This is a genomic window from Pseudonocardia sp. CA-107938, assembly GCF_050936315.1.
Taxonomy (GTDB): domain Bacteria; phylum Actinomycetota; class Actinomycetes; order Mycobacteriales; family Pseudonocardiaceae; genus Pseudonocardia.
On the sequence record NZ_JBNJNA010000001.1, the window covers coordinates 2,609,429 to 2,664,320 of the forward strand.

Sequence of the window (54,892 nt, forward strand, 5' to 3'; positions counted from 1 at the left end):
CCGGATCCCGCCCGGCATCGGCCACGATGGCGGCCTCGAGGTAGGTCGCCGCCGATACCGACAGCTCGTCCGCCGCTGTCATGGCCTCGGCGTACATCCACGCATCCGGCTCGGCACGCACGATGGCGATGATCGCCGACGAGTCTATGATCACTTGGGCAAGCCGTTCTCGTCGTACAGGTACTCGTCGACATCCATCGTGCGCCATTCGGGTGGCATCCGGGCGGCTATCTCACGCCCCATCGCGAGGATCGCCTCCGCACGCTCCTTGCTCCGGTCCTCGGAGTTGCGTTCCCGGGAGAGCCGCTCCTTCAGGGCCCTCGTGACCGCCTCCGTGATGCTCTCCCCGGTCAACTCCGCCAGCTCGCGCGCGAGCCGGTGGGTCTCCTCGTTCTTGATGTTCAGGCTCATCGGTCCTCCATGGTGGAAGCACTCCGGTTCCATGGTAGCAACGCCGGCGTCAGCAGGAGGGCGATTCCGGCGATCCCGACGGCGACGCGGGTCCCGACCATGGCGGCCAGCAATCCCCAGGTCGCCACGAGCACGGCCGTCACCAGCCGGGTGGTCACCGTCCAGGCGAGGAGCACCCGCGCCACGTCCCCGGACGCGGGGCGGCGCAGCCGGCGGGCGAAGAGCAGCGGGTTGAACACGCCCATCGCCGTGACCGTCGCCGTCTGGGCCATCATCACGAGCAGCAGTCCGGCCAGCCCGGGCATGGTGAACGCGAGCGGCCAGATCCATGCCGCGCGCAGCACCCCGGCCACGCGGAGCACCCGGTCGGGGTCGAGGCGGCGGGAGAGCCGGGCGCCGATGGAGCCACCCAGGCACGGCAGCCCGAACGCCAGCCCGTACGCGAACGCGCTGAACCCCAGCTCGCCGAGCATCAGGTGCGCCATGAGCGGTGCGGTCGCCATGATCAAGGCCGCCACCAGCGCGTTGTTGGCGAGCAGCGTCCGCAGCTCGGGGTCGGCGCCGATCACGCGCCAACCGCGGACGAGGTCGGCGAGCCTGCTCCCGCTGCTTCGCGCCGGCACGGGCTCCGGCGTCCGGATCGCGCGCAGGCACAGTGCCGACAGCAGGTAGCTGGTCGCGTCCACAGCCGCCGTCACGGCCTGCCCGAGTACGCCGACGAGCGCGCCGCCCAGCGGCGGACCAAGGGCCGTCGACAGCCAGGTGACCTGCTCGAACCGGCCGCCGACGGCCGCGAGCCGGTCGGGCGGGACGAGCGCCCGCAGGTGAGCACCACTCGCCGCGCCGGCTGCCACGGCCGTCACCGCAACGGCGACGGCGGCCACCACGAGGTGCGCGAACGAGAGCACGCCTACGACAGCAGCCACCACCACTGACCCGAGCACCGCGCAGCGCACCAGGTCGGCGCCGACGAGCACCGGCCGCTTGCGGCGGAACTCGACCCACGGGCCGAGCGGCACCGCCGCGAGTGCGGCGAGCGCGCCCAGCGCCGCGAGCCCCGACACCTGGGTGGCACTCGCGTGCAGCACGACGACCGCGATCAACGGGAACGCGTCGAGCGCGAGCATCGAGCCGAAGGTGCTGACCGTGAACGCTCTGCTCAACCACCGCACGTCCCCCACGCGGCGAGCAGATCGCGGTCGGGTGATTGCCGGCAAACAGCCGTCGAGCCGTCGGCGACCACCGTCGGTTGTCTCCTACGCTCGCGGCGTGCACACGGACGCGGTGCGGGCGTTCCTGCTCGTCGCCGACGGCGCCCGGTTCGTCGTCGCGGCCGACCGGCTCGGCGTCAGCCAGCAGGCGGTGTCGAAGCGGATCGCCGCGCTGGAACGGCAGCTCGGCGTCACACTTCTGGACCGCACGGGCGGGCGGACCGCCCTGTCCGCCGACGGGCAGGCGTTCCTGCCGCACGCCCGTGCCGTGGTGGCGGCTGCCGACGCGGCCGTGGCGGCGCTCGCCCCGTCGGGACCACTGCGGGTGGACGTGATCGGCCGCCGCAGCGCTGCCGCGGACCTGCTCGTCGCGTTCCACGCCCGCCATCCCGAGGTCGAGGTCGAGATGTGCACCCTCCCGGGCCTCGCGGCGGCCGGGGAGGCGCTGCTCACGGGTGCGATCGACGCGTCGTTCTGCTGCGTCGTCGATCCCGCCGCGGTGCCACCCGGGCTCGACCACGCCCGCGTGTACGACGAGCCGCTCGAGCTCATGGTCGGGCCCAGGCACCCGCTCGCGGCCGTCGAGACCATCCGGCCCAGCGAGCTGCCGCCGCTGTGGATCCCCGGGGCCGTACCGGGAACGGAGTGGGCGACCTACTACGACGCACTGGTCGCGGAGTTCGGCCTGGAGATCGACACCGCGGGGCCGAACTTCGGATCGCACCACCTCGTGGAGACCGTCGCCGCTGACCCCGAACTCGCCAGTCTCATCGGCGCCCGCACCCGGATCGCGTGGCCGTCGCGGGCCGAGGTCAGCCGCATCCCCGTCGTCGATCCGACGCCCGCGTACCCGAACTCGCTGATGTGGCGTGCGGGCGACCGGCACCCGGGTCTGGCCGCGTTCCGCGCTTACCTGGCCGACCTGCCGGACGCCCATCACGTCCGGAACTGGCTTCCTTCCTGGGCGTAAGGTGGTTCGGTGGTGAAGGAAAAGGGGCGCAAGGTGATCGCGCAGAACCGCCGGGCGCGACACGACTACGCGGTCCTCGACACGTACGAGGCGGGCGTCGCGCTCGTCGGCACCGAGGTGAAGAGCCTGCGGGAGGGGCGGGTCTCGCTGGTCGACGCCTACGCGACCGTCGACGACGGCGAGGTGTTCCTGCGCGGGCTGAACATCCCCGAGTACCACCTCGGCACCTGGACGAACCACGAGCCGCGCCGCGTCCGCAAGCTGCTGCTGCACCGCGAGGAGATCGAGCGGCTGATCGGCAAGATCCGCGAGTCCAGCCTCACGCTCGTCCCGCTGTCGCTGTACTTCAACGACGGCAAGGTCAAGTGCGAGCTAGCGCTCGCGCGGGGCAAGAAGACCTACGACAAGCGCACCGACCTCGCCAAGCGCGACGCCGACCGCGAGATGGCGCGCGCCTTCGGGCGTGCGGCGAAGGGCCGGGCACGGGACCTGCGCCGGTGATCCCACCCGCGTCGGACGCCGACGTGCCGCGGTTCCTGGGGGAGCTCGGCGTGCCCGGCATCGTCGACGCGCACGTGCACTTCCTGCCTGAACGGATGCTGGCGAAGGTCTGGTCGTACTTCGACGACGCCGCCGTCCACTACGGGCGCGACTGGCCGATCGCCTACCGGCTGCCCGAGGACGAGCGGATCGCGGTGCTGGAGAAGCTCGGCGTGATCGGGTTCGCGCCGCTGGTGTACCCGCACAAGCCGGGCATGGGTCGCTGGCTCACCGAGTGGGTCACCGAGTTCGCGGCGCGCACCCCGGCCGCCGTGCCGACGGCCACGCTCTACCCGGAGCCGGACGTCGTCGAGTACCTCGGTGCGGCCGTCGAGGCCGGGGCGCGGCTGGTGAAGGTGCACGTCCAGGTGGGGGCGTTCGACCCGCGCGACGAGCTGCTGCGGCCGGCGTGGGGGCTGCTCGCCGAGGCCGGGGTGCCCGCGATGGTGCACTGCGGCCACGGCCCGATCCCGGGCACGCACACCGGCCTCGACGTGTTCGGCGAGGTGCTGGCCGAGCACCCGCGGCTGCCCGTGGTGCTGGCGCACGCCGGCATGCCGGAGTTCGCCGCGGCGCTCGACCTCGTGCACCGCTTCGAGCACGTCCACCTCGACACGACGATGGTCGGCACCGCGTTCACCGAGGAGATCATCCAGCTGCCCGCCGACTGGCCCGCGCAGCTCGCGGACCTCGGCGACCGCGTCGTCTTCGGCACCGACTTCCCCAACATCCCGTACCCGTACGCGGAGCAGGTGGCGGCCGTCGCAGGTTGGGCGGAGCGCGACGACCGCCTCGGCGCGCCCTGGCTGCGCGCGGTCCTGCACGACACCCCGGCGCGGTTGCTCGGCGTCGCCTAGCGACGTCACACACCGAGTGCGGTCCGCACACACGTTGCAGCATGTGTGAGGACCGCACTCGATGTGTGACGTCGTCAGGACGGGAGGGGCGCGCCCGGTGCCAGCACGCCGTCCGGGTCCACCTCTGCGCGGATCCGCTGCAGCCGCGCCAGGTCCGCCGGGGTGTACGCCTGCGCGACCGCGGCCGGGTCGGCGCCCTCGCCGAGCAGCAGGTTCGCCAGCCGGCCCACCGTCTCGGACGCCGCGGCGGCGCGGAACTGCGCGTCCAGCCGGTCGACCGCCGCCGGGTCGACGCCGGGCGCCATGATCGAGATGGTGCCGGCGGTCCACTCCGCGTCGCGGCGCAGCGGACCGGCCGCGCTCGGCCGCGTGAACGCCCCGCCCATCCGGCGGAACTCCACGATCCGCGGCACGCCCTGTCCCTGCGTGGCCGTGGCCGCGTCGAGCACCGCGTCGGGCAGCGCCTGCAGCGCCACGGTCGTCGAGCGGCTCGCCACCGGCCCCGACGGGTCGCTGTGGATCGTGTGGCTCTCGGTCCACGGCAGCTCGCGCAGCTCGTCGCGCAGGGGTTCTGCCAGTCCGCGCAGCGGTGCCACCAGGCGCTCTCCCTCCGGCGACGGGCCCTCGTAGGCGACGCGCACCACCAGGGTCGGGTCCGCGAACGCCGCGACGGCCGCCGAGGTCGACATCCCCTCGGGAACATCGACCGCCCAGTCCCGCCAACCGCGCAGCGTCGCCGCCGTCGCGGGCAGGTGCAGCGCACCCCCGAACACCGTGGTCAGCGACAGCAGGTCGATCTCGACCGCCGTCACGATGCCGAACGACCCGCCGCCCCCGCGCAACGCCCAGAACAGGTCACCGTCGGTCACGCGGCGCTGCTCGCCGTCGGGCGTGACGATCTCGAACGCGCGGACGTGCTCGGCCGCGTACCCGTGCCGGCGGCCCAGCAGGCCGATGCCGCCGTGCACCAGGTACCCGGCCGCGCCGACGTCGGGCGAGCTGCCCGACAGCGGAGCCAGCCCGTGCTGCGCGGCGGCCGCGATGACAGCGCCCCACCGGGCGCCCGCCTCGATCCGCGCGGTCCGCGCCACCGGGTCGACACCCACTGCGTCCAGCGCCCGGGTGCTGATCAGGATCGCCTCGTCGTCGACCGCGGCGACCCCGTGCCCCGTGGCCTGCACGGCGACTCGCCGGCCGGCCTGCCGGGCCGCGCGCACCCCGGCGACGACGTCGTCGGCGGAGCGGGCGACCACGACCGCGGCCGGACGGTGGCTGCGGTGGGTCTGGAAGCCGAGGCGGGCCTCGTCGTAGCCGGGCTCGCCAGGACGGATGGTGGTCATGGTCGTCGTGGACATGACCCCACGATCAACCTGGCCTGACCAGAAGTCCAAGACATGGATCTGATGTCATGCATAATGAGTGCTTATGGAGCTGCATCAGCTCGACTACCTCGTCGCCGTCGTCGACGAGGGGAGCTTCACGCGCGCCGCCGCGCGCCTGCACGTCTCGCAGCCGGCCGTCAGCGCCCAGATCCGCAAGCTCGAGCACGAGCTCGGCGAACCGCTGCTCGACCGCGCGCCGACCGGCGTACGACCCACCGCCGTCGGCGAAGCGGTGCTCGCGGAAGCACGCACGGCGGTGGCCGCCATCGGCCGGATCCGCGAGACCGTCACCGCCCACCGCGGCCTCCTGCAGGGCCGGGTCAACGTCGGCGTCGTCGGCAGCGGCCTACCTCCGCAGCTGCCCGACCTGCTCGCCTCCTTCGCCCGCGCCCACCCCGGCGTCGAGGTCTCCCTCACCGAAGGCCGCGGCGCGGAACGGCTCACCGCCCTGCTCGACGGTCGCAGCGACCTCGCCATCGTCGGCGTCGTCGGCGACCCACCACCCGGCATCGCCGCCATCCCGCTGAGCGACGAACCCATCGTCGCCGGCATCGGCCCCGACGACCCGCTCGCCGGCCGCGCCCGCGTCCACCTCGCCGAGCTCGCCGACCGGCCCGTCATCGCCCTGCCCGTCGGCACCGGCCTGCGCGCCGGCATCGACGCGGCACTCGCCGCCGCAGGCGTCGCACCCCGGATCGCCTACGAAGCCGGCACCCCCGCCATGCTGGGCGAACTCGCCGTCCGCGGGCTCGGCGTGGCACTCGTACCAGCGTCCGTCGTCCCCTTCGTCGACGGGCTGACGGCGATCGACCTCGACCCGCCGCTGCGCGGCCGCATCGATCTCGTCTGGCCCTCCGCCCGCCCCGTCAGCCCTGCCGGCCGCGCCCTCATCGCCCACGTCCGAGCGGGACTGGAGAACCGGGATGATCCGCCGGCCCGGACGCGTTAAACTCCTCGGACGCCCGGCAACGGGCGCAGAAGGGGGTGAACGGTTTCGACTCCTGAAGCAGACCAAGGGGAAGCGTGCCGAGGAAGGCAACGATGAGCTCGTTAACCATGCGTTGCAAACCAATAAGTGCCGCTGATAAGCGCACTGCCAACGATTACGCCCTCGCGGCCTGATCTGATTGGCTGTCGGCCCGGGGGCGTCCCCGCTCCGGTGTCCGGCATCATCTAGGGGGCTTCACCTCGCGGTTCGGTCGCGGAACCGCGAGGGACACCAAACAGCGACTGGGATCGTCACACCGGCTCGTCCGCGGGACCGGTGGATCCGAGTAGAGGCACAGCGGACTGCGCACGGAGAAGCCCTTGTGACGCAAAGGAGGACCCGGGTTCGATTCCCGGCACCTCCACGCTCGGGGATCGGCGGTGCGCGCTCGCGGAGCGCGCTCGCCGGTTCATCCCCATCGCTGCGCCTTCTGGGGGCCAAGCCCCCAGACCCCCGGCCGGCGGGCAAGCCCCCGGACCCCCATCCCTGTGGTCCGCTGTGATGGGTGGCCCCGGGCCCCATCCCAGCCCCGCCGGCGGGCAAGCCCCCGACGTCCAGAGATCGTCACTGTCGGGGTGGGTGGTTATCGCTTGGTCACGGTGTAGGTCAGGTGAGTCACCCGGGCTGAGGCCGTCGAGCTGAGCTGGGTCAGGGTCAGGCGGTCGGGGTCCACGCGGTCGAACAGGCGGATGCCGGTGCCGAACAGGACGGGCGCGAGCGTCACCGAGAACTCGTCGACCAGGCCGGCGTCCAGGTACTCCTGGATCGTCTCGCCGCCGCCGGCGATGCGGACGTCCCGGTCACCGGCCGACTCGCGAGCCTGGTCGAGCGCGCTCTCGATGCCGTCGTTCACGAAGTGGAACGTGGTGCCGCCCGGCCGCTCCCACGGGTCACGTCGCTCGTGGGTCACGACGAAGACCGGCGTGTGGAAGGGGGCCTCCTCCGGCCACGCCCGCTCGCCGCCGTCGAACATCCGCTTGCCCATGACGCTCACGCCGGTCCGCTCGTACGTCGCCCGCGCGATGTCGTTGTCGACGCCCTCCTCGCCACCCTCGCCGAGGTGGAGGTTCTCCCGGAACCACCGCAGCGGGAACGCCCACGCCTGCAGCTCCGACCACTTCGTCATCCAGCGCTGGGCCCGCGGATCGGTCCGACCCTCCGGCGAGAACACGACGTCCAGCGGCACGTCGTCCGGCGCCATGAACCCGTCGAGCGACATCGTGACGCTGAAGAACACCTTCCCGGCCATCAGCTCCCCGTTCCCTTCGAGGTGAGTTCGGCGACGTACGTCGCCAGGTTGCGCAGCGTCTGCTGGCCGCCCTCGATCGCGTGGTACTTCTCCACCGCCTCGTCGCGGAGCTCCTTGCTGGGGAAGACGGTGCGCATCACGATCCGGGTCTCGGGGCCGACCTGTTCGAACGCCAGGACCGAGTCGAACGCGTCGGGGTCGTCGCGGAACGCGCCGTGCCGCAGCGCGATCCGCTCCGGCGGCACGATCTCCTCCCAGGTGATCCACTCCTGGTAGTCGGTGCCGTCCGGCCCGTGCATCACGAAGTCCCAGGCCCCGCCGGCGCGGAACTCGAAGGAGCGCGTGGTCGTGGAGAACCCGTCAGGGCCCCACCACCGCGAAAGGTGCCGGACCTGCGTGAACGCCTCGAACACCAGCTCCCGCGGAGCGTCGATGGACCGCGACACCACGATCTCGCGGTCGCTACTGGTCGTCGTCATCCGGTCGGTCCTCCCGAGTCCTGTTTCAGGTCCTCCACGTACGCGGCCAGCCGGTCGAAGCTCCCGCTCCAGAACCGCTCGAAGCCGCCCAGCCACTCGTGCACCGGGCGCAGCCCCCGCGCATCCAGGTCGTACAACCGCTGCTTGCCCGCCACGCGGACCCGCACGAGCCCGACCTCGCGGAGCACCCGCAGGTGCTTCGACGCCTGCGGCTGGCTCATCCCCAGGTCGCGCGCCAGCTCGGTCACCGGCTGCTCGCCGCCGCGCAGCAGGACCAGGATCTCCCGCCGCTGCGGCTCGGCGATCGCGTTGAACGCGTCCGAGGTCGTCGCCGCTCGTGCCACGCGCCGATCATATTCCTATATGGGAATGTGTCAACGACCGCCCGCGGGGGACCAGGCTCGATGCATCGCTACGCTGTGTTGCGTGACTGAACGCACTCTGGTCCTCGTCAAGCCCGACGGTGTCGAGCGCAAGCTCGTCGGCGAGGTGCTCTCCCGGATCGAACGCAAGGGCCTCACGATCGTCGCGATGGACCTGCGGCTGGTCAGCCAGGAGGTGGCCGCGCAGCACTACGCGGAGCACGACGGCAAGCCGTTCTTCGGTTCGCTGCTGGAGTTCATCACCTCGGGTCCGGTGCTCGCCGCCGTCGTCGAGGGGCCGCGGGCGATCGCCGCGTGGCGGCAGCTCGCGGGCGGCACCGACCCCGTCGAGAAGGCCACGCCGGGCACCATCCGCGGCGACTTCGGCCTCGAGACGCAGTTCAACCTGGTCCACGGGTCCGACTCGAGCGAGAGCGCGGAGCGCGAGATCAAGCTCTGGTTCCCGAACCTCTGAGGCGTTCCGCCGCCGACGTAATGTCGGGGGGTGCAGTCCCGTGATCGGCTCCCCGCAGGAATCTGGGTCCTCGTCGGCGGCGCGTTCCTCGTCGCCGTCGGGTACGGGATGGTGGCGCCGATCCTGCCGGTCTTCGTCCGCAGCTTCGACGTCGGGATCACCGCCGCCTCCCTCGTGATCAGCGTGTTCGCACTGTCCCGGCTGGTGTTCGCCCCGATGTCGGGGCGGGTCGTCGGCCGGTTCGGCGAGCTGCCCGGGTTCGTCGTCGGCGTCGCGGTCGTGGCCGCCACCAGTGCCGCCATGGCGTTCGCGGCCGCCTACTGGCAGCTGCTGGTGCTGCGGGCGGTCGGCGGCATCGGCTCCACGATGTTCACCGTGTCGGCGCTGTCGCTGCTGGTGCGGCTCGCGCCGCCGGCGCTGCGCGGCCGGGCGTCCGGCTGGTGGGCCACCGGGTTCCTGCTGGGCAACATCGCCGGCCCGATCCTTGGCGGCGGGCTCGCCGAGCTCGACCTCCGCGCCCCGTTCCTCGTCTACGCGGGCGCGCTGGTCCTCGTCATCCTGATCTGCGGGCCGTTGCTGCGCGGACGTGCCGCGGAGCCGGTCGGCACCGGGGAGGTGCCGGTGCCGCCGGCCCGGTTCGTCGACGCGGTCCGCGCGCCCGCCTACCGCTCGGCGCTGATGGGGAGCTTCGCCAACGGATGGGCCGTGTTCGGGGTGCGGGTCGCGCTCGTGCCGCTGTTCGTCGTCGAGGTGCTGGGCCAGCCCGGGTCGTGGAGCGGGGTCGCCCTCGCCGTCTTCGCGGCCGGCAGCGCAGCCATGCTCGTGCTGTCCGGACGGGTGGCCGACCGGTGGGGCCGCCGCCCGCCGATCCTCGCCGGGCTCGCCGTCTCCGCCGCGGCCACGGCCGGGATCGGGATGGTCACCGATCCCGCGTGGTTCCTCGTGCTGAGCCTCGTCGCCGGGCTGGGCAGCGGCTTCCTCAACCCGCCGCTGAACGCCGTGGTCGCCGACGTGATCGGTGGCCGGGCCCGCGGCGGCACCGTCCTCGCCGGCTTCCAGATGGCCGGCGACCTGGGCGCCATCGTGGGCCCCGTGGTCGCGGGCCTGCTCGCCGAGTGGGCCGGGTTCGGCGCTGCGTTCGGCCTGACGGGCGCGGTCCTCGCGGTGGGCCTGCTCGTCTGGGCACGCGCGCCCGAGACACTGCCGACGCGGTCCACCGCAGCCGGCGACGCCGTCGTCAGCTGCGCGCCCGACGACTGCCCCCGCTACCCGGAGACACCCACCCCGATCAGCAGCCCGACGAGGTAGGTCGCGCCCGCCGCGAGCGCGCCGAACAGCAGCTGCCGCACGCCCGCGAACAGCCACGACCGCTGGGTGAACCGCGAGGTCAACGCGCCGAGGACGAACAGGCCCACTGCGCCGACGGCCAACCCCGTCCACAACGCTGAGGCGCCGAGCAGGAACGGTATGAGCGGGATCACCCCGCCCACCGAGAAGCACAGGAACGACGAGATCGCCGCGGTCCACGGCGAGGGGCTCTCCTCAGGGTCGACACCCAGCTCCTGCGTGATGTGCACGCGCACCGCCAGCTCCGGGTTGCGGTGCACGTCGCGGGCCACGGCCTCCGCGGTGTCGGCGGACAGCCCCATCTCCTCGTACATGGCGGCGAGCTCGGCCTGCTCCGCCTTCGGATGCCGCTTGATCTCGTCCCGCTCGACCGAGACCTCGTGCGCGACGGCCTCGTTCTGCGTGTCGACCGAGGCGAACTCGCCCAGCGCCATCGAGAACGCGCCGGCCACGAGCCCGGCCATGCCCGTCAGGATGATCAGCTCCCGGTCCGCGCCGCCACCGCCGACGCCGGCCACCAGCCCGATGTTGGTGACGAGCCCGTCCATCGCGCCGAAGACGGCGGCCCGCAACCAGCCGCCCGACACGTCGGAGTGGTGGTGGTCCGCCACGTGCTCGGCGAACTCCGCAGGCCCGGGCGTCTCGGTCATGGCGGAATCGTAGGCCGGACCTCCGGTGACCTCGATCCCGGTCAGCCTCGCCTGACCTGCGGTGATGCTCGCCTCTCCAGCCCGTCGAGCAGCACGCCGAGCTTCCACGCCGCCCTCGTCGCCGGGTCGCCGTCGGTGAGCACCGTGGCGATCTCGGCCAGTGCCGGGTACGACTCGACGTCGTCGACGCGCGGTGCGCCGCCGGTTCGGTCCTCCAGCGCGGCGGCCGCGATGTGCTTCCCGAGCAGGTCGACCGCCCACGCACACTGCAGGGCAGGCAACCCGGCTGTGCGGAGCAACCGCACCATCTCGTCGATGACGCGCAGCGCCGCCGGGCCCGGCGTCCCGGTCAACCCGACGACGGCGATGTCGCCGCGAGCGGCCAGGGCTGCGGCGGTCCGCTCGACGAGCAGCTCCAGCCGATCCCGCCAGCTCCCGTCCGCGGACGTGGGGAGCTCGACGTCGGCCACGGCAAGGTCGTGAGCGGCGGCCACCAGCTCGTCGCGGTCGGCGACGTACACGTAGAGCGAGGCGGCGGCCGTGTCGAGCTCCCGGGCGACCCGACGCATGGTGACCGCGGCGATGCCGTCCGCCGTGCAGACGGCGAGCGCGGTCGCGACGATGCCGGCGCGGCTCAACGCCGGTCTGGCCGGACGGGTGCGTGCGCTGGAGGCCATGCCGGCGAGCGTACAGTGTTCGTAACTAACGCTGTTCGGTGGAGGATGCCGTGGTCAAGGTGGTCGTCTTCGGTGCGGGCGGACGCACCGGTCGGCTCGTCGTCGAGGAGGCCGTCGGCGCCGGACACGAGGTCGTCGCGGCCGCGCGCGGGCCATTGGACGTCCCCGGTGTGCGGACCGTGCGGGTCGACGTCCGCGATGCCGATGCGGTCACCGCCGCGCTGGCCGGGCAGGACGTCGTGGTCAGCGCGGTCGGGCCGGCGAGGCGCACGGCGGACGGCCTGTACTCCGCGGCCGCCGGCACGATCGTCGCGGGCATGGCGGCAGCCGGGGTCGACCGGCTCGTGGCCGTCACCTCCAGCGGAGTGCGTGTCGACGACCCGCACCACCCGTGGTGGTACCGGCTGCTCGCGCGCACCGCCATGCGGGAGGCGTACGGCGACATGCGCCGCATGGAGGAGATCGTGCGTGCGAGCGGCGTCGACTACACGTTCGTGCGGCCGGCCCGGCTCGTCGACGAGCCGGGTACGGGCACCGTCCGGGTCGTGGACGGTGCCAACCCGCCGGGCGGGCTGCGCGTGACCCGCGCGGACCTCGCCCGCTTCGTCGTCGAGGAGCTGACCGCCCGGCAGTGGTCGCGGGCGGCGCCGACGATGGCCGAATGACCCGTCGCTAGGCTGAACGTGTGAACGGCCGCGCGCTCGACGTGATCGGCACGCTCGCGCGCCTCGGGCTCGCCGCGGTGTGGCTGGTGTCCGGCGGCATCAAGGCGGCCGACGCCGGCCAGACCTACGTCGCCGTCCGCGCGTACGACGTCCTTCCGCTCGACGCCGTCGGCCCGGTCGCCGCCGTTCTGCCGTGGTTGGAGCTCGCCCTCGGGCTGTTGTTGCTGGTCGGACTGGGTGTGCGTGCCGTCGCCGCGGTGTCGACGGCACTGCTGCTCACCTTCGTCGCCGGCCTCCTGCAGGCCTGGGCGCGCGGCCTCGCGATCGACTGCGGGTGCTTCGGAGGTGGCGGTGCCGTCGATCCCGACGCCACCGCCTACGGTCTGGAACTGCTCCGCGACGCCGGCTTCCTGGTGCTCGCGGTCTGGCTGGTCGCTCGGCCGCGCACGCTGGCCGCGCTGGACGGGATCGTTGAGGGAAGGACGGCGACATGAGCGGCGGGGCGCGCAACGCGAAGCGACGGCAGCAGGCGGAACGGGAAGCCCGGCTCGCCGCAGCCGGGATCCGGGTGCCGCAGTCGAAGGCCGACAAGAACCGCGTGCCGATGATCGCGGCCGGCATCGTCATCGCGCTCGTCGTCGTGGTCGCGGGCGGGTGGTACTGGTTCAGCACCCGCCCGGTGACGCCGACGTTCACGGCCACCGCGTCCGGCGCCGTCGTCACCGCTGGTACGGGTCCGGTCGTCATCGACGTCTACGAGGACTTCCTGTGCCCGGGCTGCCTCGCGCTGGAGAAGCGCGACGGCAACAAGATCATCACCGCGCTCAACGACGGCAAGCTGACCGTCAAGTACCACATGCTCGGCCTGCTCGACGCCCGCACCAAGCCGGCGGGCTACTCCACCCGCGCCGCCGACGCGTCCCTCTGCGCCGCCGCTGCCGGCATCTACGGCGCCTACCACCAGAAGCTGTTCAACGTGCAGCCCGCGGAGAACAGCGCCGGTCTCACCGACGACCAGCTCGTCTCCTACGGCACCGACCTCGGTGCCGGTGCCGACTTCGCGGCATGCGTGAAGGGCACCAAGAACGACGCCGCGATCAAGAAGGAGACCGACGCCGCCACGAGCGCCGCCGGCCTCAAGAACCAGGGCGTGTTCGGCACCCCGACCGTGGCGAAGGACGGCAAGCGCATCGACATCAACGCATCGGGCTGGCTCGACACGGTGCTCGCCGGGAAGTGATCACTCCGCGCGGGACGGGTGGTCCCAGCTGATCGTCGGCCGGCGCCCGCCGAGGTGCCGGCCGAACCAGTCGAGGATCAGCTCGGCGCGCTGCACCCGGTGCCGCGGCGATCCGCTGCGCGACAGCTCGTGCCCCTCCTCGGGGAACCGCCAGTACTCGACCTCGCGACCGAGCTGGCGCAGCGCAACGAACATCGCGTCCGCCTGCTCGACGTGGCAGCGCAGGTCGTTCTCCGAATGGATGATCAGCAGTGGGGTGGTGATGTCGCGCGCATACGTGACCGGTGAGATGCGCCGGTAGACCTCCGGGGCCTCGACGTGGCTCACCCCCAGCTCCCAGCGGAACCAGCCAGCCGCGTCCGAGGACCACTCCTCCGACTCCATGTTGTTCACCGCCCGCTCGCTGCACGCGGCAGCGAACCGGTCGGAGTGCCCGATGAGCCAGCTCGTCAGGTAGCCGCCGTACGAGCCGCCGAGCACGCCGACCCGGTCCCGGTCGAGCACCGGCTCCCGCTCCAGCACGGCGTCGAGCACGGCGAGCACGTCGTCGGCGTCGATGCCGCCCCACCCGGTGCCGGGAAGGACCTCGGCCTCCGGCGGCCGGATGGCCTGCGCGAACGCGTCGGTGTGGCCGCTGGAGCCGTGCGGGTTGCAGTAGACGACCGCGTAGCCCGCGCCGGCCCACAGCTGGAACTCGTCGAACCACGTGTTGCCGTACTGCGTCATCGGTCCGCCGTGGATCGACACCAGCAGCGGGACGCTCGCCGGGTCCACCGGCTCGTGCGGCCGGATCAGCCACGCGTCGATGTCGCCGTCGCCGGCGGGGGAGGGCACCCTGAAGTGCTCCGGCTCGGCGGGCGGCACGTCGGCGTGGAACGCCGCGTTCAACGCAGTGAGCTGCCGCTCCTGCCCGCCGACGAGCACGTGCAGCTCCGGCAGCGCCGTCGGCGAGCCCGCGGTGAACGCGAGCGTGCCGCCGGCGAGGTCGTAGCCCGTCACGACCCTGGTGCCGCCGACCACGACCTCGGCGTCCCCGCCGTCGACCGGAACCCGCAGGACGTGGGTGGCGCCGTGGTCCTCGATGGCGAACACCGCTCGTCGCCGTCCCAGATGGGGGCGCGTGAACCCGGGAACGGCGCGCACTGGCGGTCGATCCGCTCGGTCGGCACGGCCACCCGAGCGCCGCTCTCCACGTCCAGCACCACCACGTCCGCGTGCGTCGGCACGACTCGCGGGTCGGTGACCAGCGCCGCCACCCGCGAGCCCGCCGGGTCGAACGCCGGCGACATGTACGCGAACCCGTCCTTCGTGATCAACCGGGGAGTGGTCCCGCCCGTCAGGTCGACGGCGTACAGGTCGGTGCGCCCGTCGAGGTCCCAGCCGTCCTCCCGGCCCGCGGAGACCACCAGCGAGTTGCCGTCCGGCGCCGACACCGGGTCGCTGTGGTCGAACGGACCGTCCGCGACCTGCACCGGAGCCGTCGACCCGTGCGCCGCCACCACGAACACCCCGGCCGGCCGGTCGATCGTCCAGCCCACCCCGTCCAGCCGGGAGAACAGGCGATCGATCCGCCGCGGCGGACGCGCCCGCTCGTCGTCGCCGTCCGCCCAGCGCCGGCTCCGCTCCCGCGACACGAACGCGATCCGCGTTCCGTCCGGGGAGAACGCCGGCGCCCCGATCGGCTCCGGCCGCACGCACAACCGCACCGTCTCGCCCGGCCCGTCCACCGGCAGGACGTGCAACGAGCTCTCCGTCGCATCCAGCCCCCGCCGGCTCGTGAACGCCAACCGCCGCCCGTCCGGCGACCACACCGGCGACCCGTCGGTGTGCTCGCCCGAAGTGACCGGGAACGGCGGCACCGACCCGTCGACGTGCGCCAACCACACCGCGCTGCGGTAGGTGTTGGCCGCGAGATCCACGCGCGTGACGACGAACGCGACCCGCGTCCCGTCCGGGCTGACACGAGGGGAGCTGACCGAGACAGGGCGCCCGATGTCGGCTGGCTGCATGCCCCGACCGTAGGGGACCCCCGTGCAACCCGTGGGAGGTTTTCGTGTACCGTTCGTCGGGCAAGGGGCTGTGGCGCAGCTGGTAGCGCACTTGACTGGCAGTCAAGGGGTCAGGGGTTCGAGTCCCCTCAGCTCCACCCTTCGCTGATCGATCTTCGGTTCACCGTTCCTGCAGTTCACGCCGTGTGCGTGCTGCTCTTGTTGCGCGGTGGCTGGGCGCGCCGTTGCCGCTCGAACGCGGCGATCATGGGTCGGACTAGCTGTACCGCCTCGCCGAGGGCGCTGGGACAGGGTCGCGACCAACCGGCGGATGGTGGTCGGGCCGCGTCCGGCGGCGAGTTGGTCGTCGATGGATCGGGCGACGTGGAGGTGGTTGAGCTTCTCGAGCCGTGCGCGCCAACGCGGTTCTGTGCCCGGATGTCACGGACGTGGTGCGGATGCGGCGCTCCGCGGACATGCGCTATCTGGGGCAGGGATCGGGGATCGAGGTCGAGCTCCCCGAACTGGACCTGGCCCGCGGCCGACTCGCGGCCACGGTGTGGGACCGGTGCCGGCTGCGGGCCCGGCACGGCACTCACCGGGCCGGCGGTGTTCGAGGAGCGGGAGTCCTCATGCGGTTTCGGGCCGGAGTGCCGGATCCGGGTCGACGGCGATCTGACCCTGCTCGTCGTCGTGGGGCGGTGACGGTCGTGCCGGGCTGCCGGTGGTCGTCGACGTGGCCGGCGCGGCGAGCAGATCTCCCAACCCGCCCCGGGCGTCCTCCAGGACGAGCGCCTCGGCCGCCACCGGGTCGCCCGCCCGCAACGCCCGGACGAGCGCGCGATGGCTGCCGTAGCGCTCCAGGCCGAACTTGTCGTTCTCGGCGATGCGTTCGATGAGCCGGGCCCGCCGTTCCGGCCAGGAGAACACGCGAGTCTGGTCGAGCAGGCGGACCAGGACCGGGTTGTGGGCGCAGGCCTCGACGACCTCGTTGAAGCGCTGCATGGCGTCGAGCAGTCGCTCCACGTGCCGGGCCACGTCCTGGCCTGCCTGCTGGCGCTGCTTGACGAGGATCAGCAGGTCGTCGGCGTCGTCGAGCACGGCGTCGAGGAGGTCCAGCTGTTCCGGGGACGCGTGTCGCGCGGCGAACCGAGCCACCATCCCGCGAAGTGCCACCTCGACCTCGGCGAGGTCGTGGATCGCGGCGTCTCCGACGGCGGACACCTGAACCGTCCGTGGTCCGGTTCGTTCGAGGAGACCGTCCTGCTCGAGCCGCCGGACGGCCTCCCGCACCGGTGTGGGGCTCACCGACAGCCGCTCGGCGAGCCCGCGTTCGGTGACCTTCTGCCCCGGCCGCAGCTCGCCCGTCGCGACCGCGTCGCGGATGGAGCGGTACGCGCGGTCCGCCAGCGTGTCGGCCACCAGGCCCTTCAACGTCTCCCGTGCCACAGCCTCACCCTATCTGCCATGGCAAAGACGGTTTGCAACTATTGACGGTCAAGCTATAGCAAAAGTACGGTGGTGCGCGCCGCCCCGGCGACGAGGAGAGGGAAGGTGCTGCATGACGACGACGTCGAGCACACAGCGCGCGTCGACGGGCCGGATCACGGTCCTCGTCGCCCTGGCGGTCTTCGCGCAGGAGTCGACGTGGAACCTCTACGACTCGCAGGTTCCACCGCTGCTCCGCGAGCACATCGCCAGTGCCGCGCTGATCGGTCTCTTGATGGGCATGGACAACGTGCTCGGCATCTTCGTCCAGCCGTGGATGGGCAACCGGTCGGACCGCACGCGCACCTCGTGGGGCCGGCGCATGCCGTACCTGCTCGTCGGAATGCCCGTGGCCGCGCTGCTGTTCGTCCTCATCCCGCACGTCGCGGGCTCGTTGCCGCTGCTGATCCTGGTCATGTTCGGCTACGCGCTGGTGGCGAACTCGTTCAAGCCGATCGCCGAGTCCCTGCTCCCGGACTTCGTCCCGCCCGAGCGGCGGAGCCGGGCCAACGCGGTCGTCAAGATCGCGGCCAGCCTCACCGTGATGGTCGCGGCGCTGATCAGCATCTTCCTGATCGACACGTATCCGAAGCTGTCGTTCGGGATCCCAGCGGTCCTGATGGTGGTGTCGCTGGTCGTGCTGGCGGTGAACGTGCGGGACAGCCGGTCGCCGGCCTACCGGAGCGCCGTGGAGGAGGACCGCGAGCAGCGCGGCGCAGCGGCACCCGCCGCGCGGGTGCGGGACACGGTGCTCGACATCGTACGAGACCGGGACCGCAGCCGGTTGCTGCTGATGGTGTCCATCCTCCTCTTCGGCGGTGCGTGGGCTGCCTCGCGGGCGCTCATCACGCCCTACGGCATGGAGGTGCTGCACATGTCCCGCGGCGAGGCGGGCGGCGTGACCCTGCCCAGCGGAGTGGCCTTCATCGTCGCTGCCTATCCGGTGGCGAGGCTCGCCGAACGCTTCGGCCGGCTGCGGGTGATGGCCGTCGGGATGACGGTGTTCGCGGCCGGCATGGTGCTCGCCACCGTGGTGGCGACGCCCGCCGGCGTCGTCACCGGCCTGTGCGTGGCGTCAGCCGGTGCGTCCTCGTTCCTGGTCAACGCGGTGGTCGTGCTGTGGAACCTCGCCCCGTCCGACCGCGTGGTCGGGACCTACACCGGGCTCTACACCGTCGGCTGGGTGAGCGGCGGCTTCCTGGGGCCGGCGGTGGTCGGCGGTCTGGTCGACCTGACCGGCTGGCCGATGCTGCTGCTCCACGTCGCGATCCTCGCGCTCCTCGCCGTGCTGGTGGTCGCACGCGTCGGTGCCCTGCAGCGCCGCTCGGGCGCGAGTCGTCCGCTGTGAACGAGCGCGTGCTGATCACCACGGACTACCTGCGTCCCGGCGACGACGTCGACCGGTTCCTGACGCGTGCCGGGTTGCAGACCGTCCATTCGCCGATGGTCAGCCGGCGCGATCCCGACGAACTCGCCGCGGCCCTCGTCGGGATCGACGCGGCCCTGGTGGCCAACGAGCCGTTGACGGCCGCTGTCCTCGCCCGCGCGTCGCGGCTGCGGGTGATCGTGCGGACAGGCGTGGGTCACGACTCGGTCGACGTCGCCGCGGCGGCCCGACTGGGGATCACGGTGAGCAACCTGCCGGGGATCAACGCCAACGCCGTGGCCGAGTACACCCTCGGTCTGCTGCTCGCGGGGGCTCGGCGGCTCGTGCAGTCCGCGCAGGGCGTGGCGCGGGGTGGCTGGCCGCGCGAGGACGGGCACGAGCTGCGGGGCTCGACGCTAGGGCTGATCGGCTACGGCGCGTCGGCGCGGGCGGTGGTGCCGCTGGCCCGCGCGTTCGGCATGGACGTAGTCTGCGCGACGAATCTGCCGGCGGAGCTGCGGGATCCCGGTGTCCGGTTCGTCGAGCTGCCGGAGCTGCTGTCGGTCTCGGACCACGTCTCGGTGCACACCGCACTGACCGAACGGACCCGCGGGCTGCTGGACGCGACAGCGTTCCAGCGGATGCGGCCGACCGCAATGTTGGTGAACACCGCGCGCGGCGCCATCGTCGACGAGGACGCGCTGGTCGCGGCGGTGCGGGCGGGTGAGATCGCGGGCGCCGCGCTCGACGTCACGGCCGAGGAGCCGCTGCCGTCCGACAGTCCGTTGCGCGGCGTGGACGGGATCGTCGTCTATTCCCACATGGCCGGGCAGACGGCCGAAGCACGTGCCGCCGCGGCCCTGCGCGGCGCCGAGGAACTGGTGGCCGCCCTCGCGGGCCGGGCGCAGTTCGTGGTGAACGGAGTGGAAGAAGGAACATGGACACCGAACCGGTGACGTCCGTCCGGATCCTGTCGCCGAGCGGCATGCTCGGCGCGGGCTGGGACCACGCGACGATCGAGCGCGGCATCGCCCTGGGGGCCGACGTCATCAGCATCGACGCCGGCTCCACCGACTCCGGTCCCTACTACCTGGGGTCCGCGTCGCCCAAGACGGCCGCCAAGGCGGTGGCCCGTGATCTGCGCAGCCTGCTGACTGCCGCCGCCGGCGCGGACATCCCCGTGATCGTCGGCTCCTGCGGCACGAGCGGAACCGACAGCGGCGTCGACTGGGTCGCCGGGATCGCCGCCCAGGTGATGGCCGAGGAAGGCCTGGACCTGGCGGTCGCGCGGATCTACAGCGAGCAGAACGCCGCCGACCTGAAGGAGCACCTCGACGCAGGCCGGATCCACCCGCTGCCGCCGCTGGGCGAGCTGCAGGCCGAGACGCTCGAGAGCTGCACCCACATCGTCGGCGCGATGGGGCACGAACCGATCGTCGACGCGCTGCGCGCCGGCGCCCAGGTCGTGCTCGCCGGCCGTGCCACCGACACCGCGGTCGCGGCCGCCTACCCGCTCATGCGCGGGATGCCCGCCGGGCCGACCTGGCACGCCGCCAAGATCGTCGAATGCGGTGGGCAGTGCACGACCAACCCCCGCGCCGGCGGGGTCCTCGCCACCATCGACGCCCACGGCTTCACCATCGAGCCGCTCGACCCCGCCGTGGCGTGCACACCGATCTCGGTGGCCGCCCACATGCTCTACGAGTCCGCGAACCCGTTCGAGATGCGGGAGCCCGCCGGCACCCTCGACGTCCGGGACGCGCGGTACGTCGCGATCGACGACCGGACCGTCCGGGTCGAGGGCTCGCAGTTCCACGTCGCCGACCAGTACACGATCAAGCTGGAAGGCGCCCGCATCACCGGCTACGAGACCATGTCGTTCTCGGCGATCCGCGACCCGTCCGTCCTCGCCGACATCGATGCCTGGGCGCAGCTGATGCGCACGATGATCACGCAGCGGGTGGGGCAGACCCTGGAACTGGCGGACGACGAGTACGCCTTCGACCTCCGCCTCTACGGCCACAACGCGGTGCTGGACGATCTCGAGCCCGAGACCGGGCCGCCGCGCGAGGTCGGCGTCATGTTGCTGGTCAACGCGCTCGACCAGGCGACGGCCACGGCGGTCGCCAAGGTCGCCAACCCGCTCATGCTGCACCTGCCGACACCGGGGATGGACTACCTGCCGAGCCTGGCCTTCGCGTCCTCCCCGGCCGAGGTCGAGCGGGGCGCAGCCTACGAGTTCGTGCTCAACCACGTCGTGGACTGCGCCGACCCGGCCAGCCTGTTCCGCACCGAGCTGGGGGCGAAGACCCATGCCTGACACCACGCTGGCCGATCTCGCCCACGAGGTCCGCTCCAAGAACGCGGGCCCGTTCTGGGTCACCATGGAACTGTTCATGCGGGACGCCGAGGGCTACCGGGTCGCCGCGGACGAGACCTTCCTGAACGAGCGGGTGATCGCGCAGCTCTACCGCGTCGACGAGCAGACGGTCCAGCTGTTCCGCATCCCGTCGCTCAACGTCGTGAAGATCTCCTTCCCGCGACCGGTGAGCCAGGGCTCGCTCCGGGACCGTGACATCCACGCAGGACAGCACCACGTTCCGCTCGCTCGCCTGCCGATCCCGCAGTACGTGGGGGAGCGCTCATGATCCAGGTCGCGGACCTGCCGGCCACCCACCCCGGCCGGCGGTTGCTGACCAAACGCACACCCTTCTTCGCCGCACCGGGCGAGCCGCGCTGCAGCTACTGCGTCTACGTGCCCACGAGCTGGACCGCGGAGAGTGAGCTGCCCGTCGTGGTGGCGGTGCACGGCACCGGCCGCAGCGTGGGAGAGCTGCGCGAGGGGTTCATCCCGTTCGCCGAACACCACCGCGTGATCGTCGTGTTCCCGCTGTTCCCGGTCGGCATCGACGATCCCGACGACGTCCACAACTACAAGCTCCTCGACGCCCACGGCATCCGGTTCGACCTGGTGCTGCTCGACGTCCTCGAGCAGGTACGGACACGGTGGAACGCCCGCGTCGACACCGTGCTGCTGTGCGGGCACTCCGGTGGGGGCCAGTTCGCCCACCGCTTCCTGTACCTGCACCCGGACCGGGTCGCTGCCGTCGCGATCGGTGCCCCGGGCGGTGTGACCGTGCTCGATCACACGCTCGCCTGGCCGGAAGGCATCGCCGACACCCGGGAACGGTTCGGGATCACCGTGGATCCCGCCGCGGTCGCCCGGGTGCCGGTGCTGCTCGTCATCGGCGGCGACGACGGGCGGGCCGACCTGGCCGCCATGGGCGACCACGGCCACAGTCGACCCGAGCAGCTCGACCGGCTCGCCGAGAGCCTGATCCACCACGGCGCGGCCGTGGAGAAGGTCGTGGTCCCCGGCGTGGGGCACAGCGCCGCGGGAACACGACCACCGGTCACCGACTTCTTCGCCAGGCACACGATCAATCGCCCCTGATCATAGGGGCCGCGCGCGAAGCACCGGTGCATCAGCAATTCCTGGCGCCGCTGCAGCAGCGCGACCCCCGCCGCGGCCGGCGCTGGACTCCGCTACGACACCGGGGACGGGCGCGTCGGGCCCCGGGCGTCGGACGGGTGCTTGATCGCGCGGTGGGTGAGTGTCGCGCCCATGCCGTCGCCGCCGCGAGGGGTCAAAGGCCGCATTCGAAGGCGGAGGTTCCGGGGTTGGCGTCGGCGAGCCGGTGCAGTGCGTCGGCGATGCGGCGCAGTTCGCCGGGGTCGAGGTGGTCGGCGAAGAACGTGGCCACGACAGCGTCGACCACGGGTCGGGCCGTCTCGAGGGCGTCCTGGCCGGCCGGGGTGAGTTCGGCCCAGGTGGCTCTGCGGTCGGCCGCGGACAGGGCGCGGGTCACCCAGCCGTTCTTGGTCTCCAGCTTCGTGACCAGCCGGGTCGCCCCGCTGCGGGAGATCATCAGCTCATCCGCGAGCGCGGCCATGCGCAGCCGTCCATCGGCCCGGTCCAACGCCGACAGCACCTCGTGCTCGAAGTAGGTCATCGCGGCCTTGTCCCGCAGCAGGTTGTTGAGGTGGGCGAACAGCAGCGAATCAGCGCGGAACAGCGCACGCCACGCCGTGGTCTGGTCCTGGGTAGCCCTGACTCGCCCGGTCTCCATGAGCGGGAAGTTTAGACCGCAATCGTTGACACGTGAATCGCGCTGATCGTACTGTGCATGAGTGAACCATTCACGCGTCAACGGTTCGGTGTGGGTCGAGATCTACGCCGACGTGTTGTGCCCGTGGAGCTTCATCGGCAAGCGGCGCCTGGACACCGCACTGAGCGGCCTCGCCGCCCGTGCCCGAGTGGCCGTGCGGTGGCGCAGCGTCGAACTCGATCCCCACCTCGGGCGGGTGCCCGGCCGGACGGCCGCGGAGGAGATGGCCGACCCGGCCTGGTGGGGAGACCAGGCAGCGTCCCGGATCGCGCACATCCAGGCGCTCGGCGCCGCCGAGGGCCTGACCTTGAACCTGCATCTCGCCCGGCCGGTGAACAGCTTCGACGCGCACCGGTTGCTCCAGTTCGCCGCCGATCACGGACGAGCCGACGCGATGGCCGAGCACCTCCTGCTCGCCTACCACACCGACGGAGCCGACATCGCCGATCCGCACGTCCTTCGACACCTGGGCGTACAGGTGGGACTGCCGGCCACCGAGGTGGCGGCGCTCGTGGCCGGTGACGCCTACGCCGCGCACGTCAGAGCGGACGAACGCCGCGCCGCCGAACAGGGCGCGACCAGCGTCCCCTCCCTGGTCGTCGACGGCAGGGGCCCGATCTCGGGGATCCAGCCACCCCACGTCCTGCACCGGCTGCTCACCGACGCCACACCGGAACGCTAGAGAGGGAAGTACGGATGGACATCGGGATCGGACTGCCCAGCCACGGCCAGTGGACCGACGGCCGCACCTTGGTGGAATGGGCGCGCCGGGCCGAAGCTCGCGGCTTCTCCACCCTCGCCGTCAACGACCGCCTGCTGTGGACCAACCCCGAACCACTGATCACGCTGGCCGCCGCGGCCGGTGCCACCACCCGGATCAACCTGCTGACCAGCGTGCTGCTGGCCCCCTTGCGAAGCAACCACGCGCTGTTCGCCAAGGCCGTGGCCACGCTGGACCACCTCGCCGGCCCGCACCGGTTGCGCCTGGGGCTCGCCGCCGGTTTCCGGCGCGACGACTACGCCGCCGGCGACGTCGACTTCGCGACCCGCGGCAAGCAGTTCACCGCGCTGCTCGACCGCCTCGACACCACGTGGCGCGACACACTGCGACCGGCCACCCCCGGCGGTCCTCCGCTGCTGTTCGGCGGCACCTCCGACGCCACCCTCGAACGCATCGCCACCCGCGGCAGCGGATGGGTCGCCGGCACCGCCACAGTGCCCGACCTCCAGGAATTCCTACTCCGGCTGCGGCACGCCTGGACAGCCAACCAGCGCACCGGCACCCCGCACGTCACTGCCTCGGCGATGTACGCGTTGGGCCCCGACGCCACGACCGCGATCACCAACGCGATCGGCCCCTACTACGCCTTCGCCGGACAACGATGGATCGACGAGGGCATCGCCGCCGCACTCACCACGCCCGACCGGATCCACGCCACCGTCGCCGACTTCGAACGCGCCGGCTGCAACGAACTGATCTTCACCGCCAACGACCCGGACCCGGAACAGGTCGACCTCCTCGCCGACTGCCTGTCCACCAGGTGAACCACGACCCGCCGAATCACCGTCCTGAGGTGAAGAAGCCGGCGACAGGCGCCGGCTGGTCGAAGTCCTTGGCCGGCGAGGGCGGTCGACCCTCGGGCACTGCGATGGCGTCCAGGTCTCGTCGATCGTCGTCGCGCCGGCATCCTGGCCGGCGGCCGACGCGGGCCTGCTGCGCCGTCGTGGTGTGCTCGGTGGGACGGATCGGCGTTGGCCCTGCTGGGACAATGCGGATCATGGCGACACCCGATGGCGAACCGGATGCAGATGATGCCTCCGGTTCAGCAGCCCCTCGCCGTCGACGTCGGCGGCGGGACGCGGTGGAGAACCAGGCGCGGCTGTTGGCGGCGGCGCGTGAGGTGTTCGTGGAGCGCGGGCTGAACGTCACGTTGGACGAGATCGCGCAGCATGCCGGGGTCGGGGTGGCGACGATGTACCGGAACTTCTCGTCGCGGTCCGAGGTGGTGGAGGCGGTGTACCGGGACCGCGCGGAACAGCTCGACAGGATCGTGGACGAGGCGTTGGCCCAGGAGGACTCCTGGGACGGTCTGGTGACCTACCTGGAGCGGATGAACGCGTTCATCGACGCTGATCGTGGGCTGCGGGCGGTGGTGATGACCACGCCGGAGGGTGCGGAGGACTTCGCGGCGGGTCGGGTGCGGCGCTCGCCCGGGGTGGAGCGGTTGATCGCCCGGGCGAAGCAGGACGGGTACCTGCGGCCCGATGTCGAGCGCTCGGACCTGTTCCTCGTCGACGTGATGGTCGATGCGGTGCGCGACTACACCGCGAACGTGGACGCCGAGCAGTGGCGGCGTTGCATGGTGGTGGTGCTGGAGGGGCTGCGGGCGCGGCCGGGGCAGGCGCCGCTTCCGGGGCGGGCACTGTCGCGGGACGAGGTCGCGGCGGCGATGCGGGACGTGGGTCGACGTCGGGCTATCGGTCGACGGCCGGGCTGAGCTCGGCGCCGTCGAGGTGCCATTCGGCGGCGGCTGCGCGGGCGGTCCAGAACCGCGCGTAGCGCCCGCCGGCGGAGAGCAGGGCTTCGTGGGTTCCGTCCTCGACGATGTGCCCGTCGTCGAGGAAGAGGATCCGGTCGGCGTGGCGGATGGTGTCGAGCTTGTGGGCGACGACGAGCACGGTCCGGTCACGGGTGAGGGCTGTGATGGCGGCCTGGACGGCGTTCTCCGTCTCGGGGTCGAGAGCGGAGGTGGCTTCGTCGAGCAGGACGATCGGGGCGTTCTTGAGCAGGGCGCGGGCGATGGAGACCCGTTGGCGTTCACCGCCGGACAGCAGCAGCCCGCCCTCGCCGACGGGGGTGTCCCAGCCGTGGCGGGCGCGGTCGAGGACGTCGTCCAGGCGGGCTGCGCGTGCGGCGGCGCGGAGCTCGGCGTCGGTGGCGTCGGGTTTGCCGAGGCGCACGTTCTCGGCGATGGTGCCGTGGAAGAGGTACACGTCCTGGAAGACGATCGCGATGCGGGACATCAGCTCGGGGGTGGCGATGTCGCGGACGTCGACGCCGCCGATGCGGACGGCCCCGGTGTCGGTGTCCCAGAAGCGGGCGACCAGCCGGGTGAGGGTCGTCTTCCCGCTCCCGGACGGTCCGACGAGGGCGGTGACGGTGCCTTCGGGCAGCCGGGCGGTCACGTCGGCCAGGACGGGGCGGTCGGCGTAGCCGAAGCCGACCCGGTCGAACTGGATGTCGTTGCCGGCCGGGGTGCTCGGGTCGGTCGGTTCGGGAAGGGGTTCGGCGTCGAGGATCGCGGCGATGCGGGCGAGCGCTCCGCGGCTGCGCTGCACGGTGGAGGCCAGCCCCACGGTCTCGGTCAGCGGTTCGATGAAGCGGACGATGAGCACCAGGAGCGGGAGGGCGGTGACGGCGGAGGCCCAGTCGGCGAGGACGAGGCCGGTGACCGCGGCGAGGACGAGGGTGAACGCCGTCTGCAGGGCGAGCGCGAACCCGACCCGGCCGGGTGTGGAGGCGCGCAGGACCTGCGCGGAGGCGTCGTGCTTGCCGGTGAGGGCGGCGTCGACGAGCCGGTTCGCGGCGCCGCTCGCGCCGTGGGAGCGCAGGACGGGCTGCAGGGCGGCGTACTCGATGATCCGGCCAGCGGCTTCGGCCTGGGCCGTGGCCTGGATCGAGTCGGCGATCGCGGAGAGCCGACCCGCCCAGCGGAACACCACGACGAGCGCCGGAATCGTGATCGCGGTGAGCACCGCGAGCCGCCAGTCGAAGAACACCAGCGCGACCACGATGGTCGCCGGCGTGAGCAGGCCGGTGACCAGTGGGCGGATCAGGTGGGCGGCGATGCCCATGATGCTCACGACGCCCTGGCTGAGGAGAGTGCTCAGCTGGCCCACGCGCTCGGCGGTGTACCAGCCCAGTGGCAGGGCGGCGAGGTGGTTGCCGATGCGGGTGTGCAGCGCGTACGACAGCGTCGAGCTGGACCGCAGCGCCGACCGCAGGCTCACCCCGTGCACGAGCCCGTAGAGCACCGACGCGGCGACGAGGACACCTACGGGCGGCCACACGCCCTCAGGGTGCGGGCCGAGCAGCGCCTCCAGGACAGGGGCGGTCAGGGCGAAGAGAGCACCTTGCGCGACGGCGTTGACGCTTTGCCAGACGACCATGCGCTGCACGGCGCGTCGGCTGTCCGGGTCGAGGATGCGCAGGAGTTGGCGGATCATCGGGATTCCTCCGTGATCGGTGTGGTCTGCGCTGTCCAGAGCCGGCGGTAGAGACCGTCCCCGGCGAGCAGGTGATCGTGCGATCCCTGCTCGACGATGCGGCCGCCGTCCAGCACGACGATGTGGTCGGCGCCGGCGATGCTGCGCAGCCGGTGGGCGATGACGAGCACGGTCTTGCCGCGGACGAGCCGGCTCAGCGCCCGCTGGACCTCGTTCTCGGATTCGGGGTCGGCGAAGCTGGCGGCCTCGTCGAGGACGAGGATGGGCCGGTCGGCGAGGAGGGCCCGGGCGATGGCGACCCGCTGTGCTTCGCCGCCGGACAGCAGCGCGTCCTGGCCGACGATCGAGTCGTACCTGCGCGGCAGCGCGCGGATCCGCTCGTGGATCTGCGCGCTGCGGGCGGCCGCGACGACCTGGTCGTCGTCGGCGTCCGGCCGGGCCAGGCGGATGTTCTCGCGGATGGTGTCGCGCAGCAGCCGAACCTCCTGGAAGACGAACCCGACGTGCCGGTACAGCTCCTCGCCGGGAATGGCGATGGCGTCCGCGCCACCGATGCGGATGGTGCCGCTGGTCGGGTCGAAGAACCGCGGAACCAGCCGCGCGAGGCTGGTCTTGCCCGCCCCGGACGGGCCGACCAGCGCGGTCACGGTTCCGGGCGCGAGGGTGAGGGTGATGTCGGTGAGCACGGGATGGTCCTCGGCGTAGGCGAAGTCGACGCGCTCGATCTCGACGGTGCGCCCCGTGACGGTCTGGGTCGGTGCGCTCACCTGGACGGTCGGTGTCGACAGCAGGGCCTTGATGCGGGTGGCGGCGAGGCTGCCGGCGCGCAGGTCCTGCTCGGCGTAGCTGAGTGCGAGCACGGGCGTGGACAGTCCGGGGCCGAGCACGGCGAACGCGAGGACGTCGATCCCGGACATCGTGCCGGCGGTGACGAAGACGCTCCCGAACACCAGGACGACCAGCAGCGTCACGCCGGGGGAGAGGGCGAGTTCGGCCAGCGACCGTGGTGCGACCAGCCCCGTGGTGAAGTGGCGCCATCCGGTGGAGAAGCGGCCGGCGGTGTCGGCGAAGCGCCGGTAGGACTGCTGGGACTGCCCGAACGCCTTCACGACCGCGACGCCGGCGACGAACTCGACGGCGGTCTGGTTGATCTCCTGCATGATCGGGAACATGGCCGCGTAGCCACGTTGGAACCGCGTCCCGGCCCGGCGGAACCCGACGATGCCGAGCACCAGCGGGACGAGGGCGATCGACGCGAGCCGCCAGTCGACGGAGAAGAGATAGCCCAGCGCGAGAAGCGGCGCGACGATCGCGGAGGTCAGCTCCAGCGCCGAGTGCGCCACGAGGTGATGCAGCGCGTCCACGTCGTCGCCCACGGCCTGCTTCACCGCGCCGGACGAGCGTGCGTCGAACCAGCCGAGCGGGACCCGTCCCAAGCGATCGACCAGCGCGCGGCGGATGCCGAGCTGGAGGTCGTTCTCGGCGTAGTGGCTGATCGTGTTGGCGAGGATCGCGAGCAACAGCCGGACGATCACCGCGCCCGCCGCGATCCCCACGATCGCCGAGGCACGACCGGGGTCGGGATCGGGGGTGAGGAGGGTACGGCCGAGCTCGACGACGGCGACGAGCGGGACGACACCGACCGCGGCGGCGAGCGCCTGGATCGTGATCGCGCCGGCGAGGTGGAACCTGATGGGTCCGACGAGCGAGGGCGGTGTGTCGTGGGTGGCCGTCATGGCAGCACCACCACCGTCGGCAGCCCGTTCGCCGGGTGCGGGATGACACGAGCCGTGACCCGGTACACGTCGGCGAGCAGGTCCTCGGTGACGACGTCGCTCGGCGCTCCGTCGGCCACGATCCGGCCGCCGTCGAGGACGACGATGCGGTCGGCGTACTGGGCCGCCTGGCTCAGGTCGTGCAGAACCATCACCAGGCCGCGGCGCTGGTCGGCGTGCACCCGGCGGAGGAGGCGGAGCACCTCGGTCTGATGGCCCAGGTCGAGGTAGGTGGTGGGTTCGTCGGCGAGCAGCCACGGCGTCTGCTGGGCGAGCGCGCAGGCCAGCCACACGCGCTGGCGCTGACCGCCGGAGAGGGCGTCCACGGGTCGATCCACGACATCGTCGAGGCGGCACAGCCGGATCGCCTCGGCGATCACCTGTTCCCCCTCGGGATCACCGGTGCCGAACGGGCCGCGATGCGGGTAGCGGCCGTAGGACACGAGGGTGCGCACGTCGAGCGCGTCGGGGACCGCGGCGCCCTGGGCGATGAGCGCGAGTTGCCGAGCGCGGGCCTTGGCCGGCATGCGGGCGATCGCGGCGCCGTCGAGCAGGACCGCACCCGCCGACGGGGTCAACAGGTGGCACAGGGCCGCGAGCAGCGTGGACTTGCCCGATCCGTTCGGCCCGACCAGCGCGGTGACCTCGGTCGGGTGGAGATGGACGTCGAGGCCGTCGAGCACCGGCGGCCCGCCGTACCCGGCCGTGAGTCCCTGTGCGGCGAGCGGTGGCACCCGACGTGCGCCGGTCGCGATGGTCGACACTTCGACCAGGCTCTGACTCATCGAACAGTCAACTTTCGTGTGGTGAGCAGCCACAACAGGACCGGGATCGACAGCGGCGCGATCACCGCGCCGACCGGGAGTCCTGTGGCGCCTGCCCCGGGGAGGGAGAGGGTGGTCAGCTGTGCGATCAGGTCGGCGATCGGCAGGAGCGCTGCCGCGACCAGTCCGCCGGTCGGGACGAGCACGCCGGGGTGGCTGCTCCCCGTGACGTGGCGGGCGATCTGCGGCCCGACCAGCCCGAGGAACATCACCGCGCCCACGCCGAGCACCCCGCCCACGGCCAGCACGATCGCGCCGACCATGGCGACGGCCCGCACCCGTCGATGACCGACGCCGAGCGCGGCCGCGGACGGTGCGCCGAGGCGGAGCACGGCCAGTGGCCGGACCTGGCCGAGGACGAGGAGGAGCCCGGCGGCGGTCAACGCCGCGACCGGCGGGACGTCTGCGATGGTGCGCGCGTTGACCGAGCCGATCAGCCACCGCAGCACCTCCCACAGTGGCCGCCCGGCGAGCGCGAGCAGGCCCAGCACGAGAGCGGTCAGGATCGAGCCGACGAGGACGCCCGCCAGCGCGATCAGCTCCGAGTCCTGCCAGCGCCCGCGCACGGCCAGCGTGATCAGGCCCACCGCCGACAACCCGCCGGCCGCGGCGGCGAGCAGGACGACCGGCCGGCCCGTGGCCGCGCCGGCGCCGGTGGCGATCACGACACCCAACGCCGCACCGGCCGAGATGCCCAGCATCCCCGGCTCGGCCAGCGGGTTCCGCAACGAGCTCTGCAACGCCGCGCCCGCGCTGCCCAGCGCGATCCCGGACAGCATGCCGGTGAGGAACCGGGGCACCCGGAGATTCACGATCAGCGCGTCCACCGGGGACTGCGCCTGCCCAGTCACCACGTCAAGGGCCTGCCCAGGAGTGATCCCTGATCGGCCGATCAGTACCTGACCGATTCCGGCCACCGCGAGCACGACGAGGCAGGCGCCGCAGAGCACCACGATCCGCCGCGCGACGGTCATCCGGTCGACACCAGGCCCCGTGCCGGGGTGGTCCGCAGGCCGCGGAGCAGCACCAACAGCGCCGGTCCGCCGAGCACGGCGACCCCGACCCCGGCCGGGACCTCCTGGGGGTAGGCGATCAGCCGGCCCACCGTGTCGGCCGTGAGCAGCAGAAGGCCACCGACGACGGCCGTCGGCCACACCAGCGACATCGTGCCCTCGCGCCGCAGGACCGACCTGGTCAGGAAGGGTGCGAGCAGGGCGACGAACGGGACCGGCCCGCACGCCGCGACCACCGTGGCGGTCACCAATGACGACAGCACCACGACCTCGACGACGACCCGGCCGGGACGGATGCCGACACCGGCCGCGAGCCGTTCACCCGACCGGACCACGGCGGCCGCCCGCGCCAACGGCACGACGCACACCACCAGCACCACGGCCCCGACCAGAACCGGAGCCGCCATCGCCCAGGTCCGTCCGGCCAGCATCCCGAGGATGTAGCGGAACAGCAGGTTCGTCGACATCGATCCGCCGACGCTGATCACCGCGATCGTCAACGCGGTCAGACCCGCCGATACCGCTGCGCCGACGACGGCGAACCGCACCGGGTCACGCTGTCGGGCGGACAGCACCAGGACGATCAGGGAGCCGCCGAGAGCGCCGGCTAACGTCACCGCCGGTCCGAGCACGAACCCACCGCCGACGCCGGTCACCACCGTCACCACCATGACCAGCGCGGCGCCCGGCCCGGCCCCGAGCAGATCGGGACCGGCGAGCGGGTTGCCGAACACGTCCTGCATCAGCAGTCCGACCACGCCGAGCCCGCCGCCGGCGACGAGCGCGATCACCGCTCGAGGTGCCCGCAACTGCCACAGCACGACGGCCGCATCGTTCGACCCCGCCGACCACACGGCCTCGACCAGCTCGGACGGGGAGGTCTGCGGCGGCCCGAGGAGCACCGAGAGCAGCGCGAGGCCCAGCACCGCGAAAGCCGGGAGCAATGCCCGGCCGGCTCGTACCCAGAGCTTATGTGGAGTCATTATCTCCATTATAGTGCCTCTGATAATCATTGTCGATAACAGAGGACCCCTGCCGTGCCCCGCCTCCTCACGCTCGTCGTCGTCCCGACGCTGCTGGCCCTGGTTTCCTGCGCCGACCCGACGGGGCCGTCGACCGACACCGACGGCTCCGGCGCACCCGTCACCGTCAACGGCCCGGTCAGCCGCGTCGTGTGCCTCACCGGCATCTGCGACGACGCACTGCTCGAACTCGGCCTCGAACCCGTCGCCAGCCGCGAGGCCGGCGCTCACGACCTCCTCGCCCAGCCCGCGTTCCTCGGCCCCGACGCCGCCGCGAAGATCCCGACGATCGGTGGCGGCTTCGGCGAGGAGAACGTCGAGGACGTGATCAAGGCGCGCCCCGAGCTGGTGATCGGCCTCGCCGGCGTCCACGACGGGCTCCGACCCGCCGTCGAGAGTGCTGCGCCGCTCTACCTGGCCAAGGTGACCAAGTACCAGGACTCGATCGACTTCCTCACCTGGATGGGCGAGATCACCGGTCGGACGCACCAGGCCGCAGCGGCTGTCGAGCGGTTCCAGACCAAGATCGCCGCCGCGCGGGCGAACCCGTCGCCGCTGACCTCGCTGTCCCTGGCCGGCGTGGACGCGAACTTCGACGTCAGCACCGAGTCGTCGCTGCTGGGATCGATCCTCGGCCTGGTCGGGAAGTACCCCTGGCAGGAGACCGCGGGCGGGAGCCACGAGCCGGGCACCGCGACCTACTCGCTCGAGGAGATCCTGCGGACCGACCCCGACGTGATCTTCGTCAGCACCATCCAGGTCACGGCGGAACCACCGACACCGATCTCGTACGCCCTGGCCGACAACCCGGTGTGGGGCCGGCTCAAGGCGGTCCGCAGCGGCCAGGTCGTCGACACCGACGCACTCTTCTGGATCACCGGCCGCGGCACCCGCTCCCTCGGCATCGTGCTCGACCAGGCACAGCAGGAACTCGCCCACGCGCGGACCGGCGCATGACCACGCCACGAAACAGGAGGGATACGGACATGCAGAGGAATCCCGGGACACGACCGTCGACGGAGCCGGCCGCCGGCAGTGGGCTGCTGCTCCTGGCCGTTTTCGTCGTCGTGTGTCTGAACCTGAGGGTCGCGTTCGTCGGCGTAGCACCGCTGACGCCGGTGATGGACCTGGATCGGGTGACGGTCACCGTGCTGACGACGATCCCGCCACTGTGCATGGCCTGTTCGCGCCGTTCGGCGCCGCGGTCCGGGGCAGGCTCGGGGAGGAACGCGGACTCTTCGTGGCGATGGTCGTCCTGACCGTCGGGCTCCTCGTCCGCTCCACGAGCATGGCCGGGCTGTTCGCCGGCACCGTCGTCGCCTCAGCGGGGATAGCCGTGCTCAACGTGCTCACCCCGGTGCTGGTGCGCAAGCGGTTCGCGCCGAACCGGGTCGGCCCGATGATGGGGCTGTACGCGATGCTGATGGGCGCCAGCGCCGCTCTGACCGCCGCCGTCACGGTGCCCCTCTATCAGGCCACCGGCTCGTGGCAGCTCACCCTCGCCGTCGCGATCGTCCCCGCCGTGCTCGGGCTAGCGGTGCTGCCCACCCAGCTCCGCGTCCCCCGCACGCCTGCGCCGGCAGGGAACGCCGCCTGGGGTGGGCTGCTGCGCAACCCCACGGCGTGGGCGGTGACCGGGTTCTTCAGCATCCAGACCCTGCTGTTCTACACGATCGCCGCCTGGCTCCCCGTCGTCCTCGTCGCCGCGGGCACCGACGCCGTCTCGGCCGGCACGGCGTTCGCGCTCTGCTTCATCGGCGTCGCCGTCGGCGGCTTCGTCGGTCCGGCCTGGGCCGGACGCCGCGCCGATCACGTCTCCCCGCTCCTGGCCACGATCGCCTGCTGCCTCGTCGGGATCGTCGGGATCCTGCTCGCCCCCGCCGTCACCGCCGCGATCTGGTCGACCATCCTCGGTATCGGCCTCGGCGCCGGACAAGGCATCCCCGGCATCCTCTACGTGCGCCGCGCCGCGCACCACCACCAGACCGCTCAGCTGTCGAGCATGGCCCAGAGCATCGGCTACCTCGCAGCCGCGACCGGCCCCTTCCTCGCCGCGGCACTGCACAGCGCCACAGGAAGCTGGACCGCGCCGCTGATCGCCATGGTCATCCTGCTCCTCGGCAACGCAGCCCTCAGCCCACGCGCCGGCCGCAACACCATGCCACCCCGTCTTCGTGACGTGTAGCCCCGTGCCGTCGCGGGATGCAGAGCTTGAAGAGGCGTTATCCGCAGAAGCGTCGGAGTGCAGTACGACAGGGTCGGTGCAGTACCCCTCCACGGTGCTCCGGGCGGTCATGGTGGTGCGGTTGGCCGGGCCGACGCCACGCGGGTCCCGTCCTCCGCAGGGTGCAGCCGCGCTCCCGCTGCTCAATCGCAGCGGTCGTCGGGCGGCACAACGTCGGCCACCTGGTGCCCGTGCGCGACCGCTGGGTTCCGCGCCGCGCGACCGACGGGCGGAGTCGGATCGTCGGCCTGACGGGGACGCGGGACCAGGAGCGTCCTCACTCGCTCAGCTGGTCTCGCCACGTCACCCAGGCACGGACCGTGGACAGATCGAACTCGGGTCCGTGCACCTCCAGGGTGAAGATGGTGACGCCCTGCTCCAGCAGCGGAGTCCCAGTCACTTCGGGTACGCCGTTCACGCCTGCTGACAGCTCGATCTCGCCCGAGTCGCGGCCGATCTCCGCGCAGCGCTCGGCAAGGACCTGCTTCTTACGCGCGAACTCCGCGCCGGAGGAGAACCAGTGCCAGATGTCGGCGTGCCGGGCCACCAGCCGCAACGTCCTCTGCTCGCCGCCACCACCGATCAGCACTGGCACCTTGCGCAGCGGCGGGGGGTTCAGCTTGGCGAACCGCTGTTCGATCCTGGGCAAAGCAGCGGCCAGCGCCGCCACCCGGCCACCGGGCGTACCGAACTCGTAGCCGTACTCGGCGAAGTCCCGTTCCATCGCGCCCGCGCCGATGCCCAGGATCAGCCTTCCGTCGCTGATGTGGTCGACGGTGCGGGCCATGTCCGCGACCAGGTCGGGGTTGCGGAAGGCGACGGCGGTCACCAGCGGGCCGAGCTGCACGTGCTGGGTCTGTTCGGCCCAGGCGGCGAGCATGGTCCAGCATTCGAAGTGCTTTCCGTGCTCGTCGCCGGAGATCGGCAGGAAATGGTCCCAGTTGAAGATGATGTCCACGCCGGCGTCCTCGAGTCGCGCCGCGACTTGGCGAATGGCCGAGTAGTCGACGTGCTGCGGGGCGATCTGCACGCCGATCCGAATCGGGCGGGAATTCACATCTGGGAGTAGAGTGATCGTCACGTTACGAGAACGTATGCTGCTTTCGATACGCTGACGATATGCTCGGCGGTGCACGATCACCAACACCCCGAGGGCGGGCACTCCAGGGGCGGTGCGGGCCGGCATCTTCGAGCCCATCGGCGGCCCGCCCGACGGACGCCCCGGCGGCTCCGCGTCGAGGCCGAGCACCGACCTGCGCAGGGCCGCGCGGGGCAGTTTCCGCGAATGTCGAAGCGTCTTTGCAAATGGACTGGTCTCAAGGACCATGCTCATGCGGCAGTTCTGACGGCAAACCGGCGACCAGGGTCTTGCCTATTCATGTTCGCCGGCGCGTGCGCGGAGATCGCCCAGTTGCAAGATCATCAACTCCTCCGAGTGTCAAGGAGGTGAACCATGTCGCTCTTCTGGTGGATCATCATGTGACACCACTCCGAACGCCTGCACGATCGAAGTCTTGGCGTGATCGATCGCTGCCAGCAACGCCGGCGGCGCAATTCCCGGAACCCGAGGGGGTGATCCACAATGTTTCCATTCTATTGGAATCCCGAGTGGTGGTGGTGTTAGCGAAATCGACGCGGCGCATCTCAACCGTTGACAACTCGTCTACGTCTGTTGAGTGGGCGCACATGAAATACTTGTTGGCGGCGACATGCTCCAAAGCATGTCGCCGCCGAGCAGGAACGTACCCCCGCGTCGGCGCACACAGGATCCGTCTGGACCCATCGTGCGGGCTTTCACGAACCCGTTCGTAATGCATGGCTGCTGCGCTTGTGGGCGCACACGTTGGCGGAGGTTCTGGCACCTATCCGCCGACCCGGCGCGGAGCATGTGCGATGACTCGTGCTCCCGAGCCTGGTCACCACTTCAGGGGACGGTGCGGTGCCGCCCCACGAACGGGAAGGGAACCGATGGACACGAGCACCACCTACCCGCTGCCGGAGATCGTCGACCGCCGGGCGTGGCAGCGCGAGATCGACCGGCTGCTGGAGCGGGAGAAGGCGCACACGCGCGAGGGCGACGCGATCGCCGCGGCGCGACGGCGGCTGCCGATGGTCGAGGTCGATCCGCACGTCCCGCTCGTCGGGGAGCACGGCACCGTGTCGCTGCTCGAGGTGTTCGAGGGGCGTCGGCAGCTGATCGCCTACCTGCACATGTGGCACGACGGCGCGCCGGCCGCCGAGCAGTGCGAAGGCTGCACGTTCTTCACCGCGCACGCGCCGGAACCGTCGTACCTGCACAGCCGCGACGTCACCTACGCGACGTTCTGCCAGGGAACCTACGCCGAGAGCGTCCGCTACCGGGACTTCATGGGGTGGGAGATGCCCTGGTACTCCGCGCGCGATGCCGCCGCAGCGGGACTGTTCGGGGACCGCGCCTTCGGCGGCTACGCCTGCTACCTGCGCGACGGCGACCGCGTGTTCGAGACCTACTGGACGACCGGCCGCGGCACCGAGGTGAGCGCCACGAGCTACCGTCTGCTCGACCTCACGCCGTACGGCCGCCAGGAGTCCTGGGAGGACTCGCCGGCGGGTTGGCCCCAGCACATCGCGACGACCGGTGAGCAGTTCCGCACCGAGGGGCGACCGACGCCGCAGTGGGGCCGCCTGCGGGCCGGCCACTCCGACGACCTCACCGGTTCCGCGTAGCCGCCCCACACGCCGGGGAGCCTCCCGAGACGCTGGGGCGACTCACCGCCGCTCCCGTCGAGCTGTCGCCGTGACTACGGGCGAGGCCACCCGTCCGGCGGCCGGAACGCGGTGCCGCGGCGCAGGATCGTGGGTGGCCTGCCGAAGCGCTTGGTGAACGCCCTACTGAAGTGCGCGGCGCTCGAGAAGCCCCGGCGCTGCGCGATCTCGGCTACCCCGAGCTGGGCGCAGGCCGGGTCGACGAGGTCGCGGGCAGCGTGTTCGAGCCGCTTGTTCTTGATGTACGACGCGACCGACAGCCCGTGCCTGGAGAAGGTGGCGTGCAGATGGCGGACCGAGACGTTCAGGGCCGCGGCGACCTGGCTCGGGGTGAGGTCCCGCTCGTTCAGGTGTGCGGCGATGTAGTCCGTCGCTGCGAGGAACGGGTCCGACCTCCGCGCGACCGTCACGCTCGCACGTCGCGGCAGCGACCCGACGAGGTGCACGAGGGCCGACTCCAGCGCGCCGTCGAGATAGGTCCGTTGATCGGCTGCGCCCCAGTCGGCGATCCCGCGCAGGAACGGACCGAGAAGCTGCCACGCCGGTCTGTGCCGGGCCAGCGGGGTGGCGGGGGTGGGGGAAAGGTGCTCGCGCACCAGCGCGGTGTACCGCCTCGGCACGAGGAAGTGCACCAGATCGAACTCGTCGGTGGCCGTGAGCCGGTACGGACGAGCCGAGGAGTACCACAGCAGGTCTCCGGCCTCGGCCTCGCCGCCCCCGTCGTCCTGCTCGGCCACGAGGCTGCCGTTGAGGACGATCGTGAGCTGGACGAAGGTCGGGTCGTCCGGTCGGATCAGCGTGGCGGGCCGCTCCACGGTCGACCGGACCCCGGACACCTGGATGGTGTGCAGGCCCGCCGCGAGGCGTCGGACCACCGAGCCGCGTTCGGGCGCCGCGTCGGCGCGCACGATCATCGGGTGGATCAGCTGGGACGCGGCTCGCCGCCAGGCGTCGAGCCGACTCTCGACCGGTACCTCGCGGATGTCGAAGGCGAGGTTCATGAGCCGCTCCAGCGTCCGCGACGGCATCGTCAGGCGCTGGACGGTATGCCAGCCCGCAGCGGGTGTAAAGGCCTGGCGACGTCGTGATCTTGACTGTCGGTGCACGTGAGGACGCCACTTGTCCGTCCGTGACGGAAGACCCGCCTGCCCCTCGACCGGAGCACGGCGGCCCGCCACGGTCTCCGGGAGCGACGAGGCAGATTCTGGAGGAGCCAGCAATGACGCGGTGCCCGCACCTCGACGGTTACGCCCCCTTGAGCGAGGAGCAGCTCGCCGACCCCTTCACCATCTGGCAGGCGGCGCGCGAGCACTCCCCCGTCTTCTACGCGTCCGACATCGGGGTGTGGACGGTGACCCGGTTCGCCGACGTCGTCCGGATCCTCGAGGACCCGACCACGTTCGCCAACGGTGGCACCCTGGGCGGGCGCCGGGTCCCGGCGCAGTACCGCGATGCCTTCCCGGACGGGGTCTGGAGCAACGCCGCCCTGATCAACCGCGACGGCGACAACCACAAGAAGGCCAAGGTCCTGGCCCAGCGCGCCTTCATCCCGAGCCGGGTCAACGCCATGCGGCCGGCGATGGAGCAGCTGGCCGAGGAACTGCTCGACCCGCTGGTCGCCCGCGGGACGGGTGACCTGATGAACGAGTTCGCCTACCCGTTCACCATCAGGACCATCACCAAGGCCCTCGGCCTGCCGTCCGAGGACGCCGCCGTGGTCCAGCAGGTCACGGAGGACGCGCTGGTCATCCTCACGCCCGGCAACGCCGAGGCGACCGACGACACGGCGTTCACCGCGGACCAGGCCGAGCGGTTCGAGCGGGTCATCCGGTTCCGGGAGCACCTCGGCGAGGTGATCGCCGCGAAGCGGGAGAACCCGGACGCGGGCGTGATCAGTGCCCTCACCCACGCCACGATCGACGGTGAGCGCCTGTCCGAGGACGACATCAAGGGCATGGTGCTCGAGCAGCTGGTCGCCGGGAACGACACCGCCGCCAACGCGATCGCGCACGCGGTCTACTACCTCAGCCGCAACCCCCAACTGTGGGACACGGTGGCCGCCGATCCCGAGCTGGTCCCTCGGGTGGTCGAGGAGACCGTCCGCAGGCACAGCCCGAGCAAGGGCCTGTTCCGCCGGGCGACCCGGGACGTTTCGCTCGGTGGGGCCGACATCGGCCAGGGCGAGCTGATCCACGTGCTGTGGGGTTCGGCGAACACCGACGAGCGGCAGTTCCCCGAACCGCTGCGGATGGACCTGGGGCGGGAGAACATCGACTCCCACGTCGGCTTCGGCCGCGGGGAACACCGTTGCCTCGGCGTGGTGCTGGCGCGCCTGGAGTGCCGCATCGCGATCGAGGCGGTGCTGCGCAGGCTCAAGCGCGTGAGGGTCACCGAGGAGCGGCTGCGCTACGTGCCCGCGCTGACGAACGTCTCGCTGATGAGCCTGCAGGCCACCTGGGGCTGAGTGGATCCGCCCGGCCCAGCACTCGTTCCGACGATCAGCCAGGAGGTGGCCGTGCCCAGCACGCCCGAGGTCGACCTGCGACTGGAGGTGCACCGACGTGCCGACGTCGCCGACGGGGTCGTCCTCGTCGAGCTGCGCGACCCGTCGGGTGCCCGGTTGCCCGCCTGGTCACCGGGCGCGCACATCGACCTGCGGCTCGAGCCCGACCTGATCCGGCAGTACTCGCTGTGCGGCGACCCGGCCGACACCACGACCTGGCGCATCGCCGTGCTGCGCGAGGACGAAGGCCGCGGTGGGTCGGTGTACGTGCACGACAAGGTGCACCGGGGCGACCTGGTGGACGTCCGCGGCCCGCGCAACCACTTCGCGCTCGAACCGGCGGCCCGCTACGTGTTCGTCGCCGGGGGCATCGGCATCACCCCGATCGTCCCGATGGTCGCCGCGGCCGCGGCAGCGGGCGCCGATTGGGAGCTGCACTACGGCGGCCGCCGACGGACGTCGATGGCCTTCGTCGAGGATCTCGACAGCGCCCACGGCGCCCGCGTGCAGACGTACCCTCAGGACGAGGTGGGGCTGCTCGACCTGGAGACGATCCTCGGCGAGCCCGCCCCGGACACCCTGATCTACTGCTGCGGGCCGGAACCGCTGCTCGCAGCCGTGGAGGCCCGCTGCGCCGCATGGCCGACCGGGGCCCTGCACGTCGAACGCTTCACACCCAAGGAGCAGGGCGAGCCGCTGCGGGACGACGGGTTCGAGGTGGTGCTGGCCCGCAGCGGTCTGACGCTGCCCGTGCCGACCGACCGGTCGATCCTCGAGGTCGTCGCCGAGGCGGGGGTCGACGTGCCGTACTCGTGCACCGAGGGCACCTGTGGCACCTGCGAGACGCCGGTCCTGGACGGGCAGGTCGACCACCGGGACAGCCTCTTCCTCCCCGCCGAGCAGGCCACCGCCGAGTCGATGTTCATCTGCGTCTCGCGAGCGGCCTGTCCACGGCTCGTCCTCGATCTCTGACCGGTCCCCGGTCGATGCCCGACACAACCAGAGAGGAACGCCAGATGACTTACATCCAGGGCTCTCACCACGTGACCCTGTCAGTGGGGCACGCCCAGGAGGACGTGGACTTCCACACCCGGGTCCTCGGCATGCGGTTCATCAAGAAGACCGTGCTCTACGACGGCTCGACGCCCGTCTACCACCTGTACTACTCCAACGCCAACGGCGACCCGTCCAGCGTGGTCACCACCTTCCCCTGGGCACAACACGGCATCTACGGCAAGCGGGGCACCAACCAGGCCCGCGAGGTCCTGCTCTCGGTTCCCGAGGAGTCGCTGGACTACTGGTACAAGCGGCTGACCGAGCACCAGGTGCAGGTCGCGAATGCGGAGGTCTTCGACCGTCGCAGGCTCACCTTCGAGCACCCCTGCGGCATCGAGTACGCGCTGGTGGGCAACACCGGCGACCCCCGCGTCCCGTACGCGGGGAACGATGTGCCCCAGGAGTTCGGCGTGCACGGCATCCACGGCACCGCCATCCACGCGCACACGCCGGAGCGCACCGTCGAGTTCGCCGAGCAGGTCTTCTTCTCCCAGGGCGAGATCGTCGAGGACGGTGACCGGGCGTCCTTCCAGGTCGGCAACGACAAGTTCGGCAACCACGTCGAGGTCATCGGCAACCGCCGCGACGACCAGGGCACGTGGTCCTACGGGGCGGGCACCTACCACCACTTCGCGTGGAACCTGGGCAGCCTGGAGAACCAGCAACGGGTCAAGTTCGAGATCGAGGGTGCGGGCTACACCGACATCTCGGAGCTCAAGGACCGCACCTACTTCAAGTCGGTCTACTGCCGGATGCCCGGTGGCGCGTTGTTCGAGCTCGCCGTCACCCACGACGAGGGCGGCTGGGACTGCGACGAGTCGCCCGAGGAGCTCGGCCGCCACTTCATGCTGCCGCCGCAGTTCGAGGACAAGCGGGGCGAGATCATGGCCCAGCTCGAGCCCATCACGGTCGACGACTGACCCGGCCACCAGCGGCGCCCAGGTGGCGTACGACGAAGCGGACTCTCCCATGGTTCTCGGGTTCACCTATCAGGCGCTGCCGATGCGGGTGTTGTTCGGCCCGGGCGTGCTGGCGGGCCTCGGCGACGAGTTGGGCAGGCTCGGGCTGCGCAAGGTGCTCGTGCTCTGCTCGCCAGGGCAGGAAGACACCGGCCACCGCGTCGCCGACGGCCTGGGTGGGCTCGCCGCGGGGGTGCTCGCCGAGGCCAGGATGCACGTGCCGGTCGAGGTGGCCGACCGGGCCCGGGACCAGGCCGTCCACCTGGGCGCCGACGGCTGCGTGGCCGTCGGCGGCGGGTCGGCGATCGGGCTCGGGAAGGCGGTCGCCCTGGCGCACGGCCTCCCGGTGGTGGCGGTGCCCACCACCTACGCGGGCTCGGAGATGACCCCGGTCTGGGGGCTGACCGAGAACGGTCGCAAACGGACCGCACGCGACCCCCGGGTGCTGCCGCGCAGCGTGCTCTACGACCCCGAGCTCACGGTGTCGCTGCCAGCGGGGATCACGGCGGCGAGCGGCGTGAACGCGCTCGCCCACGCTGTCGAGGGGCTCTACGCGCCGGATCGTTCCCCGATCGTCTCGCTCATGGCCGAGGAGGGGGTACGCGCGCTGGTGGGCGCCCTGCCTGCAGTCGTGGCGGACGGCAGGGACCTGTCCGCCCGGTCCGCGGCGCAGTACGGGGCCTGGTTGTGCGGCGCGGTGCTCGGGGCGACCACCATGTCGCTGCACCACAAGGTGTGCCACGCGTTGGGGGGCGCGCTCGACCTACCGCACGCGCAGACCCACAGCGTGGTCCTGCCGCACGTCCTCGCCTACAACGCTCCGGCTGCGGGCGGGGCCATGGCGGCGATGGCACGGGCCCTCGGCGGGAGCGACGACCCGGCGGGGGAGTTGTGGGGGCTGACGGGCCGGCTCGGCATCCCGCGCTCCCTGCGCGAGCTCGGCATGGCCGAGACGGACATCCCCCGGATCGTCGACCTCGTCGTCGGCGAGCCCTACGCGAACCCGCGCGAGGTCACCGCCGCAGGGGTGCGGGCCGTCCTCGACGCGGCGTGGCGCGGTGCAGAGCCTGCCGCAGCCGATCCGCACGTGAGGACGCACCACCGATGACGCTCAACCCCCATCTCGTGACGCCGGTGGTGCGCCGTGGCGCTGCGCCCGAGCACGCCGCCCGGGCCGCCCTGTTCGTCCACGGCAGAGGCCAGGACCCGACGTTCATGATCGGAGTCGCCGACCGGATCGGGATGGCCGGCGTGCACTGCGTGTTCCCCTCGGCGGCGGGCGGCAGCTGGTACCCCGGGCGGTTCATGGACCTGCCGGAGATGAACGAACCCTGGCTGGGGCACGCGCTCGATGCGATCGACGCGCGGCAGCGCGAGCTCGAGGCGGCGGGCTTCGGGCCCGACCGGGCCATCCTGATCGGCTTCTCCCAGGGGGCGTGCCTGCTCGCCGAGTACCTCGTCCGCGTCCCCCGGGCCTATGGCGCGGCTGTCCTGCTGACCGGGGGGTACCTCGGCCCGAACGGGCAGGTCAAGGCGGCCGGAGGCAGGCTGCCGGGGACCGCGGTACTGCTGAGCAGCAGCGTGGTCGACGAGTGGGTTCCCCCCGGCCGGGTGCGCGAGACCGCCGAGCTCCTGCGTCGGATGGGCGCTGCCGTCACCCTGCGATTGCACGACGCCCCCGACCACGGGGTCTCCGACGAGGAGGTCCTCGCCGTGCGCGACCTGCTCGCCGACGCGGCGGTCGGCCGCTCCACGGAACCGACTGCTGGGTAGCGTCGCCCACGAAGGTCAGCGCCACCTCGCCGCTTCGTCGTCGTTGCCACGGCGGCGCAGTTGTCGGCGCGCCGTGGCGAGGACCCCTCGACCGCCTGTGGTTGCAGGCTCGTGGCAGAGGCTGTCGACGCCCCCGTCACCCGGCGAGCCTCTGGAGCTGCGCGGCGGCCAGCTGCCGGTACAGCTGGTCGCCGGTGACCAGTTCGTCGTGGGTTCCGCTGGCCCGGATCCGGCCCGACTCCAGCACGACGATCCGGTCGGCGTTGGTCACGGTGGACAGGCGGTGGGCGATGACGAGGACGGTGGTGTCGACGGCGATGTCGGCGACGAGGTCCAGCAGCGCCAGCTCGGTGACGGCGTCGAGGTGCGAGGTCGCCTCGTCCAGGAGCAGGAGCCGGGGCTTGCGCAGGAGGGCGCGGGCGATGGCGATGCGTTGCCGTTCGCCTCCGGAGAGCCGGGCTCCGCGGTGCCCGACCGGGGTGTGCCAGCCGTCGGGCAGGCGGGTGAGGAGGTGGTCGAGCTCGGTGCGGGCCAGGACCTCGCGGATGTCGTCGTCGGTCGCGTCGGGGGCAGCGAAGGCCAGGTTCTCGCGCAGCGTTCCGGCGAGGACGGGTGTCTCCTGCTCGACGTAGCCGATCGCGGACCGCAGGTCGGGCAGGGGCCAGTCGCGGACGTCGCGGCCGTCGATCAGGACCTGGCCTCTGGTCACCTCGTAGAACCGTTCGATGAGGGCGAAGACGGTCGACTTGCCGGCGCCGGAGGGGCCGACGAAGGCGGTGGTCCCGGCGCCCGGGATCTCGAAGGTCAGGTCGTGGTGGACGGCGGGGGAGTCCGGGCCGTAGCGGAAGCAGACCTGCTCGAAGCGGACCGACGCGGGGCCGTCGTGCGTCGCCGTGCTGCGGGACACCGTCGCGCGGGGTTCGGTCTCCAGTCGTTCGGCCTGGCTGATGCGGGAGATCGCGGCTGCGCCCTCCTGGTGCTGGGTGGCCGCCTCGACGAGCTTGGCGACCGGTTCGATCAGGTAGAAGAGGTAGAGCAGGAACGCGACGAGGGTGGACACGGGGATGGCCCCGGACGCGACCCGCATCCCGCCGGCCGCGAGGACGGCGAGGAACGCCAGTTGTACGGCGAGCTCGTCGGCCGATCCGGCGACGGCCTCCCACTTCGCGCTCTTCACGCCGTGCCGCCATGCCCGCTGGGCGGCGCTGTCGACGGCGGCGGTCTCGCGCTCCTCCGCGCCGGACGCCTTCACGGTGCGGAACGCGCCGAAGGCACGTTCCAGCAGTGCGGAGATCTCCCCGACGGCGTCCTGCGCGCGTTCGGTGGCGCGCCCGATCCTCGGCATCAGCACGGCGACGGCGCCGCCGGCGAGCACGACCACACCGAGGGTCACACCGAGCAGGACGGCGTCCAGGGCTGCCATCAGCACGATCGCGGCGACGAGGGTCACGGCGCCGGTGGCGGCGGAGACGATCGCGCGCGTGGTGACCGCCCGCAGCAGCGTGGTGTCGGAGGTGACGCGGGACATCAGGTCGCCCGGCGGGACCCGCTCCACCTCGGCGAGCCGCAGCCGCAGCAGCCGTCCGATGAGGGACCGCCGCGCGGCCAGCACCACCGATTCCGCAGTCCGCTCGAGCACGTACGCGCCGAGTGCCTCGAACGCCGTCGCGACCAGCACCAAGGCGGTGAGGGCCAGCAGGATCCCGGTGATCGTGCGGCCCGCTTCGAGCTCGTCCAGCAACGACTTGGTGGCCAGCGGCTGGAGCAGCCCACCGGCCGCCCCGGCCAGTGAGAGCAGGAGACCGACCGCGACCGCCACGCGGTGCGGCCGGACGTGGGGATACAGCGCCCGGAACGTCGAACCGACGGTGTGGGCGCCACTGGTCGTCGACGGGGCGGGGGCGGTGGTCACGGACTTCCTCGTTGTCGGGCAGGGCAGGTCGAGGTCGATCATCTGCCTGGACCCGTGGATGCAGCATCCGGCAGGCGTCCCGGACACCCCCGCCGATCGGCGGGTGCGATCTCCGCCGGTCGGATCGACGCGGCCGAAACCTGCCGGATGGTCGGCCGATCCTGGCTCGGCGACAGTGCCTCAGTGGATCAAATTCTCAAACCCGTACCCGACGTCGGTGTTCCGCCGGCCGAGCCCGGCCCGTCGATGGCGAGGTTGGCCGGGGTGGACCTGGCCAGAGCGCTGGCCGTGTTCGGGATGTTCACCGTGCACATCGGGCCGCCGTTGGGGGCGGTGGACGGCGTGGCCGGCTGGCTGCGGTACCTCGCCGACGGGCGCTCCTCGGTCCTGTTCGCCACCCTCGCCGGGTTCTCGCTGGTGCTGATCGCCGGCCGGCTGGAGCCGAAGACCGGGTTGGCGGGCCGGCAGGCGAAGGCGCGGATCGCGATCCGCGCCGTGATCCTGCTGGCGCTGGGCATCGTGATGGCGATGTTCTACGGGGGCGTGGTGATCCTCGCCTTCTACGCCGTCTACTTCCTGCTGGCGCTGCCACTGGTGCAGCTGCGGGCCAGGACGCTCGCGATCGTCGCCGCCGTGCTCGCGGTCGTCGCCCCGCAGGTGGCGTTCCTGCTCCGGTCCGTGCTCACCGAACCCGTCACGGCGACGATCAACGCCTACGACCCGCTCACCAAGCTGTCCGAGGTGGGCGTGCTGGACCTGCTGCTCACCGGCTTCTACCCGACGATCACCTGGATGCCGTTCGTGATCGCCGGCATGGCGCTGGGCCGGCTCGACCTGGCGGCGCGCACGGTGTGGCCGCGCCTGGCCGCGCTCGGAGCCGCCCTGATGGCGGTCGGGTACGGGACGCCGTACGTGGCGGCCATGGTGTTCGACGGCGCCGCCGCGGCACTGGCCGAGCAGAGCGCCGCCTTGGTGACGATGGGCATGGACTCGGGACCGAAGTCCTTCGACTCCGGATCGGGCATGATGCCGCCCGACCAGCTCGGCTCGGCGTGGTCGCTGCTGACGGCAGGACCGCACAGCGGCACCACGTTCGACATCATCGGCAGCCTCGGCGTCGCGATCACCGTGATCGTCTGGGCGACGGTCGCGCTCGATCGGCTGCCGCTGCTGCGCCGCCTGGCCGCTCCCGTCATCGCGGTGGGAACCATGTCCCTCACGGCCTACGTCGGTCACTTCGTGCTGACGTCGCTGGTGTCGGTGCCCAAGGGGACCGCCACACAGGTCAGCTGGCAGCCGCTGATCTGGTTCGTCGTCGGTACGACCGTGTTCGCCTGGACGTGGTCGCGGTTCTTCCGCCGCGGACCGCTGGAGTACGTGCTCAACGCCGCCACGAAGCCGGCGAGGTTCGTGCGGTGAAGGAGCTAGGCCCGGCGTGAGGTGGCGGGGAGCCGCAGGACGAGCCGGAAGCCACCCTCGTCGTCGGGGCCCGAGGTGAGGGTGCCGCCGACGAGGTCGGCTCGTTCCCGCAGGCCGACGAGGCCCTGCCGGGAGCTGGGCAGCGCGAGCGGGCGTGCGGTGGCCCGGTCGTTGTGCACCGTGACCTCGACCTCCGCTCCGTCCCGCACGACCCGCACCCGTACGGGCGCGCCCGGCGCGTGCTTGCGCGCGTTGGTCAGGCCTTCCTGGACGGTGCGGTAGACCGCGCGCTGCGCGTGCTGGTCGAGGGCGAGGTCGGGGTCCAGGTCGAGGGTGGCGTCGATGCCGGAGTCCTCGACGAGCGCGGGCAGCTGCGCGAGACCGGGTTGGGGTTGCAGCGGTTGCCGGTCCGCGTGCGGCGTGCGCAGGACCGCGACCATGTGGCGGAGCTCGTCGAGGGTGGACACGCCCAGCTCGCGGATGGTGCGGGCGGCCTGCCGGGTGGCGTCGTCGGGTCCGCCGATCTGCAGTGCGCCGGCCTGCACGGCGATCAGGCTGACCTGGTGGGAGACGACGTCGTGCATCTCGCGGGCGAGCCGGTTGCGTTCGCGTTCGAGCACCTGCGCCTCGCGCAGGTCCTGCTCGGCGCGGTGGGAGTCGTCCAGCTCGCGCAGCTGGCGGCGCAGGGACTCCCGCGCGCGCACGAGCTGGCCCAGCGCGGCCGGCGCGGCCCCCTGCAGGATCCCGTAGACCAGGTCGATCAGCGTCTCGCGATCGAAGAACGGTTCGCCCGGGACGGGGAACTTGACCCCGAACCCGATGACGGTGACCGTGGCCGCTGCGCCGACCACGCGCTTGCTGTCCGAGTGGCGGGCGAGGTTGTAGAGCGCGATGAGCGTCGCGATCAACGCTGACGAGGTGATGAGCCCGGGCAGCGTCGCCAGGAAGCCGAGCCCCGGCCGGTGCCGCCGCACGATCAGCCCGGCGAGTGCGAGCCCGGCGGTGACCCACGGCCAGACGCCGTCGGACGAGGTGGTTTCGAGCAGGGAGTCCAGCGCGGCAACACCGAGCAGCCCGGCTTCGGCGAGCATGTACCACGCAGTGCCCCACCGGTGTGCCGGATCCGTGGCCGGAGCCGTCACGGAACGGCGTCCGGTCGGGGGCGTTCCAGCCCGGCGAGCTGGGCCAGCAGGGCGGCCTGCACGCGGCTGGTGACGTCGAGCTTGCTCAGGACGGCACTCACGTGGTCCTTCACGGTGCTCGCGCTGAGGAACAGGGTGCGCCCGATCTCGGCGTTCGACAGGCCGTCCCCGAGCAATGACAGGACTTCCCGTTCCCGCTCGGTCAGCGCCGCGATGCGGGTCTCGGCGTCGCGCCGCCCCTGGTCGCGGCGCCCGGCGAGGATGGGCCGGGTGGCGCCGGGGGAGAACACGACGGCGCCGGCCGCGAGGGCTCGCACGGAGTGGACCAGCTGCTCGGGGTCGGTGTCCTTGAGCAGGAACCCGGAGGCGCCGGAGGCGAGCGCCTGCTCGATGTACTCGTCGGTGTCGAACGTCGTGAGCATCGCGACGACCGGCGGATCGTTCGCGGCCAGCACCCGCTCGAGCACGGTCAGCCCGTCCACCTCGGGCATGCGGATGTCGAGCAGCACCACGTCCGGCCGGGCCAGCCCGATCTCGCGGACGGCGTCGACCCCGGTCGCCGTGGCGACCACCTCGATGTCGCCCGCTGCTTGCAGGATCATCGTGAACCCGGACCGCACGAGGGCCTCGTCGTCGATCACGACCACCCGGATCATGTCTTGCTCCTTCACGTGCGGCCCCTCCGCGGTGCTCATCCTGCTCGACCCGGCTCGTGGGTTCCGTCCAAGGTCGGCAGGGTTCAGCCGGACGTGCTCGGCGGGATGCCGGCGCGGCCGGCGATGTCGGGCAGCGCGAGCTGCAGCCCGGCCGTCGCGACCGTCCACGAGTGCCCGCCGGGCAGGACGAGGTAGCGGATGCGCATCCCGGCGGCGGTCGCGATCTCCGTCAGCCGCTGCGCGCGGGGCACGTCGGCGCCTTCGTCGGACCCGACGACGACGGTGCCGGACACGCCGTCGTAGCGGCGGGTGGCGAGCAGGTCGAGCGGGTTCACCGCGCGGAACCGTGCGGCATCCCCGCCGAACAGCTCGCGGACGGTCTGCTCGCGGGTGCCGATGGAGGGTTCGTCCTGGCCGCCGACGTCGAGGAAGGTGAGATAGACCTCCGGCGCCCGCACGGCCAGCTGCAGCGCGCAGGTACCGCCGTAGGAGAACCCCGCGATCGCCCATCGACCGGGATCGGGGTCGACGTTGAGCGTGTGCTTGATCCAGTCCGGTACGTCGCGACGCAGGTAGGTCTCGGCGTTGCCGCGTCGGGAGTCCATGCACAGCGGGTTCGCGAACCGCTCGCCGGTGGCGTCCGGGACGACGACGACCGGCGCGATGCCGCGGTGGGCGGCGGCGAACCGGTCCATCACGTCGGCGAGGCGGCCCGCGGTCAGCCAGTCGCGGGGGCCGCCCGGCGCGCCGGCGATCAGGACCAGCACCGGCAGCCGGGGGCCGCCGGCGATCAGCGCCGCCGGCGGCAGGTAGACGATGCCGGGACGGGCGGGGAACCCGGAGACCGTACCCGGGATCGGCACCTCGGTGACCCCGCCGCGCTGCGGCAGGTCCGCCGGTGGGCGCCAGCCCGGCAGGTCGACGACCTGGCTGGCCGGCCGCGGGACCTTGGCGAGGTCCACCGCGTTCGCGGCGGAGATGCCCAGCACCTCCCGCGGCGTGGGGTAGTACCCGTAGATCGCGTTGATCTTCACCCCGCACGTGGCGAGCACCAGGACGGCCGCGGGCACCACGAGCAGCCGGAACAGCCGCCCGCGCCGCGCGAGGTGCAGGGCGCAGGCCAGCACGGCGGCGACCGCCACACCGGACCAGACGAACAGCCGCGCCGGCAGGGTGTCGGGGAACGGCCGCCACACGACGTTGAGCAGGAGGGCGGCCGCCCCGGCGACCGCCACCGCGACCCCGACGACGAGCGGCACCTCCCGTCGCCACCAGCGGCGGTCCCGCGGCCAGGCGAGGAGGACCGCAGCCGCCAAGCCGGCGAGGGAGATCGCCAGCGGCAGACCCCCGGCGAGCAGCGGCAGGTCGAGCAGGGACGTCATCCGGCCGCGCTCGCCGTGAGTCGGCCCGCGGGCACCCCGGCCGGCGGAACGGCGACGTCGACGAGCGCCGCGAGATCGACGCGCAGCGTCGCGAACGGCAGCACGCCACGTTCGAACACCCCGACGATGCTCTCCGAGCCGAGCATCCCGCGCAGCCGGGCCGGATCGGTCATGCCCGTCGCGGCGACGGCAACCTCGCGGCCGGCAGTGATGATCCGCCAGGCGTCCGCCGTCTCCGGGGAGTCGTCGCACGGCCGCGCGAACGGCACCAGCGCGGCGGGGAGCCCGGTCTCGACGGCGGCGGGCGCGGTGTCGGTGTGCGCGGCCGGCAGATCACCGACCAGGCGGTCCAGCAGCTCGCGCATCGCCCGAGCGTCGGCGAGGGACTGCCGCACGTGCAGGGTCGCGCCGCCGGCGGACCGGTCGATGTGGAACAGGTGCTCGGAGGTGCCGTCACTGCCCGGTCCGAAGCCGCCGGGCTGCGCCGGGTGCCACGGGGGAAGCGCCACCTCGGTGAACCCGAGCCGCAGCAACGTCTGCTCGACGGTGTCGCAGATCGGGTCCGCGTGAGCGGGGCGCACGGACGCTGCGGCGATCGTCCACCGGTCGGCGAACACGGACAGCTCGCCGGTGCGGGAGGTGCCGACCTCGCCGGTCACCACGACCAGGTCGTCCGGGCCGACGAGCGCCTTCCACTCGGCGAGCGAGTCCGCGCCCACGGTCGCTGACTCCAGGATGATCTGGATCTGTTGGGCTCCCGCGCGCACGGTGGCGAACGCCAGCGCCCCGAACGCGCGCCGGGCCCGGATCCGCCCGGCGACGGTCGCCGTCACCCCGGAGCGCTCGTCGCGACCCAGGCCGGCGTGCCGTCTGCGGAGTGCCGCGATGTCGTCGACGTGGTGGTCGAGGCCGGGGTGCCGCGCCGGCGCCGTCCGCGGACCGGGCTCGGTGGCGACGCGCGCGACCTCGTCCAGGAAGGCCCGGTCGCGCGGGCGGGCCGCGGTCGCGCGGTCACCGGGCACGGGCAGGAAGCCCTCGGCCAGACCGGCGGCCACCACAGCGCGCACGGTGCTGCCCGACCAGCACAGCAACCGCGGCGTCCAGTCGGGTTCGAACGTGCCGCTGAACCGGTGCAGGGACTCGATCTGCACGAACGACGACGCCACGCGCAGGACGGTGTGCCAGCCGCGCTCCACCGGTCCGGCGCCCAGCCGGGACCCGCTCTCCAGCGCCTCCCGGAACAGGACGAAGTTGAGCGACACCCGCCGGATCCCCCAACCGGCCGCCAGGTTCCCGATCATGAACTCGACGATCCCGGCCGGTGCGTCCGCCGAACGGCGCATCACGTCCAGCGACGCGCCGTCGACACCCCACGGGGCGAACGTCAGCAGACCGCACGGGGACCCGTCCGGCCCGAACGCCTCCACGACCAGGTTGTCGAGGTCGGCCGGGTCCGCGGTGCGGCCGGAGGCCATCGAGAAGCCGCGCTCGACGGCACCGTTCCGCCACCGGTCCGCGCGCTCGGCGATCGCGGCGAGCTCGGGAGCGGGCACGTCCCGGACCCGGCGCACCGCGGTGCGGTACCCCTCCGTCGACAGGCGCCGCACCGCGCGCCGGACCCGGCCGGACCGGCCGCCGGTGCGCAGCAGCCGGGCGAGATCGACGACGGCCTCGTCGCCGATCCGCCGGACCCGCAGCCCGTGCTCCCGGTACACCGCCGCCGCCCGCTCGCCCGCAGCGAGGACGACCGGCTGCCAGCCGTAGCGGCGGGCCTCCGCGAGCCAGGTCGAGACAGCGGACGGCCAGTCGTCCACCGGGCCGATCGGGTCGCCCGCGGCGACCGACGAACCGCCGACGACCCGGTGGGCGACCGCGGCCCGGCCGGCTGCGCCGAACACGACGCGCTTGTCGCGCCGCGTCGCGAACCACGCGAGGGAATCGGCGGAGCCGTCCGCAGCGATCAGCGCGCGCAGCCGCAGCTCGTCCTCGGCCGTCGCGGCACCGCGGACCCGCACGCTGCGGAAGAACTGCGCCAGCGCCGCGGCGATCACGCACCCGCCCAGCACGTCCAGGGCGACCGACAGCCACCCCGTCGCCGCAACCTGGCCCGTCAGCTCGAACGTGCCTCCCGTCAGCTGATCGACGACCCACACCAGGCGAGGCCACGGAAGGGCCGGCGATCCCGCCGCCGTGCCGGCGATCGCCCACCCCGCCGCGACGGCGGTACCGAGCCCGATCGTCGTCGTCAGCAGGGCGCGCAGCCACGCTCCGGGGGCGAGCTGGGCGCCGAACGCGGACCGCGCCGTGACCAGCGCAGCGATCCAGAGCACGGGGAGGACGACGTTCTCGGGACCGGACTCGGCCACCGCGAACGCGGACACGGCCGACGCACCCAGCAGCGCGATCAGGACCCACCAGCCTGCGCGCTTGCCGGCGCGCAGCGCTGCCCCGAGGACGAGCAGCGCCAGTCCGACGACGACGCTCGGCCCGGTGGGCACCCCCACCACCCAGAACGCGTCGTCCACCGCGCGCAGCGGATCGACGCCGACGACCACCTCGAGCAGCGACAACGCCGCCGCGACGGTCAGGACCAGCGCCGTGACGGTGCGCACGAGCGCTGCCGCCCGCGTCGCGACAGCGCCACTCGCATCGGGCACGGCAACGCCGGCCTGCCCAGCCGTGCCCGACCCCGCCGCGCAGGCGCCCATCATCTGCATCGTCGCTGCCTCCCTCTCGGACTCGACTCTCGCGCACCCGAACGGGCCTGGTCAGCGGTCCGCGGGCGGCGGTGTCACCCCCAAGGGGTCGGAATCGCCCCCGCCGGTCGGCGGGGGTCGGACCTGTCGAGTGATCCGGTTAGGGTTCGTGCCGCTCCTGTTCGCGACTCCCGGAAACGTGCGGTTGATGATCTCGACGATGTTGGCGGCTTCGGTCGCTGCTGTGCTGCGGTCGTTGACCGCGCGCTGGTTGGAGCGGTGGAACGTCGGGGCACCGGCGGTGATGGTGGTGGCCGGTGCGCTGGCTGGTGTCACGGTGGCGGGGCAGGTCAGCGAGGCGTTGAACACGCAGGTCGCGCAGCACGTCGCGGAGCTGATCCTGGCCGTGCTGCTGTTCGTCGACGCGACCGAGGTGCGGCGGGGACGGTTGTGGGGGCACTCGCCCGGGCTGGCGGCGCGGTTGCTGCTGGTGGCGATGCCGGTCAGTGTGCTGGCGGCGGTGGCGGTCGGGGTGCCGCTGTTCCCCGAACTCGGGTTTCCGGTGCTGCTGGTGCTGGCGTGTGTCGTGATGCCGATCGACTTCGCGCCGAGCGAGCTGGTGGTGCGCGATCGGCGGTTGTCGGTGCGGATGCGCAGCCTGCTGAACGTGGAGGGCGGCTACAACGACGGCATCATCTCCCCGGTCTTCGTGTTCGCGCTCGCGCTCGCCGTCGGCAGCGCGCGGTCGGCGGCGGATCCGCTGCAGGCGCTGGGCACCGCGGTCACGCAGGCGGTGCTCGCGATCGTGGTGGGGTTGGTGCTGGGATCGCTGCTGGGATGGTTGCTCGATCGGGCCGCCGAGCTGGCCTGGTCCACCGACCAGTCGCGGCGGGTGGTCGTCCTGCTCGCACCACTGATCACGTATGCCGTGGCGGTGGCGATCGGGGGCAACGGGTTCGTGGCGTCGTTCGTGTGCGGGATCGGGTTCCGGTACGTGCACCGGTCGCTGGTCGCGCGGCGGCTGCGGCGGCCGGATCACGTGCTCGCCGGGGCCGGTCGGGGGCGGGCGGCGGGTCAGGACTTCGCGTTGCTGGAGGACGTGACCGCGGTGATGACGATGGCGATGTGGTTCGTCGTCGGGCTCGTCGCGGTTCCGCTGATCGCGGTGGTCGATCTGCCCATCCTGGTGTTCTGCGTGCTGGCGCTGACCCTGCTGCGGATCGCGCCGGTGTGGCTGGCGCTGCTCGGGACGCGGGTGTCGGGCCGGGAACGGCTGCTGCTGGGCCTGCTCGGCCCACGGGGGACGACGACGATCGTGTTCGGGTTGTTGGCGTTCAACGCGTTGCCCGACGGGTTGCCGGCCGACACGATCCTGCTCACGACCGTGTTGTGCATCGTGGGCAGTGTGCTGCTGCACGGGCTGGGTTCCGCGCCTGCGATCGAGCGACTGGCCCCGTCCCGGACCACATCGTCGCCGACGACGCCCGTGGGGTGATTCCTGCGGCCCCCGCCGGTCGGCCCCCGCGCTCCGGCCACCTGGCGGGGCGGCGCCGGACCTCCATCGGTGGTAGGGGCCGGCTCGAGCGCCCGATCATGAGGACCAACGACAGGAGGTCCCATGGACATCAACGAACGGCAGCTCATCCTCGGCCTCGCCGACCGGCTGCGGGCGGCACACCCCGCACAGAAGGACGCCGGGGCGGCCGAGCTGATCACCTCGCAGATCGCGAGCCAGGCCGACGCGGTGTACCTGCTGGTGCAGGCCGTGCTCGTGCAGGAAGACGCCCTGCGGACGGCCCAGGCACGGATCGCCGAGCTCAGCGCGCAGGCACCCGCCGAGCCCAGGGCTGCGTCCGGCGGGCTGCTCGGCAGCCTGTTCGGCATGGACCGCGCAGCGGCACCGGCACCCGCACCGGCGCCGTCCGGGTACGGGGCGCCGCCGGCGCAGGCGCCCGGTGGCGGCGGCGGTGGCTTCCTGAAGACGGCCGCGGTGGCCGCGGCGGGCGTCGCGGGCGGCGGCTTGCTCCTGCACGGGTTGACCAGTGCGCTGTCGCCGTCCCACGGCTCCGCGCCGGAGCCGGCGCCGGACACCAGCGCGTTCGCCTGGGACGGCGGCGACGACGATGCGTGGTAGCCCGCCGGCTGCGGTCCGGCCCGGGCTGGGCGGCGTCATCTTCCTCAGCCGCTGGTTGCAGGCCCCGCTCTACCTGGGCCTGATCATCGCCCAGGCCGCCTACGTCTGGCAGTTCATGCTGGAGCTGTGGCACCTGGTCACCAAGGTCGGCGCGCTGCAGGAAGCCGAGATCATGCTGATCGTCCTCGGGCTGGTGGACGTCGTGATGATCGCCAACCTGCTGATCATGGTGATCATCGGCGGCTACGAGACGTTCGTGTCGCGGATCCACCTGGACGACCACCCGGATCAGCCGGAATGGCTGTCGCACGTCAACGCCAACGTGCTCAAGGTGAAGCTGGCGATGGCCATCATCGGGATCTCGTCGATCCACCTGCTGCGCACGTTCATCCAGGCGCAGTCGTTGTACGCGACCACCCCGCACGCCGGCCAGATCATCCTGTGGCAGACCGTGATCCACCTGACCTTCATCGTCTCCGCGGTGGCGCTGGCGTGGATCGACCGGAGCAGCCGATCGACCTCCTCTCCCGAGAGGGTCGAGACGCCGCAGTTGCCTGTGGCGGCCTGAAGCAGGGCGAACCTCGCTCCGCCGAGCTGATCGCCCTTGGGACCGAGTCCCGAGGGCGTGGCTCGGCGGAGCATTCGTCGTTCACGCCAGATGTGTGCGCGACCCGCCGGTCGGACACCGATCCACGCCGATCGGGGGAGCGATGCCGAAGCTCGACCGATGCGCTGCGCCGCGCGGCGCGGCGACGCTGGGGGCATGGCACAGAAACTGACTCAAGCGCCTCTCGCAGAGCGCGTCGAGAGCCGATTCGACCAGGTGCGCAACGTCGTCGGATCGCTGTCCTTCCCGCTGGTCGCACGGATCTCCATCTGCGTCGTGTACACGTGGTTCGGGCTGGTCAAGCTGACC

55 protein-coding genes, 1 tRNA gene and 1 other RNA gene (2 of these 57 cut by a window edge) are annotated in these 54,892 nt (G+C 72.2%); 32 read left to right on the top strand and 25 right to left on the bottom strand.

Annotated elements, in window-relative coordinates; all coding sequences use genetic code 11:
* The 3 genes in view from ACQEVB_RS13205 to ACQEVB_RS13215 are tightly spaced (at most 29 nt apart) and all read right to left on the bottom strand, a layout consistent with a single transcriptional unit that may run on beyond the window.
* Positions 1-121, bottom strand: the 5' end (the start) of a protein-coding gene (locus tag ACQEVB_RS13205; protein ID WP_432969722.1) for a type II toxin-antitoxin system VapC family toxin. The gene continues 245 nt to the left of window position 1, outside the view; only the first 121 of its 366 coding nucleotides appear in the window; it begins with the start codon at positions 119-121; the stop codon falls past the left edge of the window.
* 29 nt (positions 122-150) lie between these two features.
* Positions 151-411, bottom strand: a complete 261-nt coding sequence (locus tag ACQEVB_RS13210; RefSeq protein WP_432969725.1) for a type II toxin-antitoxin system VapB family antitoxin — start codon at positions 409-411, stop codon at positions 151-153.
* The gene (locus ACQEVB_RS13215) at positions 408-1,583 is read right to left on the bottom strand and encodes an MFS transporter (RefSeq protein ID WP_432980331.1); all 1,176 of its coding nucleotides are present in this window, start codon (positions 1,581-1,583) and stop codon (positions 408-410) included. The genes ACQEVB_RS13210 and ACQEVB_RS13215 overlap by 4 nt, the downstream gene beginning before the upstream one ends.
* Before the next feature lie 97 nt (positions 1,584-1,680).
* Here ACQEVB_RS13215 and ACQEVB_RS13220 point away from each other — a divergent pair, with 97 nt between their 5' ends.
* From ACQEVB_RS13220 to ACQEVB_RS13230, 3 genes are read left to right on the top strand one after another with little or no spacing between them, the layout of a single operon-like run.
* Positions 1,681-2,592 carry a LysR family transcriptional regulator gene (locus ACQEVB_RS13220; protein ID WP_432969728.1) on the top strand — a complete coding sequence of 304 codons (912 nt, stop codon included), beginning with the start codon at positions 1,681-1,683 and terminating at the stop codon, positions 2,590-2,592.
* 9 nt (positions 2,593-2,601) lie between these two features.
* Positions 2,602-3,093 (top strand): SsrA-binding protein SmpB, encoded by a 492-nt coding sequence (gene smpB / locus ACQEVB_RS13225; protein ID WP_432969731.1) that lies wholly within the window; start codon positions 2,602-2,604, stop codon positions 3,091-3,093.
* Complete coding sequence (locus ACQEVB_RS13230) at positions 3,093-3,989, top strand: amidohydrolase family protein (RefSeq protein WP_432980334.1); 897 nt, start codon at positions 3,093-3,095, stop codon at positions 3,987-3,989. Before smpB ends, ACQEVB_RS13230 begins: the two co-directional genes overlap by 1 nt.
* Positions 3,990-4,063: 74 nt before the next feature.
* Here ACQEVB_RS13230 and ACQEVB_RS13235 read toward each other — a convergent pair whose 3' ends face one another.
* Complete coding sequence (locus ACQEVB_RS13235) at positions 4,064-5,344, bottom strand: FAD-binding oxidoreductase (protein ID WP_432969734.1); 1,281 nt, start codon at positions 5,342-5,344, stop codon at positions 4,064-4,066.
* 70 nt (positions 5,345-5,414) lie between these two features.
* Between ACQEVB_RS13235 and ACQEVB_RS13240 the strand changes: the two genes are divergently transcribed.
* Both ACQEVB_RS13240 and ssrA read left to right on the top strand, forming a co-directional pair.
* On the top strand, positions 5,415-6,320 hold the full coding sequence (locus ACQEVB_RS13240; RefSeq protein WP_432969737.1) for a LysR family transcriptional regulator: 906 nt from the start codon (positions 5,415-5,417) through the stop codon (positions 6,318-6,320).
* 31 nt (positions 6,321-6,351) lie between these two features.
* Positions 6,352-6,726: a transfer-messenger RNA gene (gene ssrA / locus ACQEVB_RS13245) on the top strand.
* A 216-nt stretch (positions 6,727-6,942) separates the two neighbouring features.
* Here the strand turns inward: ssrA and ACQEVB_RS13250 are convergent.
* From ACQEVB_RS13250 to ACQEVB_RS13260, 3 genes are read right to left on the bottom strand one after another with little or no spacing between them, the layout of a single operon-like run.
* A complete protein-coding gene (locus tag ACQEVB_RS13250; RefSeq protein ID WP_432969740.1) occupies positions 6,943-7,608 on the bottom strand; it encodes a dihydrofolate reductase family protein in 666 nt (221 codons plus the stop codon).
* Positions 7,608-8,087 carry an SRPBCC family protein gene (locus tag ACQEVB_RS13255; protein ID WP_432969743.1) on the bottom strand — a complete coding sequence of 160 codons (480 nt, stop codon included), beginning with the start codon at positions 8,085-8,087 and terminating at the stop codon, positions 7,608-7,610. Before ACQEVB_RS13255 ends, ACQEVB_RS13250 begins: the two co-directional genes overlap by 1 nt.
* Entirely contained in the window at positions 8,084-8,431 is a 348-nt protein-coding gene (locus ACQEVB_RS13260; RefSeq protein WP_432969746.1) for an ArsR/SmtB family transcription factor, read from the bottom strand. Before ACQEVB_RS13260 ends, ACQEVB_RS13255 begins: the two co-directional genes overlap by 4 nt.
* 82 nt (positions 8,432-8,513) lie before the next feature.
* Between ACQEVB_RS13260 and ndk the strand changes: the two genes are divergently transcribed.
* Both ndk and ACQEVB_RS13270 read left to right on the top strand, forming a co-directional pair.
* Positions 8,514-8,924: a nucleoside-diphosphate kinase gene (ndk, locus tag ACQEVB_RS13265; RefSeq protein WP_432969749.1), complete on the top strand. Its 411-nt coding sequence runs from the start codon at positions 8,514-8,516 to the stop codon at positions 8,922-8,924.
* Positions 8,925-8,954: 30 nt separating this feature from the next.
* Positions 8,955-10,232: an MFS transporter gene (locus ACQEVB_RS13270; protein ID WP_432969752.1), complete on the top strand. Its 1,278-nt coding sequence runs from the start codon at positions 8,955-8,957 to the stop codon at positions 10,230-10,232.
* Here ACQEVB_RS13270 and ACQEVB_RS13275 read toward each other — a convergent pair.
* Entirely contained in the window at positions 10,190-10,921 is a 732-nt protein-coding gene (locus ACQEVB_RS13275) for a VIT1/CCC1 transporter family protein (RefSeq protein WP_432969754.1), read from the bottom strand. The two genes, ACQEVB_RS13270 and ACQEVB_RS13275, sit on opposite strands and share 43 nt — an antisense overlap.
* A 41-nt stretch (positions 10,922-10,962) precedes the next feature.
* The gene (locus tag ACQEVB_RS13280) at positions 10,963-11,598 is read right to left on the bottom strand and encodes a TetR/AcrR family transcriptional regulator (protein ID WP_432969757.1); all 636 of its coding nucleotides are present in this window, start codon (positions 11,596-11,598) and stop codon (positions 10,963-10,965) included.
* A 50-nt stretch (positions 11,599-11,648) separates the two neighbouring features.
* Between ACQEVB_RS13280 and ACQEVB_RS13285 the strand changes: the two genes are divergently transcribed.
* The 3 genes from ACQEVB_RS13285 to ACQEVB_RS13295 are packed head-to-tail and all read left to right on the top strand — an operon-like array spanning position 11,649 to position 13,503.
* A complete protein-coding gene (locus ACQEVB_RS13285; protein ID WP_432969760.1) occupies positions 11,649-12,263 on the top strand; it encodes an NAD(P)-dependent oxidoreductase in 615 nt (204 codons plus the stop codon).
* Between the two features lie 20 nt (positions 12,264-12,283).
* A complete protein-coding gene (locus ACQEVB_RS13290) occupies positions 12,284-12,757 on the top strand; it encodes a MauE/DoxX family redox-associated membrane protein (protein WP_432969763.1) in 474 nt (157 codons plus the stop codon).
* Positions 12,754-13,503, top strand: coding sequence for a DsbA family protein (locus ACQEVB_RS13295; protein WP_432969766.1), 750 nt, complete (start codon positions 12,754-12,756; stop codon positions 13,501-13,503). The genes ACQEVB_RS13290 and ACQEVB_RS13295 overlap by 4 nt, the downstream gene beginning before the upstream one ends.
* On the opposite strand, the gene ACQEVB_RS13300 is transcribed toward ACQEVB_RS13295, so the two are convergent.
* Positions 13,504-14,595 (bottom strand): alpha/beta hydrolase family protein, encoded by a 1,092-nt coding sequence (locus tag ACQEVB_RS13300; protein WP_432969769.1) that lies wholly within the window; start codon positions 14,593-14,595, stop codon positions 13,504-13,506. It abuts the gene before it with no gap.
* Positions 14,499-15,512: a TolB family protein gene (locus ACQEVB_RS13305; protein WP_432969772.1), complete on the bottom strand. Its 1,014-nt coding sequence runs from the start codon at positions 15,510-15,512 to the stop codon at positions 14,499-14,501. Before ACQEVB_RS13305 ends, ACQEVB_RS13300 begins: the two co-directional genes overlap by 97 nt.
* A 64-nt stretch (positions 15,513-15,576) precedes the next feature.
* Between ACQEVB_RS13305 and ACQEVB_RS13310 the strand changes: the two genes are divergently transcribed.
* Positions 15,577-15,649 (top strand) — tRNA-Ala (locus tag ACQEVB_RS13310).
* A gap of 472 nt (positions 15,650-16,121) precedes the next feature.
* Here ACQEVB_RS13310 and ACQEVB_RS13315 read toward each other — a convergent pair.
* Positions 16,122-16,940, bottom strand: coding sequence for a GntR family transcriptional regulator (locus ACQEVB_RS13315; RefSeq protein ID WP_432969775.1), 819 nt, complete (start codon positions 16,938-16,940; stop codon positions 16,122-16,124).
* A gap of 112 nt (positions 16,941-17,052) precedes the next feature.
* Here ACQEVB_RS13315 and ACQEVB_RS13320 point away from each other — a divergent pair, with 112 nt between their 5' ends.
* The 5 genes from ACQEVB_RS13320 to ACQEVB_RS13340 are packed head-to-tail and all read left to right on the top strand — an operon-like array spanning position 17,053 to position 21,799.
* Positions 17,053-18,327, top strand: coding sequence for an MFS transporter (locus ACQEVB_RS13320; protein ID WP_432969778.1), 1,275 nt, complete (start codon positions 17,053-17,055; stop codon positions 18,325-18,327).
* 8 nt (positions 18,328-18,335) lie between these two features.
* Entirely contained in the window at positions 18,336-19,301 is a 966-nt protein-coding gene (locus tag ACQEVB_RS13325) for an NAD(P)-dependent oxidoreductase (protein WP_432969781.1), read from the top strand.
* Positions 19,283-20,665: an acyclic terpene utilization AtuA family protein gene (locus ACQEVB_RS13330; protein WP_432969784.1), complete on the top strand. Its 1,383-nt coding sequence runs from the start codon at positions 19,283-19,285 to the stop codon at positions 20,663-20,665. The genes ACQEVB_RS13325 and ACQEVB_RS13330 overlap by 19 nt, the downstream gene beginning before the upstream one ends.
* Positions 20,658-20,993, top strand: coding sequence for a DUF4387 domain-containing protein (locus tag ACQEVB_RS13335; RefSeq protein ID WP_432969787.1), 336 nt, complete (start codon positions 20,658-20,660; stop codon positions 20,991-20,993). The genes ACQEVB_RS13330 and ACQEVB_RS13335 overlap by 8 nt, the downstream gene beginning before the upstream one ends.
* Positions 20,990-21,799, top strand: coding sequence for an alpha/beta hydrolase (locus tag ACQEVB_RS13340; protein ID WP_432969790.1), 810 nt, complete (start codon positions 20,990-20,992; stop codon positions 21,797-21,799). The genes ACQEVB_RS13335 and ACQEVB_RS13340 overlap by 4 nt, the downstream gene beginning before the upstream one ends.
* 193 nt (positions 21,800-21,992) lie before the next feature.
* Here ACQEVB_RS13340 and ACQEVB_RS13345 read toward each other — a convergent pair whose 3' ends face one another.
* The gene (locus ACQEVB_RS13345; protein ID WP_432969793.1) at positions 21,993-22,475 is read right to left on the bottom strand and encodes a MarR family winged helix-turn-helix transcriptional regulator; all 483 of its coding nucleotides are present in this window, start codon (positions 22,473-22,475) and stop codon (positions 21,993-21,995) included.
* 61 nt (positions 22,476-22,536) lie between these two features.
* Here ACQEVB_RS13345 and ACQEVB_RS13350 point away from each other — a divergent pair, with 61 nt between their 5' ends.
* From ACQEVB_RS13350 to ACQEVB_RS13360, 3 genes are all read left to right on the top strand, one after another.
* Positions 22,537-23,196 (top strand): DsbA family oxidoreductase, encoded by a 660-nt coding sequence (locus ACQEVB_RS13350; protein ID WP_432969796.1) that lies wholly within the window; start codon positions 22,537-22,539, stop codon positions 23,194-23,196.
* A 14-nt stretch (positions 23,197-23,210) separates the two neighbouring features.
* Positions 23,211-24,059: an LLM class flavin-dependent oxidoreductase gene (locus tag ACQEVB_RS13355; RefSeq protein ID WP_432969799.1), complete on the top strand. Its 849-nt coding sequence runs from the start codon at positions 23,211-23,213 to the stop codon at positions 24,057-24,059.
* A 317-nt stretch (positions 24,060-24,376) separates the two neighbouring features.
* Entirely contained in the window at positions 24,377-25,012 is a 636-nt protein-coding gene (locus tag ACQEVB_RS13360; protein WP_432969802.1) for a TetR/AcrR family transcriptional regulator, read from the top strand.
* On the opposite strand, the gene ACQEVB_RS13365 is transcribed toward ACQEVB_RS13360, so the two are convergent.
* The 5 genes from ACQEVB_RS13365 to ACQEVB_RS13385 are packed head-to-tail and all read right to left on the bottom strand — an operon-like array spanning position 24,990 to position 31,336.
* The gene (locus ACQEVB_RS13365) at positions 24,990-26,741 is read right to left on the bottom strand and encodes an ABC transporter ATP-binding protein (protein WP_432969805.1); all 1,752 of its coding nucleotides are present in this window, start codon (positions 26,739-26,741) and stop codon (positions 24,990-24,992) included. The two genes, ACQEVB_RS13360 and ACQEVB_RS13365, sit on opposite strands and share 23 nt — an antisense overlap.
* Complete coding sequence (locus ACQEVB_RS13370) at positions 26,738-28,477, bottom strand: ABC transporter ATP-binding protein (RefSeq protein ID WP_432969808.1); 1,740 nt, start codon at positions 28,475-28,477, stop codon at positions 26,738-26,740. The genes ACQEVB_RS13365 and ACQEVB_RS13370 overlap by 4 nt, the downstream gene beginning before the upstream one ends.
* A complete protein-coding gene (locus ACQEVB_RS13375; RefSeq protein ID WP_432969811.1) occupies positions 28,474-29,280 on the bottom strand; it encodes an ABC transporter ATP-binding protein in 807 nt (268 codons plus the stop codon). Before ACQEVB_RS13375 ends, ACQEVB_RS13370 begins: the two co-directional genes overlap by 4 nt.
* Before the next feature lie 17 nt (positions 29,281-29,297).
* Positions 29,298-30,314 carry a FecCD family ABC transporter permease gene (locus ACQEVB_RS13380; RefSeq protein ID WP_432969813.1) on the bottom strand — a complete coding sequence of 339 codons (1,017 nt, stop codon included), beginning with the start codon at positions 30,312-30,314 and terminating at the stop codon, positions 29,298-29,300.
* The gene (locus tag ACQEVB_RS13385; protein ID WP_432969816.1) at positions 30,311-31,336 is read right to left on the bottom strand and encodes a FecCD family ABC transporter permease; all 1,026 of its coding nucleotides are present in this window, start codon (positions 31,334-31,336) and stop codon (positions 30,311-30,313) included. The genes ACQEVB_RS13380 and ACQEVB_RS13385 overlap by 4 nt, the downstream gene beginning before the upstream one ends.
* Positions 31,337-31,390: 54 nt before the next feature.
* On the opposite strand from ACQEVB_RS13385, the gene ACQEVB_RS13390 reads away from it, so the two are divergent.
* Together ACQEVB_RS13390 and ACQEVB_RS13395 are read left to right on the top strand one after the other, a co-directional pair.
* Positions 31,391-32,332: an ABC transporter substrate-binding protein gene (locus ACQEVB_RS13390; RefSeq protein WP_432969819.1), complete on the top strand. Its 942-nt coding sequence runs from the start codon at positions 31,391-31,393 to the stop codon at positions 32,330-32,332.
* A 214-nt stretch (positions 32,333-32,546) separates the two neighbouring features.
* On the top strand, positions 32,547-33,560 hold the full coding sequence (locus ACQEVB_RS13395) for an MFS transporter (RefSeq protein WP_432969822.1): 1,014 nt from the start codon (positions 32,547-32,549) through the stop codon (positions 33,558-33,560).
* Positions 33,561-33,876: 316 nt separating this feature from the next.
* On the opposite strand, the gene ACQEVB_RS13400 is transcribed toward ACQEVB_RS13395, so the two are convergent.
* Positions 33,877-34,656, bottom strand: a complete 780-nt coding sequence (locus tag ACQEVB_RS13400) for an LLM class F420-dependent oxidoreductase (protein WP_432980337.1) — start codon at positions 34,654-34,656, stop codon at positions 33,877-33,879.
* Positions 34,657-35,567: 911 nt separating this feature from the next.
* Here ACQEVB_RS13400 and ACQEVB_RS13405 point away from each other — a divergent pair.
* A complete protein-coding gene (locus tag ACQEVB_RS13405; protein ID WP_432969825.1) occupies positions 35,568-36,305 on the top strand; it encodes a DUF899 family protein in 738 nt (245 codons plus the stop codon).
* Between the two features lie 74 nt (positions 36,306-36,379).
* Here the strand turns inward: ACQEVB_RS13405 and ACQEVB_RS13410 are convergent, their stop codons facing one another.
* The gene (locus ACQEVB_RS13410) at positions 36,380-37,372 is read right to left on the bottom strand and encodes a helix-turn-helix domain-containing protein (protein ID WP_432969828.1); all 993 of its coding nucleotides are present in this window, start codon (positions 37,370-37,372) and stop codon (positions 36,380-36,382) included.
* Between the two features lie 191 nt (positions 37,373-37,563).
* Here ACQEVB_RS13410 and ACQEVB_RS13415 point away from each other — a divergent pair, with 191 nt between their 5' ends.
* The 5 genes from ACQEVB_RS13415 (at position 37,564) to ACQEVB_RS13435 (ending at position 42,635) form a co-directional block, all read left to right on the top strand.
* On the top strand, positions 37,564-38,808 hold the full coding sequence (locus tag ACQEVB_RS13415) for a cytochrome P450 (RefSeq protein WP_432969831.1): 1,245 nt from the start codon (positions 37,564-37,566) through the stop codon (positions 38,806-38,808).
* A 51-nt stretch (positions 38,809-38,859) separates the two neighbouring features.
* Positions 38,860-39,819, top strand: coding sequence for a PDR/VanB family oxidoreductase (locus ACQEVB_RS13420; RefSeq protein WP_432969834.1), 960 nt, complete (start codon positions 38,860-38,862; stop codon positions 39,817-39,819).
* A 71-nt stretch (positions 39,820-39,890) separates the two neighbouring features.
* A complete protein-coding gene (locus ACQEVB_RS13425) occupies positions 39,891-40,823 on the top strand; it encodes a VOC family protein (RefSeq protein ID WP_432969837.1) in 933 nt (310 codons plus the stop codon).
* A gap of 49 nt (positions 40,824-40,872) precedes the next feature.
* Positions 40,873-41,970 (top strand): maleylacetate reductase, encoded by a 1,098-nt coding sequence (locus ACQEVB_RS13430; RefSeq protein WP_432969840.1) that lies wholly within the window; start codon positions 40,873-40,875, stop codon positions 41,968-41,970.
* Entirely contained in the window at positions 41,967-42,635 is a 669-nt protein-coding gene (locus ACQEVB_RS13435; RefSeq protein WP_432969843.1) for an alpha/beta hydrolase, read from the top strand. The genes ACQEVB_RS13430 and ACQEVB_RS13435 overlap by 4 nt, the downstream gene beginning before the upstream one ends.
* 136 nt (positions 42,636-42,771) lie before the next feature.
* On the opposite strand, the gene ACQEVB_RS13440 is transcribed toward ACQEVB_RS13435, so the two are convergent.
* A complete protein-coding gene (locus tag ACQEVB_RS13440) occupies positions 42,772-44,547 on the bottom strand; it encodes an ABC transporter ATP-binding protein (protein ID WP_432969846.1) in 1,776 nt (591 codons plus the stop codon).
* Between the two features lie 183 nt (positions 44,548-44,730).
* On the opposite strand from ACQEVB_RS13440, the gene ACQEVB_RS13445 reads away from it, so the two are divergent.
* The gene (locus ACQEVB_RS13445) at positions 44,731-45,966 is read left to right on the top strand and encodes a DUF418 domain-containing protein (RefSeq protein ID WP_432969848.1); all 1,236 of its coding nucleotides are present in this window, start codon (positions 44,731-44,733) and stop codon (positions 45,964-45,966) included.
* Positions 45,967-45,971: 5 nt separating this feature from the next.
* Here ACQEVB_RS13445 and ACQEVB_RS13450 read toward each other — a convergent pair whose 3' ends face one another.
* From ACQEVB_RS13450 to ACQEVB_RS13465, 4 genes are all read right to left on the bottom strand, one after another.
* On the bottom strand, positions 45,972-47,057 hold the full coding sequence (locus ACQEVB_RS13450) for a sensor histidine kinase (protein ID WP_432969851.1): 1,086 nt from the start codon (positions 47,055-47,057) through the stop codon (positions 45,972-45,974).
* Between the two features lie 47 nt (positions 47,058-47,104).
* Entirely contained in the window at positions 47,105-47,764 is a 660-nt protein-coding gene (locus ACQEVB_RS13455) for a response regulator (protein WP_432969854.1), read from the bottom strand.
* 83 nt (positions 47,765-47,847) lie between these two features.
* The gene (locus ACQEVB_RS13460; protein ID WP_432969857.1) at positions 47,848-49,146 is read right to left on the bottom strand and encodes an alpha/beta hydrolase; all 1,299 of its coding nucleotides are present in this window, start codon (positions 49,144-49,146) and stop codon (positions 47,848-47,850) included.
* On the bottom strand, positions 49,143-51,863 hold the full coding sequence (locus tag ACQEVB_RS13465) for a phosphatidylglycerol lysyltransferase domain-containing protein (protein ID WP_432969860.1): 2,721 nt from the start codon (positions 51,861-51,863) through the stop codon (positions 49,143-49,145). Before ACQEVB_RS13465 ends, ACQEVB_RS13460 begins: the two co-directional genes overlap by 4 nt.
* 199 nt (positions 51,864-52,062) lie before the next feature.
* Between ACQEVB_RS13465 and ACQEVB_RS13470 the strand changes: the two genes are divergently transcribed.
* The 4 genes from ACQEVB_RS13470 to ACQEVB_RS13485 form a co-directional block, all read left to right on the top strand.
* The gene (locus ACQEVB_RS13470) at positions 52,063-53,337 is read left to right on the top strand and encodes a cation:proton antiporter domain-containing protein (protein ID WP_432969863.1); all 1,275 of its coding nucleotides are present in this window, start codon (positions 52,063-52,065) and stop codon (positions 53,335-53,337) included.
* 123 nt (positions 53,338-53,460) lie between these two features.
* A complete protein-coding gene (locus ACQEVB_RS13475) occupies positions 53,461-53,976 on the top strand; it encodes a DUF2076 domain-containing protein (RefSeq protein ID WP_432969866.1) in 516 nt (171 codons plus the stop codon).
* Positions 53,966-54,544 carry a TIGR00645 family protein gene (locus tag ACQEVB_RS13480; RefSeq protein ID WP_432969869.1) on the top strand — a complete coding sequence of 193 codons (579 nt, stop codon included), beginning with the start codon at positions 53,966-53,968 and terminating at the stop codon, positions 54,542-54,544. The genes ACQEVB_RS13475 and ACQEVB_RS13480 overlap by 11 nt, the downstream gene beginning before the upstream one ends.
* Positions 54,545-54,739: 195 nt before the next feature.
* Positions 54,740-54,892 carry the 5' end (the start) of a hypothetical protein gene (locus tag ACQEVB_RS13485; RefSeq protein WP_432969872.1) on the top strand. 336 nt of this gene lie beyond the right edge of the window, so 153 of the gene's 489 nt are visible here — the first part of the coding sequence; it begins with the start codon at positions 54,740-54,742; its stop codon lies off the right edge, out of view.

What these genes read in the sequence shown, in the direction of transcription:
- ACQEVB_RS13210 (WP_432969725.1), bottom strand. Translation starts at nt 411, where the DNA reads ATGAGCCTGAACATCAAGAACGAGGAGACCCACCGGCTCGCGCGCGAG.
- ACQEVB_RS13235 (WP_432969734.1), bottom strand. Translation starts at nt 5,344, where the DNA reads ATGTCCACGACGACCATGACCACCATCCGTCCTGGCGAGCCCGGCTAC.
- ACQEVB_RS13240 (WP_432969737.1), top strand. Translation starts at nt 5,415, where the DNA reads ATGGAGCTGCATCAGCTCGACTACCTCGTCGCCGTCGTCGACGAGGGG.
- ACQEVB_RS13250 (WP_432969740.1), bottom strand. Translation starts at nt 7,608, where the DNA reads ATGGCCGGGAAGGTGTTCTTCAGCGTCACGATGTCGCTCGACGGGTTC.
- ACQEVB_RS13255 (WP_432969743.1), bottom strand. Translation starts at nt 8,087, where the DNA reads ATGACGACGACCAGTAGCGACCGCGAGATCGTGGTGTCGCGGTCCATC.
- ACQEVB_RS13275 (WP_432969754.1), bottom strand. Translation starts at nt 10,921, where the DNA reads ATGACCGAGACGCCCGGGCCTGCGGAGTTCGCCGAGCACGTGGCGGAC.
- ACQEVB_RS13280 (WP_432969757.1), bottom strand. Translation starts at nt 11,598, where the DNA reads ATGGCCTCCAGCGCACGCACCCGTCCGGCCAGACCGGCGTTGAGCCGC.
- ACQEVB_RS13295 (WP_432969766.1), top strand. Translation starts at nt 12,754, where the DNA reads ATGAGCGGCGGGGCGCGCAACGCGAAGCGACGGCAGCAGGCGGAACGG.
- ACQEVB_RS13305 (WP_432969772.1), bottom strand. Translation starts at nt 15,512, where the DNA reads ATGCAGCCAGCCGACATCGGGCGCCCTGTCTCGGTCAGCTCCCCTCGT.
- ACQEVB_RS13320 (WP_432969778.1), top strand. Translation starts at nt 17,053, where the DNA reads ATGACGACGACGTCGAGCACACAGCGCGCGTCGACGGGCCGGATCACG.
- ACQEVB_RS13330 (WP_432969784.1), top strand. Translation starts at nt 19,283, where the DNA reads ATGGACACCGAACCGGTGACGTCCGTCCGGATCCTGTCGCCGAGCGGC.
- ACQEVB_RS13335 (WP_432969787.1), top strand. Translation starts at nt 20,658, where the DNA reads ATGCCTGACACCACGCTGGCCGATCTCGCCCACGAGGTCCGCTCCAAG.
- ACQEVB_RS13340 (WP_432969790.1), top strand. Translation starts at nt 20,990, where the DNA reads ATGATCCAGGTCGCGGACCTGCCGGCCACCCACCCCGGCCGGCGGTTG.
- ACQEVB_RS13345 (WP_432969793.1), bottom strand. Translation starts at nt 22,475, where the DNA reads ATGGAGACCGGGCGAGTCAGGGCTACCCAGGACCAGACCACGGCGTGG.
- ACQEVB_RS13355 (WP_432969799.1), top strand. Translation starts at nt 23,211, where the DNA reads ATGGACATCGGGATCGGACTGCCCAGCCACGGCCAGTGGACCGACGGC.
- ACQEVB_RS13365 (WP_432969805.1), bottom strand. Translation starts at nt 26,741, where the DNA reads ATGATCCGCCAACTCCTGCGCATCCTCGACCCGGACAGCCGACGCGCC.
- ACQEVB_RS13370 (WP_432969808.1), bottom strand. Translation starts at nt 28,477, where the DNA reads ATGACGGCCACCCACGACACACCGCCCTCGCTCGTCGGACCCATCAGG.
- ACQEVB_RS13380 (WP_432969813.1), bottom strand. Translation starts at nt 30,314, where the DNA reads ATGACCGTCGCGCGGCGGATCGTGGTGCTCTGCGGCGCCTGCCTCGTC.
- ACQEVB_RS13385 (WP_432969816.1), bottom strand. Translation starts at nt 31,336, where the DNA reads ATGACTCCACATAAGCTCTGGGTACGAGCCGGCCGGGCATTGCTCCCG.
- ACQEVB_RS13405 (WP_432969825.1), top strand. Translation starts at nt 35,568, where the DNA reads ATGGACACGAGCACCACCTACCCGCTGCCGGAGATCGTCGACCGCCGG.
- ACQEVB_RS13410 (WP_432969828.1), bottom strand. Translation starts at nt 37,372, where the DNA reads ATGCCGTCGCGGACGCTGGAGCGGCTCATGAACCTCGCCTTCGACATC.
- ACQEVB_RS13415 (WP_432969831.1), top strand. Translation starts at nt 37,564, where the DNA reads ATGACGCGGTGCCCGCACCTCGACGGTTACGCCCCCTTGAGCGAGGAG.
- ACQEVB_RS13430 (WP_432969840.1), top strand. Translation starts at nt 40,873, where the DNA reads ATGGTTCTCGGGTTCACCTATCAGGCGCTGCCGATGCGGGTGTTGTTC.
- ACQEVB_RS13435 (WP_432969843.1), top strand. Translation starts at nt 41,967, where the DNA reads ATGACGCTCAACCCCCATCTCGTGACGCCGGTGGTGCGCCGTGGCGCT.
- ACQEVB_RS13450 (WP_432969851.1), bottom strand. Translation starts at nt 47,057, where the DNA reads ATGCTCGCCGAAGCCGGGCTGCTCGGTGTTGCCGCGCTGGACTCCCTG.
- ACQEVB_RS13455 (WP_432969854.1), bottom strand. Translation starts at nt 47,764, where the DNA reads ATGATCCGGGTGGTCGTGATCGACGACGAGGCCCTCGTGCGGTCCGGG.
- ACQEVB_RS13460 (WP_432969857.1), bottom strand. Translation starts at nt 49,146, where the DNA reads ATGACGTCCCTGCTCGACCTGCCGCTGCTCGCCGGGGGTCTGCCGCTG.
- ACQEVB_RS13465 (WP_432969860.1), bottom strand. Translation starts at nt 51,863, where the DNA reads ATGCAGATGATGGGCGCCTGCGCGGCGGGGTCGGGCACGGCTGGGCAG.
- ACQEVB_RS13470 (WP_432969863.1), top strand. Translation starts at nt 52,063, where the DNA reads ATGTTGGCGGCTTCGGTCGCTGCTGTGCTGCGGTCGTTGACCGCGCGC.
- ACQEVB_RS13475 (WP_432969866.1), top strand. Translation starts at nt 53,461, where the DNA reads ATGGACATCAACGAACGGCAGCTCATCCTCGGCCTCGCCGACCGGCTG.
- ACQEVB_RS13480 (WP_432969869.1), top strand. Translation starts at nt 53,966, where the DNA reads ATGCGTGGTAGCCCGCCGGCTGCGGTCCGGCCCGGGCTGGGCGGCGTC.